This is a genomic window from Streptomyces sp. NPDC057445, from assembly GCF_042802855.1.
In the GTDB taxonomy this organism is placed as follows: Bacteria; Actinomycetota; Actinomycetes; order Streptomycetales; family Streptomycetaceae; genus Streptomyces.
The window spans coordinates 109,165-163,674 of the sequence record NZ_JBHVDH010000012.1 but is presented as its reverse complement, the minus strand read 5'-3'; the positions used below and the strand labels follow the sequence as shown (position 1 = coordinate 163,674).

53 protein-coding genes and 3 pseudogenes (2 of these 56 cut by a window edge) are annotated in these 54,510 nt (G+C 71.4%); 29 read left to right on the top strand and 27 right to left on the bottom strand.

The features are described from left to right. Positions 1 to 192 carry the 3' portion of an RraA family protein gene (locus ACFU5O_RS24450; RefSeq protein ID WP_384243871.1) on the top strand. 474 nt of this gene lie to the left of the window's left edge, so the window shows 192 of its 666 coding nt (coding positions 475–666); the start codon falls outside the window, past its left edge; its stop codon occupies positions 190 to 192. A 66-nt stretch (positions 193 to 258) separates the two neighbouring features. Here ACFU5O_RS24450 and ACFU5O_RS24445 read toward each other — a convergent pair whose 3' ends face one another. After that, on the bottom strand, positions 259 to 996 hold the full coding sequence (locus ACFU5O_RS24445) for a flavodoxin family protein (RefSeq protein WP_384243870.1): 738 nt from the start codon (positions 994 to 996) through the stop codon (positions 259 to 261). A 255-nt stretch (positions 997 to 1,251) separates the two neighbouring features. Here ACFU5O_RS24445 and ACFU5O_RS24440 point away from each other — a divergent pair. Next, positions 1,252 to 1,406: pseudogene (locus ACFU5O_RS24440) on the top strand (NADP-dependent oxidoreductase); the annotation flags it as partial. Positions 1,407 to 1,600: 194 nt separating this feature from the next. After that, a pseudogene (gene msrB / locus ACFU5O_RS24435) lies at positions 1,601 to 1,905 on the top strand (peptide-methionine (R)-S-oxide reductase MsrB); the annotation flags it as partial. Positions 1,906 to 1,978: 73 nt separating this feature from the next. Here the strand turns inward: msrB and ACFU5O_RS24430 are convergent. The 4 genes from ACFU5O_RS24430 to ACFU5O_RS24415 all read right to left on the bottom strand — a co-directional run bounded on the left by ACFU5O_RS24430 (position 1,979) and on the right by ACFU5O_RS24415 (position 5,027). After that, positions 1,979 to 2,275 (bottom strand): DUF6510 family protein, encoded by a 297-nt coding sequence (locus ACFU5O_RS24430; protein ID WP_384243869.1) that lies wholly within the window; start codon positions 2,273 to 2,275, stop codon positions 1,979 to 1,981. Positions 2,276 to 2,286: 11 nt separating this feature from the next. Next, entirely contained in the window at positions 2,287 to 3,030 is a 744-nt protein-coding gene (locus ACFU5O_RS24425) for a ferredoxin reductase (protein WP_384243868.1), read from the bottom strand. After that, positions 3,000 to 3,599 (bottom strand): molybdopterin-dependent oxidoreductase, encoded by a 600-nt coding sequence (locus ACFU5O_RS24420; RefSeq protein ID WP_384243866.1) that lies wholly within the window; start codon positions 3,597 to 3,599, stop codon positions 3,000 to 3,002. Before ACFU5O_RS24420 ends, ACFU5O_RS24425 begins: the two co-directional genes overlap by 31 nt. 240 nt (positions 3,600 to 3,839) lie before the next feature. Next, the gene (locus ACFU5O_RS24415; RefSeq protein WP_384243864.1) at positions 3,840 to 5,027 is read right to left on the bottom strand and encodes an epoxide hydrolase family protein; all 1,188 of its coding nucleotides are present in this window, start codon (positions 5,025 to 5,027) and stop codon (positions 3,840 to 3,842) included. Between the two features lie 645 nt (positions 5,028 to 5,672). On the opposite strand from ACFU5O_RS24415, the gene ACFU5O_RS24410 reads away from it, so the two are divergent. Beyond that, the gene (locus ACFU5O_RS24410; protein WP_384243863.1) at positions 5,673 to 5,972 is read left to right on the top strand and encodes a hypothetical protein; all 300 of its coding nucleotides are present in this window, start codon (positions 5,673 to 5,675) and stop codon (positions 5,970 to 5,972) included. 264 nt (positions 5,973 to 6,236) lie between these two features. On the opposite strand, the gene ACFU5O_RS24405 is transcribed toward ACFU5O_RS24410, so the two are convergent. Beyond that, on the bottom strand, positions 6,237 to 6,830 hold the full coding sequence (locus ACFU5O_RS24405; protein WP_384243862.1) for a TetR/AcrR family transcriptional regulator: 594 nt from the start codon (positions 6,828 to 6,830) through the stop codon (positions 6,237 to 6,239). A 76-nt stretch (positions 6,831 to 6,906) separates the two neighbouring features. Here ACFU5O_RS24405 and ACFU5O_RS24400 point away from each other — a divergent pair, with 76 nt between their 5' ends. Both ACFU5O_RS24400 and ACFU5O_RS24395 read left to right on the top strand, forming a co-directional pair. Beyond that, positions 6,907 to 8,124, top strand: coding sequence for an FAD-dependent monooxygenase (locus ACFU5O_RS24400; protein ID WP_384243861.1), 1,218 nt, complete (start codon positions 6,907 to 6,909; stop codon positions 8,122 to 8,124). A gap of 18 nt (positions 8,125 to 8,142) precedes the next feature. Then, on the top strand, positions 8,143 to 9,048 hold the full coding sequence (locus tag ACFU5O_RS24395; RefSeq protein ID WP_384243923.1) for a Gfo/Idh/MocA family protein: 906 nt from the start codon (positions 8,143 to 8,145) through the stop codon (positions 9,046 to 9,048). Here ACFU5O_RS24395 and lnt read toward each other — a convergent pair. The 5 genes from lnt to ACFU5O_RS24370 all read right to left on the bottom strand — a co-directional run bounded on the left by lnt (position 8,972) and on the right by ACFU5O_RS24370 (position 14,923). Further along, complete coding sequence (gene lnt, locus ACFU5O_RS24390; RefSeq protein WP_384243860.1) at positions 8,972 to 10,606, bottom strand: apolipoprotein N-acyltransferase; 1,635 nt, start codon at positions 10,604 to 10,606, stop codon at positions 8,972 to 8,974. The genes ACFU5O_RS24395 and lnt overlap by 77 nt on opposite strands. Before the next feature lie 75 nt (positions 10,607 to 10,681). Continuing rightward, on the bottom strand, positions 10,682 to 11,161 hold the full coding sequence (locus ACFU5O_RS24385; protein ID WP_384243859.1) for a nuclear transport factor 2 family protein: 480 nt from the start codon (positions 11,159 to 11,161) through the stop codon (positions 10,682 to 10,684). Between the two features lie 48 nt (positions 11,162 to 11,209). Beyond that, positions 11,210 to 13,222: an APC family permease gene (locus ACFU5O_RS24380; RefSeq protein WP_384243858.1), complete on the bottom strand. Its 2,013-nt coding sequence runs from the start codon at positions 13,220 to 13,222 to the stop codon at positions 11,210 to 11,212. An 84-nt stretch (positions 13,223 to 13,306) separates the two neighbouring features. Then, positions 13,307 to 14,182 (bottom strand): undecaprenyl-diphosphate phosphatase, encoded by an 876-nt coding sequence (locus ACFU5O_RS24375; protein ID WP_384243857.1) that lies wholly within the window; start codon positions 14,180 to 14,182, stop codon positions 13,307 to 13,309. 285 nt (positions 14,183 to 14,467) lie between these two features. After that, positions 14,468 to 14,923, bottom strand: coding sequence for a winged helix-turn-helix transcriptional regulator (locus ACFU5O_RS24370; protein ID WP_384243856.1), 456 nt, complete (start codon positions 14,921 to 14,923; stop codon positions 14,468 to 14,470). A 118-nt stretch (positions 14,924 to 15,041) separates the two neighbouring features. On the opposite strand from ACFU5O_RS24370, the gene ACFU5O_RS24365 reads away from it, so the two are divergent. Further along, entirely contained in the window at positions 15,042 to 16,211 is a 1,170-nt protein-coding gene (locus ACFU5O_RS24365) for a thiolase family protein (protein WP_384243855.1), read from the top strand. 46 nt (positions 16,212 to 16,257) lie between these two features. Here the strand turns inward: ACFU5O_RS24365 and ACFU5O_RS24360 are convergent, their stop codons facing one another. Beyond that, positions 16,258 to 17,043, bottom strand: a complete 786-nt coding sequence (locus ACFU5O_RS24360; RefSeq protein ID WP_384243854.1) for a TVP38/TMEM64 family protein — start codon at positions 17,041 to 17,043, stop codon at positions 16,258 to 16,260. A 49-nt stretch (positions 17,044 to 17,092) separates the two neighbouring features. On the opposite strand from ACFU5O_RS24360, the gene ACFU5O_RS24355 reads away from it, so the two are divergent. From ACFU5O_RS24355 to ACFU5O_RS24335, 5 genes are all read left to right on the top strand, one after another. Next, entirely contained in the window at positions 17,093 to 17,794 is a 702-nt protein-coding gene (locus ACFU5O_RS24355; RefSeq protein ID WP_384243852.1) for a DNA alkylation repair protein, read from the top strand. 139 nt (positions 17,795 to 17,933) lie between these two features. Continuing rightward, entirely contained in the window at positions 17,934 to 18,098 is a 165-nt protein-coding gene (locus ACFU5O_RS24350) for a hypothetical protein (RefSeq protein ID WP_384243850.1), read from the top strand. Between the two features lie 110 nt (positions 18,099 to 18,208). Next, positions 18,209 to 19,378: an elongation factor Tu gene (gene tuf, locus ACFU5O_RS24345; protein WP_384243848.1), complete on the top strand. Its 1,170-nt coding sequence runs from the start codon at positions 18,209 to 18,211 to the stop codon at positions 19,376 to 19,378. A gap of 81 nt (positions 19,379 to 19,459) precedes the next feature. Next, entirely contained in the window at positions 19,460 to 20,344 is an 885-nt protein-coding gene (locus tag ACFU5O_RS24340; RefSeq protein ID WP_384243846.1) for a patatin-like phospholipase family protein, read from the top strand. Between the two features lie 89 nt (positions 20,345 to 20,433). After that, on the top strand, positions 20,434 to 21,279 hold the full coding sequence (locus ACFU5O_RS24335) for a spermidine synthase (RefSeq protein WP_384243844.1): 846 nt from the start codon (positions 20,434 to 20,436) through the stop codon (positions 21,277 to 21,279). Here the strand turns inward: ACFU5O_RS24335 and ACFU5O_RS24330 are convergent. Together ACFU5O_RS24330 and ACFU5O_RS24325 are read right to left on the bottom strand one after the other, a co-directional pair. Next, entirely contained in the window at positions 21,241 to 22,539 is a 1,299-nt protein-coding gene (locus tag ACFU5O_RS24330) for an MFS transporter (RefSeq protein WP_384243921.1), read from the bottom strand. The two genes, ACFU5O_RS24335 and ACFU5O_RS24330, sit on opposite strands and share 39 nt — an antisense overlap. Before the next feature lie 162 nt (positions 22,540 to 22,701). Next, positions 22,702 to 23,778, bottom strand: a complete 1,077-nt coding sequence (locus tag ACFU5O_RS24325; protein ID WP_384243842.1) for a hypothetical protein — start codon at positions 23,776 to 23,778, stop codon at positions 22,702 to 22,704. 107 nt (positions 23,779 to 23,885) lie between these two features. On the opposite strand from ACFU5O_RS24325, the gene ACFU5O_RS24320 reads away from it, so the two are divergent. From ACFU5O_RS24320 to ACFU5O_RS24300, 5 genes are all read left to right on the top strand, one after another. Then, positions 23,886 to 24,323 carry a DUF4442 domain-containing protein gene (locus ACFU5O_RS24320; protein WP_384243920.1) on the top strand — a complete coding sequence of 146 codons (438 nt, stop codon included), beginning with the start codon at positions 23,886 to 23,888 and terminating at the stop codon, positions 24,321 to 24,323. Between the two features lie 225 nt (positions 24,324 to 24,548). Further along, the gene (locus ACFU5O_RS24315) at positions 24,549 to 25,244 is read left to right on the top strand and encodes a DedA family protein (protein ID WP_384243840.1); all 696 of its coding nucleotides are present in this window, start codon (positions 24,549 to 24,551) and stop codon (positions 25,242 to 25,244) included. A 10-nt stretch (positions 25,245 to 25,254) separates the two neighbouring features. Continuing rightward, positions 25,255 to 25,791 carry a gamma carbonic anhydrase family protein gene (locus ACFU5O_RS24310; RefSeq protein ID WP_384243838.1) on the top strand — a complete coding sequence of 179 codons (537 nt, stop codon included), beginning with the start codon at positions 25,255 to 25,257 and terminating at the stop codon, positions 25,789 to 25,791. A gap of 68 nt (positions 25,792 to 25,859) precedes the next feature. Continuing rightward, positions 25,860 to 26,015: a hypothetical protein gene (locus tag ACFU5O_RS24305; protein WP_384243837.1), complete on the top strand. Its 156-nt coding sequence runs from the start codon at positions 25,860 to 25,862 to the stop codon at positions 26,013 to 26,015. Between the two features lie 91 nt (positions 26,016 to 26,106). Next, positions 26,107 to 26,280: a CsbD family protein gene (locus tag ACFU5O_RS24300; RefSeq protein ID WP_384243836.1), complete on the top strand. Its 174-nt coding sequence runs from the start codon at positions 26,107 to 26,109 to the stop codon at positions 26,278 to 26,280. A gap of 228 nt (positions 26,281 to 26,508) precedes the next feature. Here ACFU5O_RS24300 and ACFU5O_RS24295 read toward each other — a convergent pair whose 3' ends face one another. Next, positions 26,509 to 27,738, bottom strand: coding sequence for an aromatic acid exporter family protein (locus tag ACFU5O_RS24295; protein WP_384243835.1), 1,230 nt, complete (start codon positions 27,736 to 27,738; stop codon positions 26,509 to 26,511). A gap of 217 nt (positions 27,739 to 27,955) precedes the next feature. On the opposite strand from ACFU5O_RS24295, the gene ACFU5O_RS24290 reads away from it, so the two are divergent. After that, positions 27,956 to 28,699, top strand: coding sequence for an acyltransferase (locus ACFU5O_RS24290; RefSeq protein WP_384243834.1), 744 nt, complete (start codon positions 27,956 to 27,958; stop codon positions 28,697 to 28,699). A gap of 50 nt (positions 28,700 to 28,749) precedes the next feature. Here ACFU5O_RS24290 and ACFU5O_RS24285 read toward each other — a convergent pair whose 3' ends face one another. After that, positions 28,750 to 29,616, bottom strand: a complete 867-nt coding sequence (locus tag ACFU5O_RS24285) for an EamA family transporter (RefSeq protein ID WP_384243833.1) — start codon at positions 29,614 to 29,616, stop codon at positions 28,750 to 28,752. 92 nt (positions 29,617 to 29,708) lie between these two features. Between ACFU5O_RS24285 and ACFU5O_RS24280 the strand changes: the two genes are divergently transcribed. Continuing rightward, the gene (locus ACFU5O_RS24280) at positions 29,709 to 30,281 is read left to right on the top strand and encodes a helix-turn-helix domain-containing protein (RefSeq protein WP_384243832.1); all 573 of its coding nucleotides are present in this window, start codon (positions 29,709 to 29,711) and stop codon (positions 30,279 to 30,281) included. 247 nt (positions 30,282 to 30,528) lie between these two features. Here the strand turns inward: ACFU5O_RS24280 and ACFU5O_RS24275 are convergent, their stop codons facing one another. Beyond that, positions 30,529 to 30,936: a CoA-binding protein gene (locus ACFU5O_RS24275; RefSeq protein ID WP_384243830.1), complete on the bottom strand. Its 408-nt coding sequence runs from the start codon at positions 30,934 to 30,936 to the stop codon at positions 30,529 to 30,531. Positions 30,937 to 30,995: 59 nt separating this feature from the next. Here ACFU5O_RS24275 and ACFU5O_RS24270 point away from each other — a divergent pair, with 59 nt between their 5' ends. The 3 genes from ACFU5O_RS24270 (at position 30,996) to ACFU5O_RS24260 (ending at position 36,058) form a co-directional block, all read left to right on the top strand. After that, on the top strand, positions 30,996 to 31,622 hold the full coding sequence (locus tag ACFU5O_RS24270; protein ID WP_384243829.1) for a YigZ family protein: 627 nt from the start codon (positions 30,996 to 30,998) through the stop codon (positions 31,620 to 31,622). 174 nt (positions 31,623 to 31,796) lie between these two features. Further along, entirely contained in the window at positions 31,797 to 32,963 is a 1,167-nt protein-coding gene (locus ACFU5O_RS24265; RefSeq protein ID WP_384243828.1) for an exonuclease SbcCD subunit D, read from the top strand. Next, on the top strand, positions 32,960 to 36,058 hold the full coding sequence (locus tag ACFU5O_RS24260) for an AAA family ATPase (protein ID WP_384243826.1): 3,099 nt from the start codon (positions 32,960 to 32,962) through the stop codon (positions 36,056 to 36,058). The genes ACFU5O_RS24265 and ACFU5O_RS24260 overlap by 4 nt, the downstream gene beginning before the upstream one ends. Here the strand turns inward: ACFU5O_RS24260 and ACFU5O_RS24255 are convergent. Then, positions 36,048 to 36,494 carry an Lrp/AsnC family transcriptional regulator gene (locus ACFU5O_RS24255; protein ID WP_384243825.1) on the bottom strand — a complete coding sequence of 149 codons (447 nt, stop codon included), beginning with the start codon at positions 36,492 to 36,494 and terminating at the stop codon, positions 36,048 to 36,050. The genes ACFU5O_RS24260 and ACFU5O_RS24255 overlap by 11 nt on opposite strands. 94 nt (positions 36,495 to 36,588) lie before the next feature. Between ACFU5O_RS24255 and ACFU5O_RS24250 the strand changes: the two genes are divergently transcribed. Beyond that, positions 36,589 to 37,071, top strand: coding sequence for a rhodanese-like domain-containing protein (locus ACFU5O_RS24250; RefSeq protein ID WP_384243823.1), 483 nt, complete (start codon positions 36,589 to 36,591; stop codon positions 37,069 to 37,071). Positions 37,072 to 37,194: 123 nt separating this feature from the next. Here the strand turns inward: ACFU5O_RS24250 and ACFU5O_RS24245 are convergent, their stop codons facing one another. Together ACFU5O_RS24245 and ACFU5O_RS24240 are read right to left on the bottom strand one after the other, a co-directional pair. After that, on the bottom strand, positions 37,195 to 38,904 hold the full coding sequence (locus tag ACFU5O_RS24245; protein WP_384243822.1) for a DUF885 domain-containing protein: 1,710 nt from the start codon (positions 38,902 to 38,904) through the stop codon (positions 37,195 to 37,197). Between the two features lie 48 nt (positions 38,905 to 38,952). Further along, positions 38,953 to 39,462 carry an Lrp/AsnC family transcriptional regulator gene (locus ACFU5O_RS24240; protein WP_384243821.1) on the bottom strand — a complete coding sequence of 170 codons (510 nt, stop codon included), beginning with the start codon at positions 39,460 to 39,462 and terminating at the stop codon, positions 38,953 to 38,955. A gap of 59 nt (positions 39,463 to 39,521) precedes the next feature. Between ACFU5O_RS24240 and ACFU5O_RS24235 the strand changes: the two genes are divergently transcribed. Beyond that, positions 39,522 to 40,778 carry a trans-sulfuration enzyme family protein gene (locus tag ACFU5O_RS24235; protein ID WP_384243819.1) on the top strand — a complete coding sequence of 419 codons (1,257 nt, stop codon included), beginning with the start codon at positions 39,522 to 39,524 and terminating at the stop codon, positions 40,776 to 40,778. Here the strand turns inward: ACFU5O_RS24235 and ACFU5O_RS24230 are convergent. The 4 genes from ACFU5O_RS24230 to ACFU5O_RS24215 all read right to left on the bottom strand — a co-directional run bounded on the left by ACFU5O_RS24230 (position 40,666) and on the right by ACFU5O_RS24215 (position 48,143). Further along, on the bottom strand, positions 40,666 to 42,135 hold the full coding sequence (locus tag ACFU5O_RS24230; RefSeq protein ID WP_384243818.1) for a GNAT family N-acetyltransferase: 1,470 nt from the start codon (positions 42,133 to 42,135) through the stop codon (positions 40,666 to 40,668). The genes ACFU5O_RS24235 and ACFU5O_RS24230 overlap by 113 nt on opposite strands. Positions 42,136 to 42,211: 76 nt before the next feature. Continuing rightward, complete coding sequence (locus ACFU5O_RS24225; RefSeq protein ID WP_384243817.1) at positions 42,212 to 44,950, bottom strand: DUF6493 family protein; 2,739 nt, start codon at positions 44,948 to 44,950, stop codon at positions 42,212 to 42,214. Next, positions 44,947 to 46,416 carry an SWIM zinc finger family protein gene (locus ACFU5O_RS24220; RefSeq protein ID WP_384243815.1) on the bottom strand — a complete coding sequence of 490 codons (1,470 nt, stop codon included), beginning with the start codon at positions 46,414 to 46,416 and terminating at the stop codon, positions 44,947 to 44,949. Before ACFU5O_RS24220 ends, ACFU5O_RS24225 begins: the two co-directional genes overlap by 4 nt. A gap of 176 nt (positions 46,417 to 46,592) precedes the next feature. Then, positions 46,593 to 48,143 (bottom strand): alkaline phosphatase D family protein, encoded by a 1,551-nt coding sequence (locus ACFU5O_RS24215; protein ID WP_384243814.1) that lies wholly within the window; start codon positions 48,141 to 48,143, stop codon positions 46,593 to 46,595. Positions 48,144 to 48,364: 221 nt separating this feature from the next. Between ACFU5O_RS24215 and ACFU5O_RS24210 the strand changes: the two genes are divergently transcribed. Further along, positions 48,365 to 48,793 carry a VOC family protein gene (locus tag ACFU5O_RS24210; RefSeq protein WP_384243813.1) on the top strand — a complete coding sequence of 143 codons (429 nt, stop codon included), beginning with the start codon at positions 48,365 to 48,367 and terminating at the stop codon, positions 48,791 to 48,793. Here ACFU5O_RS24210 and ACFU5O_RS24205 read toward each other — a convergent pair. After that, positions 48,742 to 50,244 (bottom strand): PLP-dependent aminotransferase family protein, encoded by a 1,503-nt coding sequence (locus ACFU5O_RS24205; protein ID WP_384243811.1) that lies wholly within the window; start codon positions 50,242 to 50,244, stop codon positions 48,742 to 48,744. The genes ACFU5O_RS24210 and ACFU5O_RS24205 overlap by 52 nt on opposite strands. Between ACFU5O_RS24205 and ACFU5O_RS24200 the strand changes: the two are divergent. Beyond that, positions 50,169 to 51,140: pseudogene (locus tag ACFU5O_RS24200) on the top strand (DMT family transporter); the annotation flags it as partial. The gene ACFU5O_RS24205 and the pseudogene ACFU5O_RS24200 sit on opposite strands and share 76 nt — an antisense overlap. A 78-nt stretch (positions 51,141 to 51,218) precedes the next feature. Here the strand turns inward: ACFU5O_RS24200 and ACFU5O_RS24195 are convergent. Then, positions 51,219 to 52,049 (bottom strand): alpha/beta fold hydrolase, encoded by an 831-nt coding sequence (locus tag ACFU5O_RS24195; protein ID WP_384243810.1) that lies wholly within the window; start codon positions 52,047 to 52,049, stop codon positions 51,219 to 51,221. Positions 52,050 to 52,183: 134 nt separating this feature from the next. Further along, on the bottom strand, positions 52,184 to 52,873 hold the full coding sequence (locus tag ACFU5O_RS24190; RefSeq protein WP_384243809.1) for an NADPH-dependent F420 reductase: 690 nt from the start codon (positions 52,871 to 52,873) through the stop codon (positions 52,184 to 52,186). Between ACFU5O_RS24190 and ACFU5O_RS24185 the strand changes: the two genes are divergently transcribed. From ACFU5O_RS24185 to ACFU5O_RS24175, 3 genes are all read left to right on the top strand, one after another. After that, the gene (locus ACFU5O_RS24185) at positions 52,802 to 52,996 is read left to right on the top strand and encodes a hypothetical protein (RefSeq protein ID WP_384243930.1); all 195 of its coding nucleotides are present in this window, start codon (positions 52,802 to 52,804) and stop codon (positions 52,994 to 52,996) included. The genes ACFU5O_RS24190 and ACFU5O_RS24185 overlap by 72 nt on opposite strands. Positions 52,997 to 53,010: 14 nt before the next feature. Further along, positions 53,011 to 53,892, top strand: a complete 882-nt coding sequence (locus ACFU5O_RS24180) for an RNA polymerase sigma-70 factor (protein WP_384243919.1) — start codon at positions 53,011 to 53,013, stop codon at positions 53,890 to 53,892. A 297-nt stretch (positions 53,893 to 54,189) separates the two neighbouring features. Then, positions 54,190 to 54,510, top strand: partial view of a GntR family transcriptional regulator gene (locus ACFU5O_RS24175; RefSeq protein ID WP_384243918.1) — the beginning only. The gene runs 444 nt beyond the window's last position; only the first 321 of its 765 coding nucleotides appear in the window; the start codon lies at positions 54,190 to 54,192; the stop codon falls past the right edge of the window.

The following is a 54,510-nucleotide window of genomic DNA, read 5'->3' as shown; positions in this document are numbered from 1 at the left end:
GTGGTGTCGGGTGTGGCGGTGCGTCCCGGTGACTACGTGTTCGCCGACGCCGCCGGGGCGGCGATCATCCCGGGGGCGGAGGTTCTGGCTGTCCTCGAGGAGGCCGTACGCGTGGTGAGCGACGAAGCACGCTACGTAGAAAAGAATCGCCGGGAGGGCGATCGTGGAGACGACGGTGCGCCGAAGGAGTAGCCGCCGGTAAACCCGCCCTGACGGGCAGCATCGGCATCCACGTCACACGGCCGCCCACCCGCCCGTTCATCGGTGTTCGGGATTCGGATAGTCGAAGCGGGCTCCCGCGTCCCACTCGGCGCGCTGGTTTCCGTGAGCGGGGATGCCGTCCGCCCGCTTGAGAATGGCGGCGAGATGCATCAAGTTCCAGGCCATAAAGGTGGTGTTGCGATTGGTGAAATCGTTCTGCGGCCCGCCCGATCCGGGGTCGAGATACGAGGGTCCGGGCCCTGCCTCACCGACCCAGCCCGCGTCCGCCTGCGGTGGAATGGTGTACCCGAGGTGCTGGAGGCTGTACAGGACGTTCATGGCGCAGTGCTTCACTCCGTCTTCGTTGCCCGTGATCAGGCAACCACCGACCCGCCCGTAGTACGCGTACTGGCCGCGGTCGTTGAGCAGTGCCGAGCACGCGTACAGCCGCTCGATGACCTGTTTCATGACGGAGCTGTTGTCACCCAGCCAGATCGGCCCCGCCAGCACGAGGATGTCGGACGCGATCACCCGCTCGTACAGGGTCGGCCACTCGTCGCTCTCCCACCCGTGCTCGGTCATGTCCGGCCATACGCCGGTCGCGATGTCGTGATCGACAGCTCGTACGACGTCGACCTGGACTCCCTGTGCTTCCATCACCGCCCGGCTCTTGTCGATGAGTCCTTGGGTGTTGCTCACCTCGGGCGATCGCTTGAGGGTGCAGTTGACGACGAGGGCGCGGAGGTCGTCGTAGCGGTCGAGCAGCGAATCGGCAGTCGGCGGCTGGGCGGTCACGGAGCGCTCCTGGATTCTGCCGCCGTGCCGTCACGGCGGTGCAACGCCGTCCATGGTGCTGGCCAAGTGCCTTCTGCGGCGGCTGCGGCACAGGGTGCGACCGACGACCACACCACCAGCCCAACGGCGCGGCAAGGCCGCCGGCTTTCCGCCTTAGGCGTCGGCGACCATAGGGAGGTCTGTGGGAGCTGGTCAAGTTGCCTGTGTCGCAGCGCAATGATTGTGTCTTTGTGGGGACATGCGCGTGGGGCGGCTGCCCCGCTGGTACGCGCTGGTGGCACGCTCGTCGCCGTCGCGATGCCACCCACGGTCCAGCCCAAGGACGGGTGGGCTGTCTTCTTCGTCGTCGAACCCGATCGCGCCCGGCTCATGGACCTCGCCCGGCGCTCCGAGACGGACGGCTCAAGCCGATCGCCGAAGGCTGAGCGGGAGAGCGTTTTCGACAACCTGGTGCGCCTGCCTGCCGTCACCGGCGACTTCCTGGATGCGGGGTACTCGCCGCCGGAAAAGCCCTTGGGGATCGGCGAGTGGGGCATCACGGCTCGAGAAGCGTCGTCGCACGAGGGCCTTGGCCATCGGCTGTCCGGGAAGACGCCGTCGACGAGTGTTCGCTTCGGTGGACAAGTACGACAGCAAACCGGGATGGCCCAGCTTCACCAAGGTGATCGACGCGGAGAACGTCGAGCGGCAGGACCCTTCCCACGGGATGACGCGCACCGAAGTCCGCTCGGCCCACGGGAAAGCCATCTCGGCCATCTGTTTCCCGACGGCCGCAGGTCTGCGGGCGGACTGCGCTATTGCATCAACTCCGCTTCCCTGCGCTTCATTCACCTCGACGACCTGGAGCGCGAGGCCTACGGGGCCTATGCCCGGCTGTTCGGGACACCGCGGAAGAACGCATCAACGTGACCCGGCCCCGGGGGACTTACCGTGACAGCGGCAGCGATCCTTTCCCGCCGCGGCGCACACTTTCCTCCCCTGCTCACTGGTCGTCCAGGGGAATGGCAAGCGCCGCGGTGCCGCTCATGTCGAGCCAGACCTCTCCATTGCCGCGGACCATGCGGATCATGACCTCCCCGCATCCCGGGCAGCGGGCGATGCGGCCCGGGGCGCGGTCGTACACATGTAGCCCGCCGAGGGGACCCGTGCGGCTACAGTGCGCACACCGGCTGGTCGCGGCGGTGACATCGACCGCGAAAATCTCGGAGAGAGGCCCTGCGAGCGCGTTGCCGTCCGTATAGGTGGGCTCGCTGAATGCGTAGCCGTCTGAAACCGTCATGTCACCCTCCGCTAGCCGAATCGTTCTGTACGGACGCGATCAGGGGAATGGCCGAGAAGTACCAGGTAGTCGGCGGCCTTCTCGACGAAACCGGTGGGGCCGCAGACGTAGCAGGCCGGCTCGAGCTCCGGGGGCCAGCCGTTTCTCGCCAGGTCCTCCGGTGCTAGTCGGCCCGCCGGCCGACGCCATCCGTCAGGTGTCACCCGGGTATAGATGTACGACGTGTCCAACCCGGGCGCCCCCTTACGCAGCTCGGCGGCGTAGAGAAGGTCCGCCGGATCCCTTAGGGAGTACAGCAGGCGGAACGGGACGCGGCTGCCGGTCGACTCCCTGGTGCGGACCATGGACATCAGCGGCACGATTCCGGAGCCGCCTGCCACCAGCAGAACCGGCTCCGGCTGCTCGGGCTGCCACACGAACCAGCCGCCAACGGGGCCGCGGATCTCTACGAGGCCCCCGACCAGGAGATTGTCCACCAGATAGGGCGAGACCTCCCCACCGGTCACGCACTGCACCGTGAGCTCCACATGCTCGCCGTTCGACACCGACGCGATCGAGTAGCTGCGCTGCGTGCTGTACCCGTCCTCCGCCGTCAGCCGGACATCGACGTGCTGGCCTGCCAGGTGGCCGGGCCAGTCCGGCACGCTCAGGACGAGCGTGGTGGCCGTTGCCGACTCCGTACGCCGGTCCGCCACCTGAGCGGTTCTCCAGCGAAGTCGTTCACCTAGTCGCCCCGGTATCGCTGCTCTTGCCATGGGTCTCCGTAGTTGTGATAGCCGGCGCTTTCCCAGAAACCTGGTTCGTCGTCCAGACGAAGCTCGATCGTGCGTACCCATTTCGCGGACTTCCACAGGTACAGATGGGGAACGAGAAGCCGGGCTGGGCCGCCATGCTCGGGCGCCAACTCCTGGCCGTCGTAGTCGTGCACGATCCATGCCTTGTGGTCGAGGAGGTCCTCCAGCGGGATGTTGGTGGTGTAGCCGCCGTAGGAGTGGACGAGGGCGAAGTCCGCCGCCGTCTCGACACCTTCGAGCAGGACGTCCAAGGACACGCCCCGCCATTCGGTGTCGTACTTCGACCACTTGGTCACGCAATGCAGGTCGACCGTGGGAGTCTCCGTCGGCAGCGCCTGCAGGGCCGCCCAGTCCCAGCTGTGGCGCCCCCCGTCCTCCGTGACGACCGCAAGCTCCCAGTCCTCCTGCGGCACATGGGGGGTCGGGCCGGCGGAAAGCACCGGAAAGTCGAACGTCTCGTACTGGCCGGGCGGAAGCTTCTTGCCGTCGGCGGGCCGCCGGCCGTGGAATCCCGGCGAAATGATGGGCATACGCGCATAACCTTCCTCAGCGCAACACTCTGAGGCCAAGGGGGCTCCCTCGTCCTGAAGACCCACATCCAGCATGCCCCTACGTACGACAATTGCTCCACTTGGGCACTGCCGCATCGAAGCGGGCAGGACCGGGAGCGGGCCGATCGTGCCGGGCCCAGCGTCCGATCCTTCGGGTCGGCACACCCGGCCCTTTGTACCGGCCGGGGTGCGGTGTCGTCTGGGCACGACTGGACGTCGTCAGCGCAGGGGCCTGAATGCGGCCCGCACCTCGGCGGAGAAGAGCTGCGGCTCCTCCCAGGCAGCAAAGTGGCCGCCGCTGCCGACCTCGTTGAAGTACGCGGGGCTCGGGTAGACACTCTCCACCCAGCTGCGCGGGGCGGCCCAGATCTCGCCGGGGAACGTCGTGAAGCCGACCGGAACCGACACCGGCGGAGGAGCCTGGCCGGACGCGATCTCGCGTCCGAACTCCCAGTACCACCGGGCCGCCGAGGCGCCGGTGCCCGTCAGCCAATACATCATGATGTTGTCGATGATGTTGTCCCGGGTCAGATTGCCCACGGGCTCGTGGTCGACGAACGCGCGGGAGATCTTGTAGTAGCTGTCCGTGTCGTGGTCCAGCATCCAGGCAGCCAGCCCGACGGGTGAATCCAGCAGGGAGTAGCCGATCGTCTGCGGCCGGGTGGTCTGCTCCAGGAAGTAGCCGAAGCCGTCCGTCATGAACACGTTCAGCGCGTCGAACGCCGCGCGTTCCTGCTCGGACTCCATCGGCAGTTGGTCCTTGATCGCGATCGCCCCGGCGAGCAGGTTCACGTGGATGCCGAGCAGCCCCGCGGGTGCCTGGCGGCCCATCGCGTCGGTGACGGCTGCGCCCACGTCGCCCCCCTGGGCGACGTAGCGCGGGTACTCCAGGCGGTTCATCAGCTCCGCCCACGCGCTCGCGATGCGCCCGTTCCCCCAGCCGAGCTCGGTCGGCTGGCCCGAGAAGCCGTAGCCGGGCAGGGACGGCAGCACCAGGTGGAATGCGTCCTCGGGGGTGCCGCCGTGAGCGGTCGGGTCGGTCAGCGGGCCGACGGTCCCCAGCAGCTCGACGACCGAGCCGGGCCAGCCGTGCGTCATGATCAGCGGCAACGCGTTCTCATGCGGCGACCTGACGTGGATGAAGTGGATCTCGACCCCGTCGATCTCAGTCATGAATTGCGGCAGTGCGTCCAGTCTCGCCTCGCACCTGCGCCAGTCGTACTCGAGCATCCAGTAGCGGGAGAGCGCCTGAAGCGTTGCCAGTTGCACTCCTTGGGAGCGGTCGGTGACAAGCTCCTTGGAAGGCCAGCGCGTCGCCTCGACCCGGCTGCGCAACTCGGTGAGCTGGTTCTCTGGAACCTCGATCCGGAACGGGCAGATGTCTGTTCCTTCGGCCGTGACGGGCATAACGCCGCTCCTCGGTTGCCGACGGGCGGAAAGCCTCGCGCTCTTGTCCGCGCGGCGCGCCCGTGAACACCTCTGGTCCGCTTTCCAGTCTGCGCTTGGTCAGGGACCCTCGCGACACTGCTCGGGCTGAAGTACCTCGCCGGTCTCGTGCAGACACCAGCGGCATCCAGGTCACGTGCACCCGCCAGTCGCCACGCCGCTGAGCACAGGGGTCTGTGGGGCGTCGAACTCAACGTCGGCGGGTTCGGGGATGTCGCGGCCGCCGAACTGCGTAGCCGCCCAAAGCATGACGCTGACCCGGTGCTTGCGGGGCTCACTATCGGGCTTCTCCCCTGGCTCGGTGCCATTCTGGGTAGGTTCTGCGGAGCGAGCCGCTAACGGGAGACGGTTATACCGACTTCTCGACGAACAGATCATCGACCCCGTTTGCCTACGCGCTCGCGGGTGCGATCGCGTACGGCTCAAGGCGGCGCCAGCGAACCTCACCTCTGCGGCCGGGTCTGCAACGCTCTTGAAAAAGGATCACCGAACATTCTGGTCACTCTGTCTCGCGGTTGCGCCGGGGTCAGCAGCGTGACCGGATTTGCGATGCTCTGCGAGCCTCGTACGTATGGTGAATTCCAAGACTGGGGGATATGCAGCGCCGTGCACGACGACGGTTTTCGCGGTTTCCTGTTCAGCGCATTCGACTTCACCACAGACGGTTTCCTGTTCCTCGTGGTCGCACTCGGCTTGACCGTTGGGGTCGCTGTCGCGCTCAACCGAACTGCCGTGGGCTTCTTTACACTCGTCCGCGTCTACGTGACGCTGCGCCAGCGACTGCCCTGGAGCCTGATGGCTTTCCTCGCGGACGCTCACAAGCGGCGGGGAGTGCTCCGTCAGGTAGGGGCGGTGTACCAGTTCCGCCACATCGATCTGCAAAACCGCCTCGCCGAACGTCCGTGAATCGCTCTGCGTTCACTGAGTTGAGCGGCAAGCCGTATGGCGCAACCGTCCGGGTGAAGGCCATGGAGTGCTTCCGCAGCCGGGTCCAAGACTCGGAACCGACCACAGTCACTACTCAGTGATCAACCCGCAGAGATATCTGCTCCGCCGACAGTCCGGGATTCTCGCGGCACCATCATGGGACCCTCACAGGCGACACCGCGCAAACGGGCAGGTCGGCGAATTTCGTCGGCAGCCCATACAGCACATGCGCCGCCAGGAGATTCATGAGCCGAGCATGCCGCGCAGCAGCTCGCCGAACCCCTTGCGGAGCTCGTCCGTCGTCGGGACGGAGGAGTGGTACGACCCCACCGCGCACGAGAACATCAGCCCCTCGCACCAGGCCGCCAGCGACAGTGCGTGCCGCTCGGGCTCGGCCGACCCGGCGCCGCGCATCAGGGTCACCAGGGACTCCCGGAAGGCCGCTCCCGCCCGGTCGTAGTAGGAGCGCAACTCGGGCCTGCGGGTGGCCTCCAGGGCCAGTTCGTAGCGGGCCACCAGCAGCGGGCGGTGGGCGGTGAGGCAGCGGTGCAGGGCGAGCGCCAGAGCGTCCGTCAGGGCCTCCGTCCCGCCCTGGGGGACCGGCATCTCCTCCGGAGCGAGCACCTGGGCCTCGCGCGCGGCCAGACGGCGTACGGCAGCCTCCAGCAGCGCCTGCCGGGTGCGGGCGTGATTGGACGTCGAGCCCTGGGGGAGGCCTGCGAGCTCGTCGACGGCCCGGTGGGTGAGTCCCCGCATCCCGCGCTCGGCGAGCAGGGTCAGGGCGGCGTCGGCGATCAGCTCCGGGCGCGCGGCGGAACCGGTGGTGCGTGCGGTCATGGGACCAACCTATCTCGGTCACTACATCTGTAGTACGGTACTGCTGTTACTACAGATGTAGTTGCGAGGAGGAGTCATGGACCGGCCCCGCGCATCCCGCGCCGTCGTCGTCGGAGGCGGCATCGGCGGGCTGACCGCCGCCATCGCCCTGCACCAGCAGGGCTGGGACGTCACCGTGCTGGAACGGGCCGCCGCCCTCACTCCTGCAGGCGCCGGAATCGGCCTCGCGCCCAACGCCCAGCGCGCTCTGGACGTCATCGGCCTCGGCGACCGGGTCAGATCCCTGTCCGCCTGGCAGGGCGACGGCGGTCTGCACACCCCCAGGGGAAGCCGGCTGTACCGCACCGACCTCTCCGCCGCCGCCGAGAGGTTCGGCGGCCCGCTCGTCATGGTGCACCGCGCGACCCTCGTGGACATCCTGCTCTCCGCCCTGCCGGACGGCGCGGTACGCCCCGGCTGCACCGCCACCCTCGCGGACGCCGGAGACGAGCGCCGCCCCGCCGTCGTCATCACCCAGGGCGGCGATCTCGAGGCCGACCTCGTCGTCGCCGCGGACGGCATCAACTCGGCCGTGCGCCGTGCGCTGTTCCCCGCCCACCCCGGACCCCGGTACTCCGGATACACCACCTGGCGCCTCGTCGTCCCCGCGCCGGACCGCCCCTTCGCGCCGCACGAGACCTGGGGCCGCGGCCACCTCTGGGGCACCCAGCCGCTGAAGGACGGACGCGTCTACGCCTACGCCGCGGCCGCCGTGCCCGCAGGCGGACACGCCATGGACGACGAGAAGGCCGAACTCCTGCGCCGCTTCGGCGCCTGGCACCAGCCCGTCCCCGACATCATCGCGGCAGCCGAGCCCGACGAGGTCCTGCGTCACGACGTGCACCACATGGCCGAGCCGCTGCCCGCCTACCACCAAGGCCGCGTGGCACTCCTCGGCGACGCGGCCCACGCCATGCAGCCCACCCTCGGCCAGGGCGGCAACCAGGCCATCGAGGACGCGATCGTGCTCGCCCACCACATGGACCGGGGCCCGGACACCGGCCCCGGTCTCGCCGCGTACACCCGTGAACGGCTGCCACGCACCATGGCGATCGTGCGCCAGGCCACACGCGTGGGGCGGACGGCCATGCTGAACAACGCCCCCGCCGTCGCTGTGCGTGACGTACTCGTCGCGGCCCTCTCCCGCCTGAGTCCCGGACTCGTCCTGCGCGGTTTCGACGGGACGGCGGACTGGAGCCCGCCCGGGCACACGTATGCTGCCGAAGCGGCGAAGACACACCCAAAGACGCGCTGACGCGAGGGGGAGGCCATGGTGAAGGTCGGCTGCATCGGGCTCGGAGACATCGCGCAGAAGGCATATCTGCCGGTGCTCACCACCCGGGCGGATGTCGAACTGCATCTGCACACCCGCACCCCGGCCACCCTCGACCGGATCGCAGCGGCCCACCACATCCCCGGATCGCACTGCCACACCTCCCTGGACTCCCTCCTCGCCCAGGGCCTCGACGCCGCCCTCGTCCACGCCCCGACGCCCGTCCACCCGGAGATCGTGACAAGGCTGCTGGAAGCCGGCGTACCGACGTACGTCGACAAGCCGCTCGCCTACGAACTCGCCGACTCGGCACGGCTCGTGGAACTGTCCGAGCGGACCGGTACCAGCCTCGCCGTCGGCTTCAACCGCCGCTTCGCCCCCGGCTACGCCCAGTGTCTGGACCACCCCCGCGACATCGTCCTGATGCGCAAGAACCGCGTCGGCCTCCCCGAGGACCCGCGCACCCTCGTCCTCGACGACTTCATCCACGTCGTCGACACCCTGCGCTTCCTGATCCCCGGCCCGGTGGAGCACACCGACGTGCGGGCCCGGGTCCGCGACGGTCTCATGCACCACGTCGTCCTGCAGCTCTCGGGCGACGGGTTCACCGCCATCGGCATGATGAACCGGCTGAACGGCTCCACCGAGGAGATCCTCGAAGTAGCCGGACAGGACACCAAGCGAGAGGTGCTCAACCTCGCCGACGTCATCGACCACAAGGGCCAGCCGACCGTGCGCAGACGCGGCGACTGGGTGCCGGTGGCGCGCCAGCGCGGCATCGAGCAGACGGTGTCCGCCTTCCTCGACGCCGTACGCGCGGGGAAGTTCCTCAGCGCCCAGGACGCACTGCTGACCCATGAGCTGTGCGAGAGGGTCGTGCGGGCGTCCCTGGAGCAGGCCTCCTGAGCGACCGCAGCCCCTCGGCCGCGCACAGTGCCGCCAGCACCGCCAGCGCGCCGTACACGGGCCAGTCGCCCAGCCGGACGTAGGGCGTCGTTCCGCCGGCGAGCGGGATCTCGTGGACGGCCGCGGCACTGGTGCCCGTGCCCAGCCGCTCTCCCAGGGGCTCACCCCGCGGCCCGTACACCGCGCTCTCACCCGTGAGCGTGGCATGCACCATCGGCCGCCCCGTCTCCGCCGCCCGCAGAGCCGCCAGCGAGGCGTGCTGCGCGGGGGCCCAGCTGTCCTGGAAGGTCGAGGTCGCGGACTGCGCGACCAGCAGTTCGGCGCCGCTCCTGACGAGCCGTCGGCTCATGTCAGGGAACGCCGACTCGAAGCAGACCAGCGGCCCCACGCGCAGCCCGGAGCCAGGCCGGTCGCCCGGGACCGCCATCACCACCTGACGGGTGCCCCGCATCCGGTCCTCGCCCGCCGCCTTGCCCACCGAAGTGGCCCATCCGAGGAGCGCACGCGCGGGAACGTACTCACCGAAGGGGACCAGGCGCATCTTGTCGTAACGGTCCCCGATCGGACCGTCCGGACCCACCAGCACACTGCTCTTGAAGATCCTCCCGCCCGTCCCGCCGGGGGAACTCCCGGGCCGGTCCGGCCGCCGCGCGTCCACATTGACCAGCACGCCGGCGCCCACCGCACGCGACAGCGCGGAGATCCGCGCCGTGAGATCGCGCCGGGCCGCGAGATCCATGCCGACGCTGCTCTCACCCCACACCACCAGATCCACGTCCTGGCCGGCCAGCTGCCGGGTCAGCTCCTCACTCCTGGCGAACCGCCGCTCGGCACCGCCGACCCCGTTGATGACCCCCGGCTGGACGACAGCGACCCGGACCACATCGCCGTGCCTCGCCGGGCGCGGCGCCCACACCCACACCGAGCCGGCCGCCACGGCGCACACGCACAGAGCCGCCACCGCGGGGACCCGCGCCGAGGGAACGGCAAGCAGCACGGTCACCGCGGTGTTCACCGCGGCCACCAGCAGGCTCACCAGCCACACCCCGCCCACCGAGGCGAGCCGCAGCGCGGGGGGCACCTCCCACTGACTCGCCCCCAGCAATCCCCACGGACCGCCCAACCCCTCCCAGGACCTCACCAGTTCCACCATCAGCCAGCCGGACGGCACGACGGCGACGGCCGCGGCGGCACGCGCCGGTGACGGCGTCCCGCCGAGCATCAGGCGCACCAGCCATCCCCAGGGCGCCCACAGGAGCCCGAGCAGCGCAGAGAGCAGCAGGATGAACACATGCAGGTTCGGCACCAGCCAGTGGTGCACGGCCAGAACGAGACCGAACCCGCCGAGCCAGCCGTCGAGGAGCGCGCGACGGCCCGTCGGAGCGGTGCGGATCAGCAGCAGCCACGGTACGAGCCCGATGTACGCCAGCCACCACAGCCCGGGGGCCGGGAAGGCGAGCGCGGGCAACGCGCCCGCCGCGAGCACGGCCGCGCCACGCCACCACGGCGACGACAACAGCCTCGTCGGCTGCTCCCGCCGGCCGACCGGAATCCGCATGCCGCGCCTCCCCGAGAGCAGTGTCCTACTGCCAGTGTGAGGGAGCGGCCCGGCCCCCGACAGACGGCGAAACGATCATTCGGCGGCCGGGCCGCCACCTGCGGTCCCCGCGAGGAGCGGCGCGTGCCGCCATTTCTCCTCCACGGTCACCGAACGAAGCCGCCACCCACCGTCCGTACGCGCCAGAGCGAACGTGTACCGCCCGCCGGAGACGAAGTCGCCGCCCGACTCCAGACGCATGGGATTCACGTAGTCGGCCCGTACATCGGCCCCGTCGCCCGGATAGCCGCCGAGATCCTGGAGGCGCACCCGCCGGTTGACGATCAGATGCTGCCGCACGGGAAACAGCCGCATCGTCTCGGCCAGCCACCCGGCGACCTCCGCCGCAGGACCCTCGATACCGCCCGCGCCGCGGTAGTCCGCGCGGCCGTCGGGGGTGAACAGGGCCCGGTAACCCGTCCAGTCGGCGTCGTCCACGGCCACCGCGTACCCGGTGACCACATCCTCGATGGCCAGCCGGTCCATCACCGTCGCGAGATCCACGCGCTGCGTCATCGGCCAAGTGTCGGTCAGCGGACGCCCCACGCCAAGTGCCACGCACCGTCAGCGTGTGCGGTGGCCGACCGGCTCGCCGCGGCGCACCGCTCCCGGCGCCCTGGCAGCGGGGTGGTCGGCACGGGCGGAGGAACTCAGCTGCCAGGGGACGCTGATCACCATGACCCCCGGTGTGAAGAGCAGCCTGCGCTTCAGCCACAACGCCGACTGGTTGTGCAGCAGGTTCTCCCACCAGTGCCCGACGACGTACTCCGGGATGAACACCGCGATCACATCCCGCGGACTCTCCCGCACGATGGAGCGCACATGGACGAGGACCGCGCCGGTGATCTCCCGGTACGGGGAGTCCAGGACCTTGAGCGGCACGTCGATGCCGAACTCCTCCCACTGCCGCTGCAACTGCGCGGCGGCGTCCCGGTCGACCGCGACCGTCAGGGCCTCCAGCCGGTCGGGGCGGAACGCACGGGCATAGGCCAGTGCCCGCAGGGTGGGCTTGTGCAGGGTCGAGACCAGAACGATCGACAGAACCCGTGAGGGCGGGGCGAGTTCACTGCGCGGATCGGTCACCGCCAGCTCGGCCGCCGTCGTGTCGTAGTGGCGGCGGATGCTTCTCATCGTCACCCACAGCACGATCGCGGCGAGCACCGCCAGCCAAGCGCCCTGCGTGAACTTGGTGAGCAGCACGATGACGAGGACCAGGAACGTGACGACCGCGCCGGTGGCGTTGATGATCCGGGATGCGTGGTGGCGCCGGCGCAGGACGGGGTCCCTCTCCGTGCGCAGCTCCCGGTTCCAGTGCCGGACCATGCCGGTCTGGGAGAGCGTGAACGAGGTGAACACGCCCAGGATGTAGAGGTGGATCAGGCTGGTGACATTCGCCCTGTACGCCCACAGCAGGAGCCCGGCCACCACCGCGAGCGCCAGAATGCCGTTGGAGAAGGCGAGCCGGTCACCGCGGTTGTGCAACTGGCGCGGCAGATAGCGGTGCTGGGCCAGGATCGAGGCGAGCAGCGGGAAGCCGTTGAAGGCCGTGTTCGCGGCGAGGATCAGTACGAGCGCGGTGGCGGCCTGGACGTAGTAGAAGCCGAAGCTGTTCTCCCCGCCGAAGACCGCTGCGGCCAGCTGTGCGACGACCGTGCGCTGCGTGTAGTTCTCGCAGTCGGCCAGCCCCGTCAGACTGCACGGGTCCTGGGCGATGTGCACCTTCGCGACGAGCGCGAGGGCCGTGACCCCGACGAACATCGTGACGGCGATGACACCCATCGCGGCCAGGGTGGCCGCCGCGTTCCGCGGCTTCGGCTTGCGGAAGGCCGGTACACCGTTGGAGATGGCCTCCACCCCCGTCAGTGCCGTGCAGCCGCTGGAGAACGCGCGCAGGACCAGCATGACCAGCGCCAGACCCATCAGGTGGGCGTCCGAGGGCTCCGGTTCGATGCCGTACCTGGCCGTCTCGGCGACCGGAGCGTCGCCGAGCAGGTAGCGGAGCAGCCCTGTGCCGCACATGATCAGCACGCCTGCGATGAACAGATAGGTGGGCGCGGCGAACGCCCGGCCCGACTCGCGCACTCCGCGGAGATTGATCGCGGTGAGGAGGGCGACGAAGACGAGTGCCATCGTCACCCGGTGCGCGGCCAGCTCCGGGATCGCCGAGATGATGTTGTCGACGCCGGAGGCGACCGATACGGCCACGGTCATCACGTAGTCGACCATCAGTGACGCGGCGACCACCAGACCGGCGGACGGCCCCAGATTGGTGGAGGCCACCTCGTACGAACCGCCGCCGCTCGGATAGGCGTGCACGACCTGCCGGTACGAGAGCACGACGATGGCCATGAGCGCCACGATCGCGCCCGCGATCCACGGGGTGAAGTGCAGATAGGCCAGCCCGCCGAGGGTGAGCACCAGCAGGATCTCCTGCGTGGCGTACGCGACCGACGAGAGCGGGTCCGAGGCGAAGATGGGGAGGGCCAGCCGCTTGGGCAGCAGCGTCCCGCCCAGCTCCTCACTGCGCAGCGCAGGCCCGATGACCAGCCGTTTCAGAAACGCCGTCAGGTTGAACACGGCGAGAGCGTATGCGGCACACCCCGCCCCGCCTCGGCCCGCCGCGCCGGGGGGCTACGTCGCCGCCGCGGCGGGCCGAGCGGGTCAGTCGCCCGACTCGCCCGCGTGCGGGCTCAGCGTGTCCGTGCCGACGAGGATGAAGAGCGCGATGCCGAGAAGGATCCGGTAGACGACGAACGGCATGAAGCTCTTGGTCGTGATGAACTTCATGAACCATGCGATGACGGCGTATCCGACACCGAACGCGATGATCGTCGCGAAGATCGTCGGCCCCCAGGACACATGCCCTCCGCTACCCGCGTCCTTCAGCTCGAAGAGGCCGGAGGCGAGCACGGCCGGGATGGCGAGCAGGAACGAGTAGCGGGCCGCCGCCTCGCGCGTGTACCCCATCAGCAGACCGCCGCTGATCGTCGCTCCCGACCGGGAGACGCCCGGGATCAGGGCCATCGCCTGACAGACGCCGTAGATCAGGCCGTCCCTGACGGAAAGCTCCTCCAGCGACTTCCGGTGCTTGACCGAGCGGTGCTTGCCGCCCGTCTCGTCGCGGGCGGCGAGCCGGTCGGCGACGCCGAGCACGATGCCCATCACGATCAGCGTGGTGGCGATCAGCCTCAGATCCCGGAAGGGGCCCTCGATCTGGTCCTTGAGGGTGACGCCGAGCACGCCGATCGGGATCGAGCCGATGATGACGAGCCAGCCCATCTGTGCGTCGTGGTCACGGCGCATCGCCTTGTTCGTGAGTGAGCGGAACCAGGCGGAGACGATCCGGGCGATGTCCTTGCGGAAGTAGATCAGGACGGCGGTCTCCGTGCCGATCTGGGTGATCGCGGTGAAGGCGGCGCCCGGGTCCTGCCAGCCGGCGAAGGCCGCCGTGAGGCGCAGATGTGCGCTGGAGGAGATGGGCAGGAACTCCGTCAGCCCCTGAACGAGCCCGAGGATGAATGATTCGAACCACGACATGAAAGCTAAGCCGTCCAAGTGCTGGTCAGGTCGGAACGTACGGGGTGGGGACCGCGATTGGGCGTGCCCGCGTGGCAGCGTAGCGGCAACGGATCTCCGGCCTGCGGGCGGGCTGCCGCGCAGCGACCCGGCAGCCGTTCGGGGCACGGCTCCGTACGGGCCGCCTGCCGCGGGGCGACGCCGACCGCGGCGCCGCGTTCGCGTTCGCGGTCACGTTCGCGGTCGCTTTCGCGAGGGCCGGCGGGCCTCCGCGGTCTCAGGCTGTGACCCCGGACCCGCGTGACCTCAGGCCTTCGCCGGGCCCGTCACCGTCCAGCCCGGCGCGTGGACGTGCGGAGTCAGGGTCTCGGGGGCCGCTTCCCCGCCGCAGGACGCACAGACGACGACCGGGGTGAGCTTCTCACCGCATGTGTGCTCGAGCACCGTGGGGGGCCGTTCCGAGAGGTGCCGGTCGCCCCAGGCCATCAGGGTCAGGAGCACGGGCTGCAGCTCGAGGCCCGCCTTCGTCGGAACGTACTCGAAACGCGGGGGCCGCTCGCTGTACGGGACCTTCTCCAGCACCCCGGCCTCGACGAGCCGTCGCAGGCGGGCGGTGAGGATGTCGCGGGGTGCGCCGGTGTTCCGGGCGATCTGGTCGAAGCGGCGGACGCCGAGAGTGACCTCGCGCAGGACGAGCAGCGAGTACTTCTCGCCGACGAGGGCCAGGGTGCCGGCGATCGAGCACGGGCGGGGGTCCTTCATGCGCTCAGCCTAGAGAAGGCAGGGTTGGAAAACCAAACCGAGTCGTCTACTGTCGGGTAGCAAGAGAGTCCAGTTTTCCAACTCATCCGCCTGTGTCATGAGCGAGGAGGCGCGCTCCATGCGTGACGCCGTCATCGTCGAAGCAGTCCGTACGCCGATCGGAAAGGGAAAGCCCAACGGCGCGCTCGCCCGGATCCACCCCGTCGAGCTTCTGTCCCACACCCTCCGCGCCCTCGTCGAGCGCAGCGGCATCGATCCTGTCCTGATCGACGACGTGGTCGGCGGCACCGTCGACCAGGTCGGCGAGCAGGCGATGAACACCACGCGGTACGCATGGCTCGGCGCCGGGTTCCCCGAGTCGGTACCGGCCACCACCGTCGACCGGCAGTGCGGCTCGTCCCAGCAGGCCGTGCACTTCGCCGCGCAGGGCGTGATGGCCGGGGCGTACGACGCCGTCATCGCCTGCGGCGTCGAGTCGATGAGCCGCGTACCGATGTGGTCCAACGTGCCGCCCGGAGCCGATCCCTTCGGGCCAGGGGTCGCCCAGCGCTACCCGGAAGGCCTGGTGCCGCAGGGCATCAGCGCCGAACTCATCGCCGCCAAGTGGTCCATCGGGCGGGACGCGATGGACGAGTTCGCGGTGACGTCGCATGAGCGGGCCGCCCGGACCTGGGACGACGGACTCTTCGACGCCGAGGTGGCGCCGATCGGGGGACTGACCCGGGACGAGAGCGTCAGGCCGGGGACGACGGCAGAGATCCTGGCCGGCCTGCGGCCCTCGTTCCAGGACCCGGTCTTCGCCGAGCGCTTCCCGCAGATCGAGTGGTCGGTCACCGCGGGCAACAGCAGCCCCGTCAACGACGGTGCCTCCGCCGTCCTCATCACCTCGGGCGAGACCGCCGAACGGCTCGGACTGCGCCCGCTCGCGCGGCTGCACAGCTTCGCCGTCACCGGATCCGACCCGCTGCTCATGCTGACCGGCGTGCTCCCGGCCACCGAGAAGGTCCTGAAGCGGGCCGGTCTCGGACTCGACGACATCGACCTCTTCGAGGTGAACGAGGCTTTCGCGAGCGTGGTCCTGGCCTGGCTCCAGGAGACCGGAGCCGACCCGGCGAAGGTCAACGTCCACGGCGGCGCGCTCGCCCTCGGCCACCCGCTCGGCGCGAGCGGCACCCGCCTGATGACCACCCTCGTCCACGCGATGCGCCGGCGCGGGGCACGCTACGCGCTGCAGACGATGTGCGAGGCGGGCGGGCTCGCGAACGCCACGATCCTGGAAGCGCTGTAGCCCCCGGGCCCGCGGCCCGGTCACGGGGACCGGGCCGCACCGCTCTTCAGACGCCGCGGCCCACGTCGGCGCGGTCGCGGCTCACGCCACCACGGTCAGGACTCACATCACCACGGTCGCCGGCCACGTCACCGCCGCCGAGACGGTGCCGTTTGCGCCAGGCCACGACCACCGCGGCCAGGGCCGACACCACGATGAAGCCCGTGGCGACGAGGAACGCCGGCGAGGTCGGAGAAGCCGCGCGGCTTCCCGCGACGACGTACGCCGCGGTGTTCGGCACCGAGCCCACGGCCGTGGCCACAAGGAAGGGGACATACCCCATACGGGAGACCGCGGCGCAGTAGTTGGCCGCGGCGAAGGGGACGCCGGGGAAGAGCCGGACGGCCAGCATCGAGCGGAAGCCATGGCGGCTGAGCTGGCCGTCGGCGGCCCTCAGCCAGCGCCCGCGCAGCAGCGGGCGCAGCGCGTCCTGGCCCAGCACCCGGCCGAGCGTGAACGAGATACCCGCACCGAGAACCGTCCCGGCGATCGCAGCCGCGAGGCCCACCTGGGAACCGAAGAGCGCCCCCGCCGCCAGATTCAGCAGCGGCCTCGGTACGAAAGCCGCCGTACAAAGGCCGTAGGCAGCGCCGAAGAGGACCACCGCCGTTCCGCCGCCCACCTCCGGCGGCCAGCCCGCAGCAAGCAGCCGCTGGGGCTCGTACATCACGACCGCGCACGCGGCGAACGCCAGCAGCAGCACGAGCAGCGCCAGCCGGGACCAGGGAGACACAAGGGCCCGGCCGCAGCGGAGAGCGAGGCCGTCGCGCGGCCCGGGGACGGGGTCGAGCATCAGGGGAGACTAACCGACGAATCCGTCCGATCGCCGTAATCTGTGCCGCATGACTCCCCTGGCCCCGCCCCGCAGCGACCTCGCCGACACCGTGCTGGAGCGCCTCACCGCCGGCTACGCCGCCGCGGCCGACCCGGTGCGGGCCGCAGAGGCTGCCGCGTACATGAAGAACATCGCGCCGTTCCTCGGCATACGCACACCCGACCGCCGCGCCCTGTCCCGCACGGTCCTCCAAGGCACCCCGAGGCCCGACGAGGCCGACTGCACGGCTGTCGCGCTGCGCTGCTGGGAACTGCCCGAGCGCGAGTACCACTACTTCGCCGCCGACTACCTGCGTCGCTACGCCGGACGCTGCTCCTCCGGATTCCTGCCCGTCGTACGGCACCTCCTCACCACGGTCTCCTGGTGGGACACCGTGGACACACTCGCCGCGCATGTCGTCGGGCCGCTCGTCGCCGCCGACCCGGAGCTGGTCCCCGTCATGGACGAGTGGATCGAGGACGACAACCTCTGGATCGCCCGTACCGCCCTGCTCCACCAACTCCGCTACAAGGACGCCACCGACACCGAGCGGCTCTTCCGCTTCTGCCTGCGCCAGTGCGGCCACACCGACTTCTTCATCCGCAAGGCCATCGGCTGGAGCCTGCGCGAGTACGCCAAGACCGACCCGGACGCGGTACGCGCCTTCGTCGACGGCGCGCGCGACCGGCTCGCCCCGCTCTCCGTGCGGGAAGCGCTCAAGAACCTGTAGGCCCGGAGCAACCTGCGGGCCCTGAACCACTCCGCGGGCACTGACCGATCCCCGGGCCTCCGACTCCCCGGCCCCGTACGGGACTCCGCACACGGAAAACCATTCGACGCGGCCCGCCCCCGGCAGCGATCATCGACGCATGTCCAGGTACGCCTTCCTCGCAGCGCCGTCCGCAGTCGCGGACGCGCCGAAGGCTGCCGAATTCCTCCCGGTCGCCGCGCTCGACGCGGCCGCTACCGCAGCCACCGTCGCGGCTGTCGCAGCGATCGCCGCCCCAGCGGCCTTCGACGGCGCCCGAAGCTGACCCTCCCCGGATCGTCCGGCGGACCCCGCAGGGGGAGGGTCGGTCCGGCCCAGGGGTCCCCCTCCACCAGGAGTTCACGCGTCAAGTTCCGGGAAGGAACTGGAACAGCCATGCCCAAGACGGCATACGTGCGCACCAAGCCGCACCTCAACATCGGCACCATGGGCCACGTCGACCATGGCAAGACCACCCTCACCGCCGCCATCACCAAGGTCCTGAGCGAGCGCGGCAGCGGCACTTTCGTACCGTTCGACCGGATCGACCGCGCGCCGGAGGAGGCCGCCCGCGGCATCACCATCAACATCGCGCACGTCGAGTACGAGACCGGCACCCGGCACTACGCCCACGTCGACATGCCGGGCCACGCCGACTACGTCAAGAACATGGTCACCGGCGCCGCGCAGCTCGACGGGGCGATCCTCGTCGTCTCCGCGCTCGACGGGATCATGCCGCAGACGGCCGAGCACGTCCTGCTGGCACGTCAGGTCGGTGTCGACCACATCGTCGTCGCCCTCAACAAGGCCGACGCGGGAGACCCCGAGCTGACCGACCTGGTCGAGCTCGAGGTCCGCGAACTGCTCACCGCGCACGGCTACGGCGGTGACTCGGTGCCCGTCGTCCGCGTCTCCGGGCTCAAGGCACTGGAGGGCGACCCGCGCTGGACGGCGGCCGTCGAGGCACTGCTCGACGCGGTCGACACCTATGTGCCGATGCCGGTCCGGTACACGGACGCGCCCTTCCTGCTTCCGGTGGAGAACGTGCTCACCATCACCGGACGCGGCACCGTCGTCACGGGCGCCGTCGAGCGCGGCACCGTGCGCGTCGGCGACCAGGTGGAGGTGCTCGGCGCGGACGTCACGACCGTCGTCACCGGCCTGGAGACCTTCGGCAAGCCGATGGAGTCCGCAGAGGCCGGCGACAACGTGGCGCTCCTGCTGCGCGGTGTGCCACGCGACGCCGTACGCCGCGGGCACGTCGTCGCGGCGCCAGGCAGCGTCACACCGAGGCGCCGCTTCACCGCGCAGGTGTACGTCCTGTCCGGACGTGAGGGCGGCCGTACCACCCCGATCGGCACCGGATACCGGCCCCAGTTCTACATCCGGACCGCTGACGTCGTCGGGGACGTCGACCTCGGCGGGACGGCGGTCGCACGCCCCGGCGACACCGTCACCATGACCGTGGAGCTCGGCCGGGACATGCCGCTCGAGCCAGGGCTCGGCTTCGCGATCCGCGAGGGCGGCCGCACGGTCGGCGCCGGCACGGTGACCGCACTGGTCTGACCGGCACCCACCGGGTGCCACGGGTCCGCCGCCCGCCTCGTGCGGGGGGCGGACCCGCCGAACAGGCGCCACACTGCTGCCATGGCGGACACGGACGACGCAGCCGGGAGAGCAGCCGACAAGGGCCGCACGGCCCTGGTACTGGGAGGAGGCGGACTCGCCGGCATCGGCTGGGAGATCGGCATCCTGCACGGCCTCGCACAGGCGGGCGCCGACCCGACCGGCGCCGATCTGATCGTCGGCACATCGGCCGGATCGGTCGTCGGCGCGCAACTCACCTCGGAGCTGCTCAACCTGCACGAACTGTACGAGCGTCAGCTCGCCGATCCCGACGGGGAGGTGCCCGCGGGAATGGGCGCGGCAGTGCTGGCCCGGTATCTGTGGGGCGTCCTGCGGTCCCGCGACCCCGAGGCCTACGGCGCACGCATGGGCAGACTGGCACTCGCCACCCGCACCGAGCCGGAAGAGGTGAGACGGGCCGTCTTCGCCGCGAGGCTGCTCACACACGACTGGCCCAGGGCACGGCGCCTCGTCGTCACGGCCGTCGACGCCCTGACGGGTGAGTTCCGGGCGTTCGACCGGGAGAGCGGGGTGGAGCTGATCGACGCGGTCGGCGCGAGCTGCGCCGTACCCGGCGTCTGGCCGCCCGTCACCATCGACGGGCGGCGTTTCATCGACGGGGGAGTGCGTTCCTCCACCAACGCCGACCTCGCCCTCGGCTACGGCACCGTCGTCATCGTCGCCCCCATCGCCGTCGGCGGCGGCCCGGTCCTCTCCGCCCGCACGCTGGCCCACCGGCTCTCCGCCTCCGGCGCCAAGGTCGTACTGATCACCCCGGACCGCGCCGCCCGCAGGGCGTTCGGTCGCAACGTCCTGGACCCCGCGCGCCGCGCACCCTCTGCGCGGGCGGGCCTGGCACAGGCGGCGGCGCATGCGGAGGCGGTCCACAGGATCTGGCCCGGCTGAGACGGCAGCGGAGCCCCGACGCAGGACGGTGCGGTCGATCAGGCGCGAGGCGGACGAACCCGCACGAGGGACAGGCGCACAATGGGCGGGTGAACGAGGCCATACCCGTCAGCCGGGCCGTCGACCACGGCACCGCCAAGCTCATGCCCGATGTCGACCGCGAGCGCGCCTGGCTGCTGACCGTGGACGGGGCACCGCAGTCGTACGTCGACCTGGACGACCCCACGCACCTCGAGTTCGAGTACGTGCGCCGCCTCGCCCACGTCATCGACTGCGCGGCGGACGCCGAAGACCCGCTGGACGTACTGCACCTGGGCGGCGGAGCACTCACCCTGCCCCGCTATGTGGCGGCCACCAGGCCCGGCTCACGGCAGGACGTCGTGGAGGCGGACCACGGGCTGCTCGCCCTGGTCGCCGAGCACCTCCCCGTCCCCGCGGACGCGGCGATCACGGTTCACCGCGCCGACGCCCGCCGATGGCTGGAACAGGCCCCGGAGCACTCCGTCGACGTCCTCGTCGCCGACGTCTTCGGGGGCTCGCGGGTGCCCGCACATCTCACGTCACAGGAGTACGCACAGGCCGCCGCGCGTGTCCTGCGCCCCGGCGGCCTCTACGCCGCCAACCTCGCCGACGGGGCTCCGTTCGACTTCCTCCGCTCCCAGCTCGCCACCTTCGCGGCCGAGTTCGAGGAACTGGCGCTCGTCGCCGAGCCCGCGGTGCTGCGCGGCCGCCGGTTCGGCAACGCCGTCCTGCTCGCCTCGCACACCCCGATCGACACCGCCGCGCTCGCCCGCCGCACCGCGTCCGACGCCTTCCCGGCGCGCGTCGAGCACGGCCGTACCCTGAGGAGGCTCACAGGCGACGCACAGGCGGTACGGGACGACAACGCCGTCGCCTCACCCGAGCCGCCCGACGGCGCTTTCAGCATCGGCTGAACCCACGGCCGGCACAGCGGCACCCTCCGCCACCCGTCTCGTACGCCTCGTCAGATTCCGTACGTCGGGCACCAGCAGCACCAGAGCCGTCACGAGCACGATCAGCGCCGCGCAGCCCCACAGCGCCTGCTCCCGCCCGAACAGGCCCTCTGCGGGCCCCGCCAGCGCGGTGGACAGCGGCAGCATCGCCGTCGAGCCGAACCAGTCGTACGCGGAGACCCGGGACAGCTTCTCCTCCGGGATCTCCTGATGCAGCGTGGTCATCCACGCCACGCCGAACACCTCGATCGCCACACCGCTGAGGAACATCACCACGGCCAGCGGCCCGATCGCCAGCGGCACGGCGAGTGCCGCAGAAGGCAACGCCAGCGGAAACACGCACAGCGTGCCCACGAGAAGCATCCGCCGCGGCTTCCACCGCATCATCAGCAGCGCCCCGCCGAGCGTGCCCGCCCCGAACGCCGCCAGTGCCAGGCCCCACGGCCGTGCACCGCCCAGCGACTCCTCCGCGACCAGCGGCCCGTACACCGAGTCGGCCGCGCCGACCACCGCGACCACCACGGAGAACTGGGCCACGATCGACCACAGCCAGGGCCGTCCGACGAACTCCTTCCAGCCGTCCCGCAGATCGGCGAGCAGCCCGCCGCCCGGTGCCCGGTCCGGAATGTGACTCACGTCCAGGAAGGCGCGCAGGGCGCCCGCCACCGCGAAGGCGACCGCGTCGATCGCGAGTACCCAGCCGGGCCCGACCGCTGCGATCAGCGCGCCGCCGAGCGCCGCGCCACCGATACCGGCGCCGTGCATCGCCATGCGGAAGAGCGCGAACGCCCGGCTCGCCTGCTCCCCGTCGACGCTGGACATCAGCATGCCCTCGGCGGCCGGGTTGAAGAACGCCTGCCCCGTGCCGCAGAGCGCGGTCAGCAGCATCATCTGCCACAACTGTGGATCCCCGGCCAGCACCAGGGCGGCGAAGGCGGCCTGTGAGACGCAGTTGAGCACGTTGGCGGCGACCATCACCCGGTGCCGCGGCAGCCGGTCCGCGATCGCCCCGCCGATCAGCAGGAAGAGCACGAGAGGCAGGGTCCGCGCCGCCGCCACGAGACCCACGTCGCCGCCGTCCCCGCCGGACTCCAGCACCGCGAACGCCGCGGCGATCAGCGCACCATGGGTACCCAGATTGGTGACGATCGCCGCGGCGGTCAGCAGCGAGTAGTTACGGCCCGCCCACTCGGGGCGGCGGGAACGGCGGGGACCGGACATGCGGTCGGGAGAAGCGGCGGGGGCACTGTTCACCTGGGGACTATCGCCCCCGTCGGCCGTCCCTGCCAAACCGAATTCCGGCCGGCCGGTCAGCCCTGCCCGAGAACCGGTCAGCCCCCTGCCCGATGCGGTCCGGCCGGCGCCGGCCGGACCGCATCGCGGTCAGGAGGCGGAATCGTCCGCGAGCCGAACGGTGCCGAGGATCTGCTTGATCGTCGCGTCCGGGATCTCCTCCTTGACGCCCTTGCTCGCGTACAGCACCCAGGTGGAGAAGTCACCCTGGCTGTTCTTGAAGGTGAACGCGATCGACTTTCCGTCGGTGTCGCACTTGGTCGGCTTCTTCACACCGACCGCCGTGGCCATCGCGACATGCCCGCTGAGCCCGGACTTCGTCGTGTACGGCACCGGCTTGGTGATCTTGACGATGCTCTTCGGCTCCCCCTGGGCGTAGGCGGCCCACACCCAGGTGCCCGCCTCGCTGCGGGCGGTGCTCGCCGTGTCGGTGGCTCCCTGGCCGCCCTTGGTGCCGGTTCCTCCGAGCCCCGAGTCCTCCAGGTCCCCGTCCTTGTCCGAGTCGACGGAGCACCACTTGGTCTTGTAGAACGCGGGAGCCGACATCATGACCACGGCCGACCCGTCGCCCTTCTCCCGGTCCTCGAAGCCGGAGCCGACGCCCGTGCCCGCCACTTCCCAGGCCGGGGGCACATCGAACAGCGTTCCGTACTTGGGGTTGCTGACGACCTTCCAGCCCGCGATGGTCGGCTTGGCGTTGCTCGAGCCGTCCCGCGGGTTGTCGGCGGGGGAGGGGGACTGCTCGGAAGGGCTCGAGGACGTGGCGGGCTTCTTGCCGTCCGCCTTGTCCTGTCCGTCCTTGTCCTTGCCGCTCAGTACCACGGCACCGGTGATGACGGCGGCGGCGACGACGGCCGTGGCCGCGACGATCGCCACGACCGCGGTCTTCTTCCTGTCCGAGGACGGGCCGGGCCCACCGGGCTGCGGCGGACCGGGGACCGAGTACTGCTGCCCGCTCGGCTGCTGATACGGATTCGGCTGCTGGTACCCCGGCTGCTGCGGGTATCCGGGCTGCTGCGCATAGCCCGGCTGCTGTTGGTGTCCCGGCTGCTGGTACCCCGGCTGTGCGTAGGGGTTCGGCTGCTGGTAACCCGGCTGCGCGTACGGATTCTGGTTCTGGTCCTGCGGGTTCTGCTCGCCCCCGGGCGGCTGCTGTCCTGGCCACATGGCCAGTAACCATAGAGGTGACAGGTGCACGCTGCCATGGCCGCCCCCGTGGGGATGGCCAAGTTCGGCTACTCGTGGGTAACATCCGACGCATGAGCGCAGACCAGATGTCCGTCGGCGAGATGCTCGCCGCCACGGTTCCCATGGCCAGGACCCTCAACCTGGAGTTCCTGGAGACCACCGCCGAGCGTGCCGTGGTCCGCATGCCGGACCAGCCCGACTACCACAACCACGTCGGCGGCCCCCACGCCGGAGCGATGTTCACACTCGCCGAATCCGCGAGCGGCGCGATCGTGCTCGCCGCGTTCGGTGACCAGCTCGGCCGCGCCGTGCCCCTCGCCGTCAAGGCCGAGATCGGCTACAAGAAGCTCGCGATGGGCGAAGTCACCGCCACCGCCACCCTCGGCCGCCCCGCCGCGGAGATCGTCGCGGAACTGGACGCGGGCGAACGGCCCGAGTTCCCCGTCGACATCGCCATCACCCGCGCCGACGGAGCGGTGACGGGCGAGATGACCGTCGTCTGGACCCTGCGCCCGAACTCCTGACACCCGCGGGCCCGAGGGGGCCTGCAGGAGCACGAGCCGCCCCGGCGTCCGGATCCGGACGCCGGGGCGGCACCTTTCGCGCCGCGTCGGGAGTGGACGGCGTCCGCAGATCCGACGGGAGCGGCTCCTTCGCACCGGCCGGAACGCCCGGGCAGCCAGGCCCGACGACACGGCCGCGCCCCACGACCATGGGCGAGGGCCGACGACCAACGGGAGGAACCGGCTTTGCACGTCCAGGAGTGGCTCGAGACCGTCCCCGCGGTCAGCATCTACATCCTGGTGGGGGTGGTCATCGGACTCGAAAGCCTCGGCATCCCGCTGCCCGGCGAGATCGTCCTCGTCAGTTCCGCGCTCCTCGCCTCCCAGCACGGGGACATCAACCCCTGGGTGCTCGGCAGCTGCGCCACCGCCGGCGCGATCATCGGAGACTCGATCGGCTACGCCATCGGGCGCAAGGGCGGCCGCCCGCTGCTCGCATGGTGCGGCGGGAAGTTCCCCAAACACTTCAGCGAGGCCAATATCGCGATGGCCGAGCGCTCCTTCGAGAAGTGGGGCATGTGGGCCGTCTTCTTCGGCCGCTTCGTCGCCCTGCTGAGGATCTTCGCCGGACCGCTCGCCGGTGTTCTGCGCATGCCGTACTGGAAGTTCCTCATCGCCAACGTCTTCGGCGGCATCCTCTGGGCGGGCGGCACGACCGCCGTCATCTACTCGGTCGGCGTCGTCGCCGAGGCCTGGCTCAAGCGCTTCTCCTGGCTGGGTCTCGTCCTCGCCGTGCTGATCGGCGTCACCTCCATGCTCGTCCTCAAGAACCGCGCCAAGAAGGCAGCCGCGCGGGCCGAGATCACGACCGCGGCCCCCGCCGCCACCGACGAGGACGCGTCGCCTACGGTGCACATGGGAGCGGCGTCGAAGCAGGGATGAGGAGAAGGTGATGGCAGAGCGCGAGCGGGCACTGATCTCAGGAGTGGGCGGGACAGCGCCCAAGATCGCCCCGGAGGCGTTCACCGCGCCCACCTCGGTCGTGATCGGCGACGTCACGATGGCGCCCGGAGCCAGCGTCTGGTACCACACCGTGCTCCGTGCCGACTGCGGCCCGATCGTGCTCGGCGCCGACAGCAACATCCAGGACAACTGCACCGTGCACGTCGACCCGGGCTTCCCGGTGACCGTCGGTGAGCGCGTCTCCGTCGGGCACAACGCCGTGCTGCACGGCTGCACCGTCGAGGACGACGTCCTCGTCGGCATGGGTGCGACCGTCCTGAACGGCGCGCACATCGGCGCCGGGTCCCTCATCGCCGCACAGGCGCTCGTCCCCCAGGGGATGCGGGTGCCGCCCGGCTCCCTCGTCGCCGGAGTTCCCGCCAAGGTCAAGCGCGAGCTGACCGACGAGGAGCGGGAGGGCATCAAGCTCAACGCCGTCATGTACCTGGAGCTGGTGAAGCAGCACCGGGCGGCGCTCGACAGCTGATTGACCGGAGGAGTTCGGGGTACCCAGAGCGCACGGGGGACGACGTACAGGCTTTGAAAGGTCCAGTAATGACCCACCCGACGCAGCCGCCTCCCGACGGGCCCGGCCCCGTGCCCAGCAGGCCCGACCCCGTACCGCACGACCCGGAATCCCCGGAGCCCGACCACGAGCCCCCTCCCGACCCTGAGCCCGGTACCCGCCCGCTGCCCGAGCCACCCGACTGACCATGCGCTTTGCGTCACCGATTGCGGACCCTGAGTGATCGGCGCAAGGTGGATACGCCAGTCCACCCCCCACAGTGAAGGGACAACCGTCATGGGTAAGGCGAAGGCGAAGACGAAGCAGGTCAAGGGCAAGGCCAAGGAGACCGCCGGCCGGGCCATGGGCGACCGGTCCATGCAGGCCGAAGGCCGTGGCGAGCAGATGATGGGTAAGGCTCAGGAGGCCACGCAGGACGCCGCCGAACGGATGAAGAAGTCCGGACGGTAATCTGCCGGGCCTGTCGGCTTGACCGAGGCGGCCGCATCCGTGACAGACGGGTGCGGCCGCCTCCGCGTCGGCGCCCTCCCTGCTTCGGAGTGCACGATGACAGTTGATGTCATTTGTCATCTGTCATCTGTCATCTGTCACTTGTCATCGGTCATCTGTCGTTTGTCGCGTGTCGTCCGTCGTCCGTTATGGGCCCGGCACCCGCGGCGGCGCCGCAGGCGCCGCCCGTCAGCCGCCCTCGCCCTCGCTCCCGCCGCGCCGCACACTGTGGCGCACCCGGCGCTTCGCGTCGTCCAGCCACTGCCGTCCCGCAGGCCGGGCGCGCGAGTGCCGGTCCAGCTCCTCGATCAGTCGCTCGCTGCGCTTCTCCACGTCCAGCTCGTCCAGGATCCGGTCCGCTTCCGCGAGCAGTGCCCCGTAGAGCTGCCAGTGCTCCGGTTCCTGGCGGACCATCTCCAGCAGGAGCCGGGCGACCCGGTTGCGGCACTCGCGGCTCGCGGCCAGTTCCGCGGAGAGGCGCTGCTCCGCGTGCTCCGCGTTCGCCTGGACCTGCGTGGTGATGAGCACGGCGAAGCTCCCGATCGCGACGGACAGATGCCCGAAGAGCTCCTGGAGGTTGGCTGTCAGGGTCGATGGGAAGAGCGCTCCCGAGGTCCGTGTCTTGGCGAGGTCGGTGAGCGTGCGGCAGATGACCCGCAGAATCACCGCGCAGATCTCGAGGGCGTCCAGGCCCGTGCGCAGGACCAGCCGGGAAAGCAGCGGTTCCTTGACCCGTGGATTGAGCCTCAGGCTGTCCTCCGCCTGCCGCAGGGCCGCGTCCACCTGCACGATGTCGTGGTCGAGGCGCCGTGCCTCGTGCAGCCGCGCCGCGGCCAGTTCCACCGACGGGTGCTCGGCCAGTTGCTCGGACATGTGTGCCAGCAGCTTCCGCATCCTGGCGGCGAGATCGTTGATCGCCGCGCTCGCGTCGCTCACCCACACGGGTGGCACGAACAGGATGTTGAAGAGCAGCCCCACGACCGCCCCGATCAGCGTCTCCAGGACCCGGTCCCACGCCGTCGCGGTCACCTGGGTCACGCCCAGCACGAGCATCGCGCTGATCGCCACCTCCGGCACGAACTCGCCGACCTTGACGAACCGGCCGATCACCAGCGATGCCAGGATCACCAGCCCGAGACTCCACCAGCTCAGTCCCACGAGCGCGCTGAAGCCGATGGCGATGAGCACACCGGCGACGACCGAGTTGACCCGCCGGATCCCGGTGGTGAGGGTCGAGTACAGGGTGACCTGTACGACGAGAAGGGCGGTCAGCGGTGCGGTGAGCGGCGCCGGCTCGCTGCTGAGCTGGAGGGCGACGACGTACGAGATGACAGCGGCGGCCGTGGAGCGCACCGTCTGGACGACGGCCGGTTCGCGGTGACGTCGTACAAGATCGCGGAGTTCGCTGGCTTCCGGCACCCTCTCCCTTTCCCGTGGGCGCGTACGCGCTGCCACTCCAGACTGCCGTCTGAGCCGCCGCCCGCAATTCCGCTCACCCGCGATCGCGCTGCTGACTCGTCATGAGCCCGCCGCGCTCGCGACGTTGGGCGGACGGTGTTTCCGTCCGCCCGTCGTGGGGCGAACATCACAGCTCACCGATCCGATCACCGGCGTGTCCGCCCACTAACGTGTCCGGGTGCCGAAGAACAGAAACACGTTCTCATCGCTGACCACCTGGCGGCGCCGTGTACTCGCGGGAGCCGTCCACCGTGGCCGGCGCTGGGTGCAGGAACTCGGAGCGGTCACCGCGGAGACACCGGGGCCGCTGCGCTTCCGTCGCATCGGCGCGGGCACCCGGCTGGCGTTTCCGCAGGGCACGGTTTTCGGTGAGGCGTGGATCGAGCTCGGTGACCACTGCATCATCGCTGAGCAGGTCACCCTGACGGCGGGCATGATGCCGGATCTCGACCTCGGGCCCGATCCCATCCTGACCCTGGGCAACGGGGTGGTTCTCGGGCGGGGCAGTCATGTCATCGCCGACACGACGGTGACCATCGGCTCGGACACGTACTGCGGTCCGTACGTCTACATCACCTCGACGAATCACAGCTACGACGACCCGCATCAGCCGGTCGGCAAGCAGTGGCCCCGGGCAGAACCGGTCCAGATCGGCCCCGGCTGCTGGCTGGGAACGGGTGCGGTGATCCTGCCCGGCGCCCGGCTGGGCCGCAACGTGGTGGTCGCGGCCGGCGCGGTCGTACGCGGCGAGGTGCCGGATCACGCCGTGGTCGCCGGGGCGCCGGCGAAGGTCGTACGCCGCTGGGACGCCGATTCCGGCTGGCAGCCGCCCCTGCGGACGCCCGCGCCGGTGCCGATTCCCGAGGGCGTCACTCCGGAAGTCCTCCGCGCCCTCGCCGAGCCGGCGACGGACGAAAGCTGATCAGCCGGACGATGGCCAAGGCTGCCCGGCCGGACGAAGGCGAAAGCTGATCAGCCGCTCGCCAGCAGCACGGTGCCGACCAGGGCGAGTCCTGCTCCGGCGGCCTGCACGGCCCGCAGCCGCTCCTTGAGGACGCCTCGCGCGGCCAGCGCCGTCACCACCGGGTAGAGCGAGGCGAGCACCGCGGCGACGGTCACCGGGCCGTTCTGGGCGGCGATCGAGTAGGTGCCGTTGGCCGCCACGTCCGCGAGGCCGACGAAGGCGAGCGCGGGCAGCGCGACCCCGACGGCCCGAAGGCCGCCCTGTTCCGGCAGCGCGCGCCCGCCCCGCCGCACGGACACGAACAGCGCCGCGCCGCCCACCGCCACATTGGTGACCCGCTGTACGAACAGCGCGAGGAACAGCCCGGTGAGGGTGGTCGACGCCTCGGCGATCAGCGCCATGACGGATCCGAAGCCGAAGGCCGCGAGCAGCGTCAGCAGGATCGCCTGCCGCTGCACGGGTGCGCCGCGCAGCTCGGGCCCGCCGGCGAGCAGGACTCCGGCGACGGCCACGCCGATGCCCGCGAACTGCAGCAGTCCCGGCCGGTCGCCCAGCAGCAGCCCCACGGAGACGGGGACGACCACGCCGAGGGAGCCGAGCGGCGACACGACTCCCATCGGGCCGAGGGCCAGCGCCTTGTAGAAGCTGAGCATCGCGACGGGGCCGACCACGCCGGCCGCCACCGCGTACCAGAGCCGGGGGCCGGTCTCGGAGAGGCCGCCGGTCGCCACCACGACGGCTCCCAGCACGACCACCGCGACCGACTGGGACGCCACGACCACCGTGAGTGCGGGGATGCGCCGGGTGAGCAGGCCGCCCCCGAAGTCGGCCAGACCCCACAGCAGGCTGGTGGCCAGGGCGAACAGCACGGTCATGGGGGCCTCGCAGTACAGTTTGATGAACGATGGGGTGCATCCCACCGTAGTTCAGTTCATTGAACTCTATCATTCAGAATATTGGACGGAACGTGTCGGACCTCGACCAGCTCACGCAGTCGCTCGCCCGTAACCTCAAGCGCTGGCGAGCCGAACGGGGATTCACGCTCGACGCGCTCGCGGCCCGCTCCGGCGTCAGCCGCGGCATGATCATCCAGATCGAGCAGGCCCGCACCAATCCGAGCGTCGGCACGACGGTGAAGCTCGCCGACGCCCTCGGTGTCAACATCACGACGCTCCTCGACTACGAGCAGGGCCCGCAGGTGCGCCTGGTCCCGCAGGAGCAGGCGGTCCGCATGTGGTCCACCCCCGCGGGCAGCTCCACCACCCTGCTGATCGGCGCCGATGCCCGTGGTCCACTCGAGATGTGGGGATGGACGCTCATGCCCGGCGACGAGAGCCCCTCGGACCCGCACCCCGAGGGCACGGTCGAGCTTCTCCATGTCACCAAGGGCGAGCTCACCCTCGTCGTCGACGGGAAGCCGCACGCCGTACCCGCCGGCACCTCGGCGACCTTCGAGGCGAACGTGCCGCACATCTACCGCAACGAGGGCGCAGGGACGGTGGAGATGACCATGGCCATCGCCGTGCCGCCCGCCCGCTGAGACACCCGGCCGGGGCCCGTCCGGCCGGGTGTCGGCGTGGCACGTACCCGCGCACCCTTCGACTGCTGCTCGTCGACTCCGCGTTGTCGACACGGAGTGGGTGCTGATCGGCGGCGGGCGCCGACGCGGCAAGCCGATCGTGCCGGGCGGAGTGTTCGCCGACTGCGGGAGCGCCGCTGCCGGCGGGCCTTGGGGTGGGACGGCCGCGGCACGGTCCCGCGGGCGGCCGTCCGCGTCCCGGCGTGTGTCAGCCGAGCTGCGGGATCTCGATCGCGGGACAGCGGTCCATCACCATGTCGAGCCCGGCGCCCCGGGTCCTGTCGTACGCGTCCTCGTCGATGACCCCGAGCTGGAACCAGACCGCCTTCGCGCCCTTGGCGACGGCCTCGTCCGCGACGGACCCGGCGAGCTCGCTGTTGACGAACACGTCCACGACGTCGACGGGAAACGGGATCTCACCGAGCGAGGCGTAGCCCTGCTCGCCGTGCACCGTCTCGGCCTTCGGATGTACGGGCACGATGCGCTTGCCGTACTTCTGGAGAACCCTGGCGACTCCATGGGCCGCGCGGGACTCGTTGTTCGACAGGCCGACCACGGCCCAGGTGTCACCGGTCTCCGTGAGGATCTTCCGGATCGTTTCTGCGTCTGCGTACATGCCCGGCTCAACGGACGGCCCGCGCGGACCATTCCCGTGCCGCCGCATAGGCTGGCCGGATGCAGGAGCAGTACAGGACGGTCGCCCGTGAGGGCGTGCACGAGACCGAGATCAACCGATCGCGCTTCATCTGCGCGCTCGCGCCCGCCGCGACCGAGCAGGAGGCGCAGGACTTCGTCGCACGCGTCCGCAAGGAGCACCCGACCGCGACCCACAACTGCTTCGCGTACGTCATCGGCGCCGACGCGTCGGTCCAGAAGGCGAGCGACGACGGCGAACCGGGCGGCACGGCGGGAGTGCCGATGCTGCAGATGCTGATGCGTCGTGAGGTCCGCTACGTCGTCGCTGTCGTCACCCGCTACTACGGCGGCGTCAAGCTCGGCGCGGGCGGGCTGATCCGCGCGTACGGAGGCGCGGTCGGCGAGGCCCTGGACGCACTCGGCACCCTCACCCGGCAGCGCTTTCGGCTCGCCACGGTCACCGTCGACCATCAGCGGGCGGGCAAGCTGGAGAACGATCTGCGCTCGACCGGACGTGCGGTGCGGGACGTGCGGTACGGCGAGGCCGTGGCGATCGAGGTCGGGCTGCCGGACGCCGATGTCGAGGCCTTCCGGGCATGGCTCGCGGACACGACCGCCGGAACGGCCGGACTCGAGCTCGGCGCGGAGGCGTACGGGGACGTCTGACGCTCGCCGATGGCCTGGCGTCGCCGGGCCCGGATGCACGGGGGAACCACGAGGTTCCTGAGGGATCAGATGCCGACCGGCGCTAGCGTGGTCGGTGCCGATGGTGGGGTCCCGCGCCGGCCTGGTGCCGGATCTGGGGCGGAGAAGGGGAAACATGCAGGTCGGAGCAGGCTCTTGAGGATTCTGCACACGTCGGACTGGCATCTGGGGAGGTCGTTCCACCGGGTGAGCCTGCTCGACGCCCAGGCCGCGTTTCTCGACCACCTGGTGGCCACGGCTGTCGATCGCGAGGTGGACGCCGTACTCGTCGCAGGGGATGTGTACGACCGGGCGGTGCCGCCCCTGGCCGCCGTGGAGCTGTTCGACCGGGTGCTGCACCGGCTCGCGGATGCCGGGGTGCCGACGGTCATGATCTCCGGGAACCACGACTCGGCCCGCCGCCTCGGCGTGGGCGCCGGCCTGATCGACCGCGCCGGAATCCATCTGCGTACCGACCCGGCGGGCTGCGGATCCCCCGTCGTCCTCACCGACGCCCACGGGGACGTCGCCTTCTACGGACTGCCCTATCTGGAACCGGCCCTGGTGCGGGACGAGTTGCGGGCCTCTGCGGCCGGGCACGAGGCCGTGCTGGGCGCCGCGATGGAACGTGTCAGGGCCGACATGTCGGAGCGGGACCCCGGCACCCGGTCCGTCGTCCTCGCGCACGCCTTCGTGGTCGGCGGCCTGCCCAGCGACAGCGAGCGGGACATCACCGTCGGCGGGGTCGCCGCCGTCCCCGCCGGGATCTTCGACGGTGTCGACTACGCCGCGCTGGGGCATCTGCACGGCTGCCAGACCGTCAGCGACCGTGTGCGGTACTCGGGTTCACCCCTCGCGTACTCCTTCTCGGAGACCGACCACCGCAAGAGCATGTGGCTCGTCGACATCGGGCCTGCCGGGGAGATCGAGGCGGAACGGCTGGACTGCCCGGTGCCCCGGCCCCTCGCCCGCATCCACGGGCGGATCGAAGAACTGCTGGAGGACCCCGAACTGGAGCGCCACGAGGAGTCCTGGGTCGAGGCGACCCTCACCGATCCCGTGCGCCCCTCCGACCCCATGGCCCGGCTCAGCGAGCGCTTCCCGCACACGCTCACCCTGGTCTTCGCCCCGGACCGGGCCGAGGAGGACCCTGAGGCCTCGTACGCGGAGCGGCTGCGTGACCGCGACGACCACCAGATCGCGGAGGACTTCGTGGCGCATGTGCGGGCCGGGGCCGGCCCCGACGAGCTTGAACGGGCGGTGCTGCGCGGCGCCTTCGACGCCGTGCGGGTGGACGCGGCCGTGCGTGAGGTGGCCGGATGAGGCTGCACCGACTGGGCATGACGGGCTTCGGGCCCTTCGGAGACCGGCAGGACGTCGACTTCGACGCGCTGTGCGCCGCCGGGCTGTTCCTGCTGCACGGCCCGACCGGCGCGGGCAAGACCTCGGTCCTCGACGCCGTCTGCTACGCGCTGTACGGGGCGGTCCCCGGCGCCCGGCAGAGCCCCGGCGCGTCGCTGCGCAGTGACCACGCGGCGCCCGCGACGTACACCGAGGTGATCCTCGAACTCACCGTCGCCGGACGGCGGCTGGAGATCACCCGGCGTCCCGCGCAACCGCGCCCCAAGAAGAAGGGCAGCGGATTCACCACGGAGAAGGCGACGAGCCTGCTGCGTGAGTTCGATCCCGGGCGCGGCGAGTGGAAGGCTCTCAGCCGTTCCCACCAGGAGATCGGCGAGGAGATCACCCAACTCGTCGGGATGAGCCGAGAACAGTTCTGCCAGGTCGTGCTGCTGCCGCAGGGAGACTTCGCACGGTTCCTGCGGGCCGACGCGGAGGCACGGGGCAAGCTGCTCGGCCGGCTCTTCGACACACGGCGGTTCGCGGCGGTCGAGGAGCGGCTCGCGGAACTCCGGCGCGGCGCGGAGCAGCAGGTGCGCGAGGGCGACGAGAAGCTGCTCGCCGTCGTCCACCGGATGCTGCAGGCGGCGGGCAGTGCGGTGCGGGACCGGACCGTCCCCGGTGGCCGCCCCGGGGACCCGGGGCTCGCGGGCGCCGTCCTCGAATGGGCCGCCGTGGCCCGCGCGGGCGCGCGGGAATCCCGCGACATCCGCGAATACGCGCTGCTCGCGGCGGAGAGCCGGCAGGCGGCGGCCCGGCGCGCGCTCGACGAGGAACGGGAGCTGGCGGGACTCCAGCAGCGCCACGGGGAGGCGCTGCGGCGCTCCGACGAGCTCGAGGCCGGCCGTTCCGGGCGCGACCGCGTCCAGGCGCGCCTGGAGCAGGCACGCAAGGCCGAACTCGTCGGCCCGGCACTGCGGTTGCGCGACGAGGCCGAGCGGGACCACCGGACGGCGGACGCGGCGTGGGCGCGGGCCAGGGCCTCTCTGCCGTCGTCGCTCATGGACGTGAGCGGGGAGCAGCTCTCCGCGCGGGAGCGTGAACTCCGGCAGGAGCTCGGCGGTCTGGGCGCGGCGCGACGGGCGGAACAGCGCAGCTCCGAACTCGCCCGCGAGCGCGCGGACCTGGACCGCCAGGCCCGCGCGGACGAGGAGCTCCTCCACGACGCGTACTCCTGGCTGGCGGGCTGGGACAGCGCACGCCGCGGGCTCCAGGACCGTATCGAGGCCGCCAGGGACGCGGCGACCCGCGCCGAACATCTGGCGGGACGCCTCGAAGCGGCCCGGCGCCGCGTGGCCGCGGCCCGGCGGCGCGACGAACTCGCCGGGCGCGCCGCGGAGATCGAGGACGCGCTCCGGGCCGCCCGCGACCATGCGAACGCCGCCCGCGAATCCTGGCTCGACCTCAAGGAGCGTCGCCTCCGGGGCATCGCCGCCGAACTGGCCTCCACCCTGACCCCGGGCGAGCCCTGCACAGTCTGCGGATCCCCCGACCACCCCGCCCCCGCCGGCGTCGGCCAGGACCACGTCGACCGCACCCGCGAGGACGCGGCCTACGACGCCTACAGCCGGGCGGACACGGCCCGGGCCGACGCCGAGCGCGAACTCGCGGTCGTCACCGAGTCGTTCACCCAGGCGAGGAAGCAGGCTCGCGAGCTGCCGCCCGACGGTCCCGGCTCCCCGGCCGGTACGACCGCCGCTCTCGCCGGTGCCGGCGATCCCGGCGCGCGGCACGAAGAAGCCGGCCCCGGCGTACGGGAACTGTCCGACGTCGTCGACCGGCTCGAGCGCGAGCACGGTGAGTCGCATGCGCTCGCGGCCGGCATGCACGCCGCACGAGAGGCGCTGGACCGGGCAGAGCGGGAGTACGAGGAGAGGCTCGCCGCACGGCAGGACGCGGAGCGGCGCGCTGCCGCACGGACGTCCCGCCGGGAGATGCTCGACCGGGAACAGGCCGCGCTCGACGCCGAGGTGCGACGCGCGACCGGCTCGGTGGGCAGCGTCGCGGAGCGGGCCGCGCTGCTGGAGCGACGGGTCGGGCTGCTCGCCGCCGCCGCAGAAGCGGTACGGGCGGCCGACGACACGGCTCAGCGGCTGAAGGCGGCAGACGACCGGCTTGCCGACGCCGCGTTCCGGGCCGGGTACGGCACACCCGCCGAAGCCGCCGCCGCGCTGCTGGGCGACGCCGAGCAGCGGGACCTTCAGCACCGGCTCGACGCCTGGCAGCGCGAGGCCGCCGCCGTCGCCGACCGGCTCGCAGAGCCGGAGGCCCTGGCCGCGGCCGGGCGCGCTCCCGCGGATCCCTACGCGGCGCAGCAGCGGCACGACGCTGCCGAGCGTGCGCTGCGCGACGCCGCATCCGCGTTCGCCGCCGCCCGCGACCGCTGCGCCGAGCTCGACCGGCTCTCCCGCGAGGCGGTCGCCGAGGTACGCCGCCTCGGACCGCTCCGGGAGGAGTACGACCGGGTGGCCCGGCTCGCCGGTCTCACCGCGGGCACCTCCGCCGACAACGGACGCAGGATGCGTCTGGAGTCGTACGTACTGGCGGCCCGTCTGGAGCAGGTCGCGGCCGCCGCCACCGTCCGTCTGCACCGCATGTCCGGGGGCCGCTACACCCTCGTCCACTCGGACGCGCGCGCCGGCGGCAGGCGTGCCGGACTCGGCCTGCACGTGGTCGACGCCTGGACCGGCCGGGAGCGCGACACCGCGACGCTTTCCGGGGGAGAGACGTTCTTCGCCTCGCTCGCCCTCGCGCTCGGCCTCGCCGACATCGTGACCGACGAGGCCGGTGGCATCCGTCTGGACACCCTCTTCATCGACGAGGGCTTCGGCAGTCTCGACGACCAGACCCTCGACGAGGTGCTGGACGTCCTGGACTCGCTGCGTGAGCGCGATCGCAGCGTGGGCATCGTCAGCCATGTCGCGGATCTGCGCCGCCGGATCCCGGCGCAGCTGGAGGTGGTCAAGGAGCGGCACGGCTCGGCGGTGCTGCTGCGTGCCGCTCCGCTCAGCGGCTGATGGCCCGCCGCGGCAGGGGCGACGAGTACACGACGCTCGTCGTCACCGACCCGAGCGCGCCGATCCGCCCGGAGACCTCTTCCAGATGGGTCATGGACCGCGCGGCGACCTTCAGCACGAAGCAGTCGTCGCCCGTGACATGGTGCGCCTCCAGGACTTCGGGAGTCGTCGCCAGCAGATCGTGGAACGGCTTGTAGTTGCCGTTGGGATAGCGCAGGCGCACGAACGCGAGGACGGGCAGCCCGATGCGCTCATGGTCCACCACCGCGGTGTAACCGGAGATCACTCCCGCCTCCTCCAGTCTGCGGACGCGCTCGGTCACCGCACTCGGCGACATCGAGACCGTCCTGGCCAGATCGGCGAAGCTGGCCCGGCCATGGCTCTGGAGTGCGTCGAGGATGCGCCAGTCCGTGGCGTCCGGTGAATATCCCGTCATGACCGACAGACAACAGGGGATTCCACGCCCGATCAAGACGTCTGCCGGGGAATCGCACTTCAGGGGAACGATCAACGACCGTAGATTCCTGGGCATGACAACGACCCGAACCGCCGCGAACCCCGTCCTGCGCGTCGCCCCGGCCTCCCCGGCCGCTGCCGCCGCCTACTTCTCCGCCTCCCTGGCCTTCCACACCGATGTGTCCGATGTGGCCGCCGCCCTCGCCGCCGACGGCGATCCCGGAATCGTGGTCCTCGACTCCCGCTCCACCGAGTCCTGGGACCAGGGCCACATCCCCGGCGCGGTCCATCTGCCCACCGCGCTCGTACCGGAGCAGGCGGAGCGGCTGCTCGACAGGTCCGTGCCCGTCGTCACCTACTGCTGGGGCCCCGGCTGCAACGGCGCCGCCCGTGCGGCCCGCGCTCTCGCCGAACTCGGCTACCAGGTCAAGGAGATGCTCGGCGGGTTCGAGTACTGGGTGCGGGAGGGCTTCGCGTACGAGACATGGCAGGGCGAGGAGCGCCGTACCGCCGACCCGCTGACCGCGCCGACGGGGACAGACGACTGCGGCTGCTGAGGCCTGCCCGGGCAGACCCGGCCCGGTCTCCGGCCGTGCGCTCCGTGGCAGCCGGCGCACGGGGCGCCGCCCGGCCGGCGTGAATCCCGCGCGGCCGGGTCCCAGGACGCCCTCGGCCAGGCGTCAGAGCTTCGAGATCTCCTCGACCAGGTCGTCGAGCCCCAGCGGTCCCTGGGAGAGAGCCGCCATGTGCCAGGCCTTGGCGTCGAAGGCATCGCCGTGTGCCGCGCGGGCGCTCGCCCGGCCCCGCAGCCATGCGCGCTCGCCGAGCTTGTACCCGATCGCCTGGGCAGGCATGGACAGGTAGCGGGTCAGCTCGCTCTCGACGAACTCCGCGGGCCGGCCGCTGTGGCGGCCGAAGAACTCCTGCGCCAGCTCCGGCGTCCACCGCTCACCCGGGTGGAAGGGGGAGTCGGCCGGGATCTCCAGCTCGAGGTGCATGCCGATGTCGACGATGACCCGGCAGGCCCGCATCATCTGCGCGTCGAGATAGCCGAGCCGGCGCTCCGCGTCGGGCAGGAAACCGAGTTCGTCCATGAGGCGCTCCGCGTACAGTGCCCAGCCCTCGGCGTTCGCGCTGACGCCGCCGACGGTCGCCTGGTACCGGGAGAGCTGGTCGGCGACGTGCGCCCACTGCGCGATCTGCAGATGGTGGCCGGGCACGCCCTCGTGGTACCAGGTGGAGACCAGGTCGTAGACCGGGAAGCGCGTCTCGCCCATGGTCGGCAGCCAGGTCTGGCCGGGCCGTGAGAAGTCCTCGGACGGACCCGTGTAGTACGGCGCGGCGGCGCTGCCCGCCGGGGCGATACGGGAATCCACCTTCCGTACCCGCTCGGCGAGTTCGAAGTGGGTGCCGTCGAGGGCCGCGATCGCCTCGTCCATGAGGTTCTGCAGCCAGACACGGACCTCTTCGACGCCCTCGATATGGGTGCCGTGCTCATCGAGGTGGGCGAGCGCCTCCCAGGGGTCCGAGCCGGGGAGGATCTTGTCGGCCTCGGCCTTCATCTCGCCCAGCAGCCGGTGGTACTCGGCCCAGCCGTAGGCGTACGCCTCCTCCGGGTCGAGGTCGGTGCCGAGGAAGAAACGGGCCCAGCGGGCATATCGTTCGCGGCCCACCGTGTCGGGAGCGGACTCCACCGCGGGGGCGTAGACGTCGCGCATCCAGTCGCGCAGGGCGGTGACCGCCGCGGTGGCCGCGCGTGCGGCGCTGTCCAGCTCGGGGCGCAGCTCGTCCGGGCCGGGCGCGACGAACTGCTCGAACCAGCTGCGTCCGTCCGTGTCCGCACCGTCCGCCGCGGCCGGCCCCGACCACTCGTCCAGCTGGCCGATGAAGGCCGCCGTGGCCCGCGGACCCGCCGGCAGCTTGCGCTCGAGACCGAGGGCCAGGGAGGACCTGTAGCCCTCCAGCGCGTCGGGCACGGCCCGCAGACGTTCGGCGATCGCGGCCCAGTCCGCCTTCGAGCCGGTCGGCATCACCGTGAACGCATTGCGCACCGAGTGCGCGGGGGAGCGCAGGTTGCTGACCGTGCGCAGCCCCTCATCGGCCTCGTGCACGGCCAGTTCGGCCAGGAGCCGCTCGCGCAGCAGACGCCCGCAGCGCCGCTCGGCGTCGGTGTCGGCACCGGGCACGCGCTCCGCCTTGTCGAGCCGGGCGAGCGTCGCGCGGGCAAGTGCGGCCACGGCCTCCTGGCCGGCCGGGGAGAAGTCGGGGAGGCGGCCCGCGCTCTCCGGGACTCCCAGGTAGGTACCGGTGATCGGATCGAGGTCGATGAGTGCGTCGACGTATGAGTCGGCGACCTGGCGTGGCAGCGCGCTGCTCGGTGTCTCTGGCATGTGCTCATCCTGGTACGAGCGAGGGACGTCCGTCACCATCATTCGATCTCAGTCGGCTGACAAGCGTGCCTGCCCGGAGGTCTCCGGAACCGCCGGAAGCAGCGGCCCGCAGTCCCATTGCTGAAAGATCAACCGGGTCTCCACGCGGGCGACTTCGGGCCGCGATGTGAATTCGTCGAGCACCAGCCGCTGGAGATCCGCCGTGTCAGCCACGGCCACATGCACCAGGTAGTCGTCGGGCCCCGTGAGATGGAAGAGCGCACGTGACTCCGGCAGCGCCCGGATCCGCTCGACGAAGGGGCCGATCAGATCGCGCCGGTGGGGGCGCACCTGAACGGAGAGGAGAGCTTCAAGCCCTCTGCCGAGTTTGGCCGGATCGATTCGGAGCTGATGGCCGAGGATCACGCCGCTGCGTCGCAATCGGGCCACCCGGTCCAGACAGGTCGATGGCGCGACACCGACCTCGGCGGCCACCTCACGGTAGGTGGTCCGGGCGTCGTTCTGCAGAACGCGCAGTATGTGCAGATCGACCGGGTCCAGCACGACGGATTCAGCCATGGCCCGAACGTAACACGGAGCTATCGCGCTACTCCCGGGTAACTGTTCACAGTGCGGCCATGGACTACGCCGCCTCGACCGCCCCCACCCCCACCAGGGCGCTCGCCACCGAAGCCGTGCACGCCGGACGCGAAGATCTCGTGTCGCTCGGTCTGCACGCCGCACCGATCGACCTGTCCACCACCTATCCCTCGCACGACGTGGCAGCCGAGGCGGCGCGGATCGACGCGTTCGCGCAGACGGGTGGCCGACTGGACGGCCCGCCGGTGTACGCCCGGCTGGACAACCCCACCACGGCCCGGTTCGAGACCGCACTGGCCCGGCTCGAAGGGGCGGCCGACGCGGTGGCCTTCGCCAGCGGAATGGCGGCCCTGACCGCGGTCCTGCTGGTCAGGGCCGCCATGGGGCTGCGTCACGTGGTCGCCGTCCGGCCGCTGTACGGATGCAGTGACCATCTGCTCGACGGCGGACTGCTCGGCACCGAGGTGACCTGGACCGACCCGGCGGGCGTCGCGGCCGCGATCCGCCCGGACACCGGACTGGTGATGGTCGAGACGCCCGCCAACCCGACGCTCGCCGAGACCGACATCAAGGCGCTCGCCCACTCCTGCGGCTCGGTTCCGCTGCTGGTGGACAACACCTTCGCCACCCCCGTCCTGCAGCGGCCCGTCGAGCACGGTGCCCGGATCGTGCTGCACAGCGCGACCAAGTACCTGGGCGGCCACGGCGATGTGATGGGCGGGGTCGTCGCCTGCGACGAGGAGTTCGCCGCCGCCCTGCGGCAGGTGCGGTTCGCCACCGGCGGGGTGCTCCATCCGATGGCCGGATACCTGCTGCTGCGGGGGCTGTCCACGCTTCCCGTGCGGATACGGGCGGCCTCGGTGACCGCCGCCGATCTGGCCAGGCGGCTCGCCGCCGACCCGCGGGTGGCCCGGGTCCACTACCCGGAGGTGGGCGGCGCGATGGTCTCCTTCGAGGTGTACGGCGAGCCGCGTGACGTGATCGCCGGCGTCCGGCTGATCACGCCCGCGGTGAGCCTCGGCAGCGTCGACTCGCTGATCCAGCACCCGGCCTCCATCAGCCACCGCATCGTGGCCGAAGGAGACCGGCGTGCCGCAGGCGTCAGCGACCGGCTGCTGCGTATGTCGGTCGGTCTCGAGGACGTCGAGGATCTGTGGGCGGATCTGTGCGAGGCCCTGAGCGCTACCCCAGCTCTGCCCGCCCGTGCGGGAGCCGAGGCAGCTCACGCGGGAGGACTTCCGGCACCTCGTGCGGAAGCCGGGACGGTACGGGAGCCGCGCCCAGCCGCGCGGTGATCACCAGCGTGCCCTCCTCGATCTGGTAGTCGAGCGGGAGACCGAGTCCGCGCATGGCCGCGACCATGCCGGTGTTGGATGACTGCGTCACGGCGTACACGCTCTCGCATCCGGCCTCGACGGCCATCGCGACGAGCCGGCCCAGCAGTTCGGAGCCGATGCCGCGGCGCTGCCAGTCGTCCTCCACGAGGAGGGCGACCTCGGTCTCGTCGCCGTCCCAGAGCAGATGGCCGAGGGCGGCGAGCCGGCCGGAGGCCGTTTCGACCGCCAGGGTGCGGCCGAAGCGGGGGCTGAGCAGATGGTTCAGATAGCGGTCCGCGTCGCCGACCGGCCCGTGGTAGCGCAGGCCCAGGGTGCGTGCGGAGCATCGGTCGTGCATCGCACGTGCGGCCGGAACGTCGCTCCGGTCGGCGCGGCGGACGGTGATCTCGTTGCCCTCGGGGAGGGTCAGCACGTCCTGGCTGCGCGGAATGCGCGGGCCGAGCCGGGCGTCGAGCTCGACGAGGGCGCGAGCACGGGCGAACTCGGTGGGTGTGAACGGCAGATACGGCCGCTCGATCGTGATCGTGCCGCCGTTCGGATCGCGCAGCCGGATCACGGTCTCGTCGAGCACGCCTTCGACGGGCACGGGATCACCGGCGGGCCGGCCTCCGAGGGTGAGCGCAGGCAGCGAGTGGATGGTGCAGCGGCCGAGCAACTGTCGCAGTGCGAGGGGAAGTTCGGCCGCGTCCAGCGCGGTGCGGGTGGCGAGGCCGAGCAGCCGTGTCGGGGTGTCGACCAGATCGTGGGCGTCGGCACGCTCGATCCAGGTGCTGCTGCCGCCCGCGGCGGCGACCACCCTGGTGATCTGCTGTGCCTGGAGTGCGGCGGGTGCGCGGAGCAGGAACTCGTCGACCGTTCCCTGCGCCAGCGGATGGGTCTGGAGCGTGAGGATGTCCACGTGGTCGTGGGCGAGTGCGGTGCACAGGGCGGCGAGGCTGCCGGGCTCGTCGCGTACGGTCGTGCGCATCCGCCACAGGGCCGTTTCGCGCAGCGGCCCGGACTCGTCGGTGCCGCGCGGAGCATCGCTCGTACCGGTCACGCGGGCGGTCCCGGAACCCGAGGCTCCGGGACCGCCGGTATCGGCGGTCGGTGGTGCATGGCCGTGGTGGCGTGCCCACCATGTGTGGAACGCGGCCGTGGCGATGAGCGCGACGGCGGAGGCAACGAGCAGATAGGGGCCGTCGGGGCCGTGGGCGATCATGTTCGCCACCGCGTCGGCGACGGCGACGGCGGTGAACAGGGCGGCCAGCTCGACGAGGTCCCGCCGCCAGTGGTGCTGACGGCGGGCGCGCTTCGCAGAAGTCACTTCAGTCATGCCAACACTGTGACGGAGTGGTGTTGCGTGATCACGAACGCTTTGTGACTGACTGGTTAAGCATGATTCTGGCGGGTTATCGACTGTTTTCGTCAATTTGCGTCCTGTGCTGATCACGGCTCTGGCGTGGGGCGTTCAGCAGCCGCTGCGCCTGGGTGACCAGCTGGGACGACCCGCCTCGTGCGGCGAGTTCCGCAAGGCCGGGGAGCTCCGGAGAACCGTCCGGCTCCGTCGCCGGCGGCACGCTCTCCCCGCACCGCTCCAGGCAGTCGGCGCCCACCGACAGTATCTCGCCCGTACCGCGCGGCGGGCCACCGGCGTCCAGCAGACCCGGCAGCGCCGCCCTGAGCACCGACCAGGTCGTGGCGTACGCACCGGTCGCGGCTGCCGTACGGACCGCGTCCGCGATCCGGTTGGGTTTGACGGTGCCGAGGCGGACCAGTTCGGCGACATCGTGCCCCAGCCGTCCGCCGTCCAGCTCCCCGCGGGCGGCGAGGACGAGCAGCGCGTCCACCGCCGAGAGCCGGTCCTCCGCGTGACGAGCCGCGAGTCCGTACGCCAGCGCGAGATGCATGGCCTCACCCACGGGGCCGCCCGACTCGGCGAGCCGGGGCAACAGCGCCGCGTTTCCCCGCTCTTCGGCCGTCGCACAGGCTGCCACCTCGGGAAGCAGCCAGACGGCCAGGGTTTCCCGGTCCTCGGGGAGGACCGCCGGCCAGTGCGTGTCCGTCGAGGTCCAGTGGTAACAGCGCGAGCGCCCGAGTGGGCGGCTGAGGCGATGGAACTCGTGGGGGAAGTCGCGCCGGATGACGGGCCGTTCCCCGCTCTCCAGCACGATGCGCCGCACGGCCGCCCGGTCCCGCTCCCACCAGTGGAGCCGCGACACGTCCTCGGGCGGGTCCTCCACGCGGCGCAGTGGGCGTGTCGCCGCATCGCCGTCGGAGGTGAGCCACGCGGCGAGCCGGTCGCCCTCCCGGGTACCGAGGGCTGCGGCCGCCGCCGCGGCGGCCGTGTCACGGCGTACCCGCAGCAACGCCTGTGCGAAGTCGGCAGGTGCGGGATCGGCGCACTGACGTTGATACCCGCGCAGCCCTTCGATCAGCGCGTCCGCCTCCAGTGTGCCGCTCTCCCAGGAAGGGGTGGCAAGGAGGAACGGCAGGGGCCGGGTCCGGATGTGGTACGCCGCTTCGCGCAGCCGGGCGTCCAGAACACCGTCCAGCGCCTCGTGGGCGCAGTGCACGTGAGCGCCCGCGCGTGAGCGACTGCCGGGCACCCCCGCCGCCCCGACCCGGTCCAGCACGGCGGCCGCGACGATCTCCATGCCATGGAGATCGCCGGCGTCCGCTCGGCCGGATCCGGGCGCGAGCCACCAGCGGTCGGCGAGCGCGGGGCGCAGCGCCCCGGCCAGCGCCGCCCGGTCCCGATGGGCATGCCGCACCAGAGCGTCCAGGGCCCGCTCGAACTCGGGCACCGTCGAGGAGCGCGACCCGATCAGCGCCGCCACCAGTTCGGCGGTCTCGGCGACCGTGTCCGGCGCGGGTGCCGCCGGAACGGGGAGCGGCACCGGCGGGAGGGTCTCCTCGTACGGCACGGACACGTCCGTCGCCGTCGCCACCCGGTCCTCGCCGAACACCTCGGCCGCGCGGTCCCGGTGCATCGGGCTCAACAAGCCGGCGGAGCCGGCCAGTTCTGAGCGAAGGGCTTCGTGGCCGCCCCGGCTGTCCCCTCCGGCACCGATGTGCCGGGCCACCAGGCTCAGCGCCCGCTTCTGGACGTCGGTGTCCTCGTGGCCGAACACCTCCGCCACCACCGGCAGAAGCTCCTTCGCAGCTGCCGGGTCGCGCCGCAGCACCTTGCCGATCAGCACCAGCTGCGCCTTGACGAGCTTCTTCTCGGGACGGAAAAGCACCGCACCGGACATCTCCGCCAGCTGTGCTGCCGGCAGCTCACCGGCCGTGGCCATCCGCGCGAGGACGCTCTGGGCGTGACCGGCGAGGGGCGAGGGCCCGTCGGCCGCCATCGCGGTCCAGTCCGCCGTCCGCCTCCGCTCCTCGGCCGGCGTCAGCGCGAGCCGGTTGAGCAGAACCAGGAAGAACCGCAGCTGTCCCGTCCGTCCCCCTCGCAGGAGCCGGGCCACGCAGCCGTCGACGAGCACCGAACGGTCCAGCACTCCGTCCTCCGCCAGACCCGCCAGGGCCGAAGGCCAGTGGGTCGGGGCCTGAGGGTCGGCGTACCAGGAGAGCGCGGGGGCCGGCTCCACCGTCTCGAACAGTCGCGGTACCAGCTCACGTACATGCGGGTCGTTGCGGAGCGCGAGGGGGAGTGTGGCGCGGGAGGCGTGCGAAGGCCGGGCCGAGATCAGGGACTGCGCCCAGCCGTGGACGAAGGCGTCGGTCGTCGGAACGGGGCACTGCGCGATACGCACCAGCTCCGCGACGAAGGCGTAGTCCTCCGCCGCCGTGGCGGCTCGGCCCGCGAGCCGGTGCGCGAGATCGCCCAGCCACGCCGGATCCCGGTCGGCGAGCAGGTCGAGCAGGACCGTGCCGGGCAGGGGGCTCCAGTCGCGGAGCTCCCGGGCCCCGATCCAGGCCGCGGCACCGGCCGCGCCCGTATGGCAACCGGCTCCGGCGACGAGCAGCGCGCGCCGGACGGCGCGCTGCTCGTGCCAGCGGTCCCCGCCCCAGCCGCGCACCTCCCGGCGCAGCTCCTTCAACTCGGCCGCCGCCGCCCGGCGTTCGGTCGATGACATCGGCTTCACCAGGCCCGCTACTGCGTCCTCCCGGCCCGCCCGTACCGCGTCGAGGAGCTCCTTCATCGCGCACCTCCCCGGGCGGACGCGCCACGCGTCCCACCGCTCTCCGTCGGGCCGCTCTCCATCGCAACGCTCTCCGTCGCGGCTCTCCCTGCCTCGCCGTGCCCGGTCATGCCGCGTTTCGTCATCAGGACGGCAAGCGCGTGCTTGCACGGTCCCCGGCTTCCCCGGTAGTCGGCCCACCACTGGCAGGTGCAGCTCAGCGCCCCGCGCGTGTCCCGTACCCGGTAGTGCCGCTCGCCCGATGCGACGGTCGCCGTCGCGCCGTCCCCCTCGACCCGCACCGCTCCGTGCGCGACCAGGGCCCGGGCGGCGACCAGGCGCGGGTTGTGCCGCTCCGCGCGGTCCGCGTCGTACGGAAGTTCCCGGTGGAAGTACGCCGCGTCCGCGATGTCGTACCCCACGCGGCCCGCGGTGCCGAGCCGCGTGAGCGCGGCACGGACCCGCGCCACCGTGAGCCCCGACTGCCCGGCGAGGTCGGCCGGATCGATCGTGGGCTCCCACGCCAGCAGCACCGAGATCAGCTCCGCGTCCTCCGCCGCCTCGTCCGTGGCCAGTGCCTCCAGCACCCCGCCCTCGCCCGAGAACCCGCGGGCCGCCTCGGGCGACAGCGTGAGCGTCAGCCGCATGCCCGGCAGCGTCACCTCCCAGGCGCTCGCCGTGGCGGCGCCGCCCGTCGCCGGGGGACCGTACACCCGAAGTCCCGTTGCCTGACGCAGCACCCGCTGGAGCGCGGCCAGCCGCTCGGGCCCCGGAAGACATATGGCGCCGGGAACCGGACGGGTCGTCGGCCGGAGGGTCCTGCCCGCGGGCACGACCCACATCGCACCCCGTGACGCGCTCCCGGACGAGCGCGGCAGCGCACGCAGGAACCGCACGGCCTCGGCGGCCGTCAGCTCGGCCCGCAGATCGAATCCGGCGCAGACCACCTGCGCCTCCGCGAACCCGCGCAGCCAGCGGTCCGGGAGCGGCACCTTCTTCTCCACGACGGGCCCGTCCAGCGTGGTCACGGCGAGCTCGTCAGGGCCGACCCGCAGATGCAGCGGATCGTCCCCGGCGAGCCTCGAAAGTGCCTCCCGCAGTGGGTTGTTGACGTCGACATTCGTGGTTCCGTGGCCGGTCGCGGCGCCGTCGAGCCCCTCCTTGAGCACATCGAGACGTGCGTACACCCCGCAGCATCCGGAGAACGCCTCGAAGCGCAAACGGTCGCCGTTGCCCGTCACCACGGGGTCGAGCGAGGCGCGCAGCTCGCGCTGGTGGTAGCGCGCGGCTGCCACGTCGGCGACGGCGAGCAGCCCCCGGGCCGCGGTCAGCGGCGAGGTCAGAAAACCGGAGAAGAACCGGGGATGGGCCTCGGCGCCGGCCGGTGTCAGCCCACCGGCGGTCTCCAGGCCGAGCAGCCGGCCGCCCCCTGCGGACTCGAGGGCGGACGGCCGGGAATAGGCGAATGCCTGTACGGATCGCGTCATGTGAAGGACCGTAGGACCCACCACTGACAACGCCGTTCGCCGATCCACGTCCGGACCGGCCGACGACCCGGAGACCGCGCGTGTCCCCCCGCGATCGCCCAGGGCGTCGAGACGGCGCCGGTGGACCGCGCGTCCCCGGGCGGCCGGCACCAGCCAGGTGCGGGTGGGCCGGCGCGTTACTGACCGAGCCGCCCCGGCTGAAGCACCTTGCTGAACAGCACCGTCCCGCCTTCGGCGCGCAGTCGCACCGTCAACTCGCCGCTCCCGCCGTCGATGTCGACCTCACCGAAGTACTGCGGCGACTCCATGGGGGACACATTGGGGCGCTCCGGGGCCCGTACGAAGACCCGCTCGGGCCCGAACGTCCCGTCCAGCGCGTTCGCCGGAAAGCCGCCGGCCGCCAGCGGCCCCGACACGAACTCCCAGAAGGGGGCGAAGTCCTTGAACGCCGCCCGCTCCGGCGCATAGTGCTGCGCCGATGTGTAGTGGACGTCCGCCGTCAGCCACAGCGTGCCCGTGATCCGCCGGTGCTTGATGAACCGCAGCAGCTCCGCGATCTGCAGCTCGCGTCCGAGCGGAGCTCCCGGATCGCCCTGGGCGACCGCCTCGAAGTTCGTGGCGCCGTCCGCGACGACGAGCCCGAGCGGCATGTCGGAGGCGATCACCTTCCACACCGCACGCGACCGCGACAGCTCCCGCTTCAGCCAGGCCAGCTGCTCCGCGCCCAGGATGCCGGTCGTGTCATCGGCCTGCCGGCCGGGGGAGTTGGCATTGCGGTACGAGCGCATGTCGAGCACGAACACGTCCAGGAGCGGCCCGCGGCGCACCACCCGGTGCATCCTGCCCTCGCGGCGGCCCACCGGCAGCGTCGGCACGGGGAAGTACTCGCTGAACGCGCGCAGCGCCCGTCCGGCCAGTACGTCCACGTCCTTCTCGGTGTAGCGCGCGTCGTCGAGGATCTGCCCCGGATACCAGTTGTTGCGCACCTCGTGGTCGTCCCACTGCACGACGGCCGGCACCTGCGCGTTGAATCTGCGGACGTTCGCGTCCAGCAGGTTGTAGCGGAAGTTCCCGCGGTACTCGGCGAGAGTCTCCGCGACCTTCGACTTCTCCTCGGTGGTGATGTTGCGCCACACCCGCCCGTCGGGCAGCGTCACACTCGGGGCGATCGGCCCGTCCGCGTACACCGTGTCCCCGCTGCACAGGAAGAAGTCCGGGTCGAGCCGCCGCATCTCCTCGTACGCCCGGAAGCCGCCGATGTCAGGGTTGATGCCCCAGCCCTGCCCCGCGATGTCGCCCGACCACAGAAAGCGCACCCCCCGCCCGCGGCCCGCCGACGCGGTACGGAACGTCCCGTACACCGGCTCGCCGGTACGGCGCGGGTCGTCGGGATCGGCGAGCGTCACCCGGTAGTGGATCTGCTCGCCCGCGGGAAGCCCGCGCAGCGGGGTCGTCCCGGTGAAGTCCGTACCCGGGCCGAGCAGCGGACCGTGCCATCTGTGGGCACGGCGGAACGACTCCGTCGCGGAGGTCTCCACGATCATCCGGGCCGGCCGGTCGGACCGTACCCACACCAGCCCGGACGACGAGGTGACATCGCCCGTCTGAACGCCCCAGGCGGCGCCCGGCCTGCCGCGCAGGGCCTGGGCGGGGGCGGCGGCCCCGAGCGTGAGCGCCGCGGACGCGGCGAGCGAACCGCGCAGCACGGCACGGCGGTTGTACGACATCGGAAGACCTCCGGGGAAGGGACGGGGAGGGTTGCCGTGCCCATGCCTAGTGCCCCACGACGGCGGGCACACGAACCGCACATGAACAACCGGGCGCACGCCTTCCGGGACCGAGGCCCGAGGACCGAAGGCCGAAGACCGAGGACAGGGGACCTACGGCCGATCGACGCCGTGATCTTGACGCGCATAAGGTCGAGGGGACGACGAAAGGGAAACCCCACATGCAGCTCAGCGCCCGCGCCCACATCCGTGTCGCCCGGCCCTCCCGCGACCTCCGGGCCGCCGAGCGTTTCTGGCGGAACGGTCTCGGGCTGAGTGTCGTCTGGCGGCATGACGCCACCGACGAGGCGGGCGAGCCCGGGGAGCACGCACTGCTGATGGTCGGCCTGCCCGACGCCGACTGGCACCTCGAACTGGTCCACGACGCCGCGGCACCCGTCGAGCCCCGCCCGACGGAGGAGGACCTGCTCGTGATCTATCTGGACGGACAGGTTCCGGAGGAGCTGGTGGCACGGCTGGAGGAGCACGGCGGGAAGCGCGTCCCGTCCCCCAACCCCTACTGGAACGAATGGGGCGTCACCGTCGAGGATCCCGACGGCTATCGACTGGTCCTGTGCGTACGGGGCTGGTCCAACTCCCCGGAGTCCTGAACGGCCCCGGCAAGGAGCCGCACCCCGCCCTCGATCCGCGCCGGGGACAGATGCGCGTAACCGAGAACCAGCCGCACGCCGTCGTCCTCCACGCGTGCCGTGCCGTAGTCCGCCAGCGGACGCAGCACCACCCCGGCACGCGCCGCCCGTTCCAGGAAGCGCGGCTCGGGTCCGTAGCGGCCCGGCAGCCGCGCGATGACGTGCAGTCCGGCGGCGATTCCGCTGATCCCGGTGCCCGGGAAGTGCGCCTTCAGCGCCGCGACGAGCACGTCACGGCGCTCGCGGTAGGCGCGCAGGCACTTGCGAAGCTGACGGTCGTAGGCGCCGCTCTTCACGAAGTCGGCCAGCAGAGCCTGGTCGAGCACCGGGTTGCCGAGGTCCATCGTCCGTTTGCGGGCCACGATCTCCTCGGTCAGCGCCTCGGGTGCGACCAGCCAGCCGAGGCGCAGGCCAGGGGCCAGCGACTTGCTCACCGAGCCCGTGTAGACGACACGCTCCGGATCGAGACCCTGGAGCGCGCCGACCGGGGCGCGGTCGTAGCGGAAGTCACCGTCGTAGTCGTCCTCCACCAGGTAACCGTCCACCGTCCGCGCCCAGTCGAGCAGCTGCGAACGACGGGCCGGCCCACAGGCGATGCCGGACGGGAACTGATGCGCCGGTGTCGTGACCGCGAGCCGTACTCCCGATGCCTCCAGGGGCCCCGTCGCCATCCCTTCACCGTCCAGCGGCAGGGGCACCGTCGTGAGCCCCGCCGCGGCGAACAGCGCCTCGTGCTCAGGGCTGCCGGGATCCTCCACACCGACCCTCAGCCGCCCGCGATCACGCAGGACGTACGCGATCAGTGTCAGGGCCTGCGCCACCCCCGAGCACACCACCAGCCGCTCGGGGTCGGCGACCACGCCCCGCCGCCGCGTGAGCAGCCCCGCCAGGGCGGTGCGGAGCTCCGGGAGCCCGCGCGGGTCGGGATAGCCGAGCGCCTGGTGCGGCATCCTGCCGAGTACGGACCGATGGGCGGCGGCCCACGCGGCGCGCGGGAACAGCGCGAGGTCCGGGGTGCCCGCGCGGAAGTCGACCGTGGCCCCCGGCGCGCCTGGAGCGAGGTCATGCGCCTTCTGCGCGGCGGCTGCCCTCACCGCATGGCTCACCCAGGTCCCCGCTCCCCGGCCGCTGCGCAGATATCCCTCCGCGGCCAGCTGTTCGTACGCCTCTGTCACCAGTCCGCGTGAGACACCCAGGTCGGCGGCCAGCTCGCGGCTCGAGGGCAGCCGTGTCCCGGCCGTGAGGCGTCCGGAACGGACGGCGTCGCGCAGCGCGGACTGCAGGGCGCGCCCACGCCTGCGCGCGGGGGCCGCGGCGGCGGGGAGCAGCAGCTCCCATGCGGCGGTCCACGCACCCTTGCCGTCGTTGCCGGAACCGGTGCCCGGATCCGGATTGGTCCCCGATGCCGTCATGGAAGTGGACCTTAATCCGGACCGGGGTGCTCCCTAGCGTCGGGATCATGAACGCGACCCCTGTACGGCCCTCCGCGGGCGGGCCGCTGCTCGCGGCCCTCGCCTGTGTGCTCGTCGGTGCCTCCTTCACCGCCAACAGCGTCCTCGGTCACTACCCGTACGCAGGTGGCCAGGCCATCCGCTACGGACTCGCCTGTCTGCTCCTCCTGCCGTTGCTCGGCCGGGGCGGCATGCGGCCGCTGCGGAGCCTGACCTGCCGCCAGTGGGTACGGCTCGCCCTGCTCGCGGCCGTCGGGATGGTCGGCTTCAACCTTGCGGTCCTGGCGGCCGAGCGTTCGTCAGAACCGGCCGTGCCCGGCGTGTTCGTCGGCTGTGCACCCGTGGTCGTCGCGGTGGTCGTCCCGCTGCTCGACGGTCGGCGGCCCGTCCGGCCCGTGCTGTTCGGCGCCCTGCTCGTGGCGGCCGGTGCCCTCACGGTCCAGGGATGGGGCAGGACCGACCCGGCGGGGATCGCCTGGTCCGCCGGTGCCCTGGTCGGCGAGGTCGGCTTCGCCGTCCTGGCCGTACCCGTGCTGAAGCCGCTCGGCCCCGGGCTGCTCTCCACCGCCGTCTGCGGGATCGCCGCGTTGGAATCGGCCGCGATCGGGGCGGTGTTCGACGGCGGCGCGGCGGTACGGATGCCGTCGGTCGCGGAGGCGCTGGCTCTGGGGTGGCAGGCGGCCGCCGTCACCGTGATCGGGTTCGTCTGCTGGTACATGGGCATGCAGCGGATCGGCGCAGAGCGGGCCACCCTCTTCTCCGGCTTGATCCCGGTCTCCGCCGCCCTCACCGCCCCGCTCGTCGGTACCGGTGCGTACGGTCCGGCGCAGGCGGTGGGCAGTGTTCTCGTCGGCGCCGGAGTGGCGTTCGGCTCCGGGGCGACGGTCCGGCGCCGGGCGACCGCCGGTGAGCAGGCAGCGCCCGGCGCCCCGGATTCAGCTGCTGCAGTCGAGGATGACCCGGGCGACGAGCGCGGGATCGTCGTTCATCGGCACATGCCCGCAGCCGGGCAGTCGCACCAGCCGGGCCCCCGGGATCGACTTCTTCGCGCGGACTCCCTGACGCGGCAGCAGCAGCCGGTCCCGGGTACCCCAGGCCACGGTGACCGGCATGCCGGGCACATCGTCGGTGAAGAGGACCCGGCGGCCCGCGCCGAGCGTCCCGTGGAAGCCCCCTGCGTCCCGGAGCGCGAGCGTCTCCGCGACGACGGCCTCGGGTGAACGGCGCCCCGGGCGGGCGTAGATGGTGCTGGTCAGCGCCGCTCGCCCGGCCGCCGAACGGGACAGCCCGTCGATCAGTTTCAGGGGGAGCATCCGGGAACCCCGTCGCATGGCGAGCAGTGTTCCGAACGCGTACCTGCGCTCGCCCTGCGTCCAGAACCCGGCGGGGGAGAGAGCCGTCACCGACCGTACGAGCTTCTCCCTGCCCAGCTCCAGGGCGATCAGCCCGCCGAGGGAGTTGCCCGCGACATGGGGGCGGTCGATCCCGAGTGCCTCGCACATCGCGCCGAGGGCCGGTACGACCGTCGAGAGGTCGTACGACATACCGTCGGGCAGCGACGGGGAGGTGCCGAAGCCGGGAAGGTCGATGGCGATCACATCGCGCTCCGGGGCGAGGAGCGGCAGGACCGGTTCCCAGGCCTGCCAGTGATGGCCGATGCCGTGGAGCAGCAGCAGTGGCTCACCGCTGCCCCGGCGTTCGTACGCCACGGAGAGTGTGTGGCTTCCGCCAGGGGAATCGAACGTGAACGAGACCTTCGAGGCCATATCGCTGCTCCCTGCGCTCCGTGACCATGCTCGGTGGCTGTGCCCGGCAACTGTGACCCTGACCCTGCACCGACGGGCGTCCCGCCGAGTGTAGACGCCCTGTCAGCAACAATTACCGCTCAGTAGCCCCCAGTTCAAGGGGTTCTGTCAACCTGTCCGCCGCTCGCCGGCCGGTGCGCCTTGCGTACTTCGAAGTTGAATTCCGGGTGGCCGAACTTCTGGAAGAGCGTGAACCACAGGGGCAGCATCATCTCCACCGCGCGCGCCGTCTCGATACCGCCCAGGTCGATCACCCGGTCGGCCGGCCATCCGAACTCGCCCAGGAGCCGCCTGGTCCGCTCCTTGGCGCGCTCGTCGTCGCCGGAGACGAAGACCTGATGCCCGCCCGGCACCTTCGCGGGACTCACCATCACCGTGCAGTTGACGGTGTTGAGCGATTTCACGACCTGTGTGCGCGGGAACGCACGCTGGATCTGCTCGCCCACACTGTCCGACTCGACGGGTGACAGCCGCAGCCGGCCGTCCTCGAACGCGATCGGATTCGAGACGTCGATCAGCAGCTTGCCGGCGAGCGGCTCCTCGCCCACGGACCGCAGCGCCGCGAGGGCCACCTGGCCGCCCACCGCCGAGATGACCGCCTCGCCGAACTCCGCGGCATCGGCGAAAGTGCCGTGGCTCGCCACCGGGCCCGCTGCCTCCGCCCACTCGCCGGCCGCCGGACTGTCCGGGTCCCGCGACCCCATCCGTACCTCATGACCAAGTTTCACCAGCTCGTCCGCGAGCGTCCGCCCGACCACACCCGTACCCAGCACTGCGTACCGCACAGTTACCTCCAGGTCCTGGCCGTCGGCCCGGCGGCGGCCACCACCCGCACATTCTGTGCGCAGACGGCACGCGGAGGTGCCCAGCGACGCACACCGATCGCCTGGACATCGGTGGACGCGTGAGCTGGGATGGAGGTGTGGCCGCCGACACCGTGACCGAGGTCTTCGAAGCTCACCGCTCCGTGCTCACGGGGGTGGCGTACCGGATGCTCGGCCGGTTCGCCGATGCCGAGGACGTGGTCCAGGACGCCTGGCTGCGCTGGTCCGCGCAGGAGCGTGCGGAGGTCCTGGAACCCCGCGGCTATCTCGTACGGATCACCACACGGCTCGCCGTCGACCGGCTGAGGCAGGCGCGGTCACGCCACGAGGCGTACGTCGGGCCCTGGCTGCCCGAACCCATCGAGACCGAGTTCGGCACCACCGCGCCCGACACCGCCGAGCGTGCCGTGCTCAGGGAGTCCGTGTCGCTGGCCGTCATGGTCGTCATGGAGTCGCTCTCGCCGCTGGAACGGGCGGTGTTCGTTCTGCGGGAGGCCTTCGGGTTCCCGTACGCGGACATCGCGGCCACCCTCGAGCGCAGCGAGGCGGCCGTGCGGCAGCTCGCCGGACGGGCACGTCGCCATGTCGAGGAGCGCAAGTCCCGGTACGACGTGGACCCGGCCGAACGCCGTGATCTGACCGAGCGGTTCCTCGCCGCGGCGTCCGGAGGTGACCTCGACTCGCTCCTCGCCCTGCTCGCCCCCGATGTCCGGCTGGTCAGCGACAGCGGAGGCAAGTCGAAGGCCCCCCGGCGGGTCGTCGAGACCGCGGACAAGGTGGGGCGCTTCCTGTTCGCCGTCGCCAAGGAACCCCTGACGAACGCGGAGTTCCGGTTCACGGAGCTCAACGGCGCGCCGGGGCTGCTGGTTCTCTCCGGCGGCAGGCCGGACACGGTCGTCCAGGTCGAGGTCAGGCACGGCAGGATCCAGTGCGTCTACCTCATCCGCAATCCGGACAAACTCACGGCCTTCGAGGCGTAGGGCCCGCCCTACCGGATGCTGCGCGGCTCTTCGGGCCCTGGCGGCAGGGCCTTCCGCCGGCGCCCGCACACCATGGCTCCGCGCCAGGTCCGGGTCCCCCGGGAAGGCCGCTGTTTTGCGCCACCGCACGAACCTTCTGTGAACGCTCTGTGGCAGACGGTGATTTCATGGCGCAGCCCAGGAGGATTGGTCTTGACCAACTCTGGGGGCGGTCCTATGGTCGCAGAGTTAGTGCAGGAACCTTTAATAAACAAGGGCACGGAAAGCCGCCGGGACACGGCGATTGCGGAGGACAGGGTGGGGACCACGCAGTTGGAAACGGTGCCGGAGCCGAAGTACTGGCACCTCAAGACCGTGATCGGCGAGGCGCTCGACTCCGACTTCTCGGTCGGTGAGATCCTGCCCAACGAGCGCGAGCTGGCGGCACGCTTCGGCGTCGCCCGCGCCACCCTCCGCCAGGCCCTCGAACAGCTGGAGCTGGAAGGCCGGTTGCAGCGCCGGCGGGGCGTCGGCACCACCGTCGCACCGCCCCGTATGGGCGTCGACGTCTCCACCTCCCCGCAGGACTGGCCCGGCGCCCCCACCGACGCCTGGCAGCCCCTGGACTGGGCGCTCGCA

Excerpts from the sequence above, each read along its gene's own strand:
- ACFU5O_RS24430 (WP_384243869.1), bottom strand. The coding sequence starts at position 2,275 with ATGACGGTTTCAGACGGCTACGCATTCAGCGAGCCCACCTATACGGAC.
- ACFU5O_RS24425 (WP_384243868.1), bottom strand. The coding sequence starts at position 3,030 with ATGGCAAGAGCAGCGATACCGGGGCGACTAGGTGAACGACTTCGCTGG.
- ACFU5O_RS24420 (WP_384243866.1), bottom strand. The coding sequence starts at position 3,599 with ATGCCCATCATTTCGCCGGGATTCCACGGCCGGCGGCCCGCCGACGGC.
- ACFU5O_RS24415 (WP_384243864.1), bottom strand. The coding sequence starts at position 5,027 with ATGCCCGTCACGGCCGAAGGAACAGACATCTGCCCGTTCCGGATCGAG.
- ACFU5O_RS24405 (WP_384243862.1), bottom strand. The coding sequence starts at position 6,830 with ATGACCGCACGCACCACCGGTTCCGCCGCGCGCCCGGAGCTGATCGCC.
- ACFU5O_RS24400 (WP_384243861.1), top strand. The coding sequence starts at position 6,907 with ATGGACCGGCCCCGCGCATCCCGCGCCGTCGTCGTCGGAGGCGGCATC.
- lnt (WP_384243860.1), bottom strand. The coding sequence starts at position 10,606 with ATGCGGATTCCGGTCGGCCGGCGGGAGCAGCCGACGAGGCTGTTGTCG.
- ACFU5O_RS24385 (WP_384243859.1), bottom strand. The coding sequence starts at position 11,161 with ATGACGCAGCGCGTGGATCTCGCGACGGTGATGGACCGGCTGGCCATC.
- ACFU5O_RS24375 (WP_384243857.1), bottom strand. The coding sequence starts at position 14,182 with ATGTCGTGGTTCGAATCATTCATCCTCGGGCTCGTTCAGGGGCTGACG.
- ACFU5O_RS24370 (WP_384243856.1), bottom strand. The coding sequence starts at position 14,923 with ATGAAGGACCCCCGCCCGTGCTCGATCGCCGGCACCCTGGCCCTCGTC.
- ACFU5O_RS24365 (WP_384243855.1), top strand. The coding sequence starts at position 15,042 with ATGCGTGACGCCGTCATCGTCGAAGCAGTCCGTACGCCGATCGGAAAG.
- ACFU5O_RS24360 (WP_384243854.1), bottom strand. The coding sequence starts at position 17,043 with ATGCTCGACCCCGTCCCCGGGCCGCGCGACGGCCTCGCTCTCCGCTGC.
- ACFU5O_RS24355 (WP_384243852.1), top strand. The coding sequence starts at position 17,093 with ATGACTCCCCTGGCCCCGCCCCGCAGCGACCTCGCCGACACCGTGCTG.
- ACFU5O_RS24350 (WP_384243850.1), top strand. The coding sequence starts at position 17,934 with ATGTCCAGGTACGCCTTCCTCGCAGCGCCGTCCGCAGTCGCGGACGCG.
- tuf (WP_384243848.1), top strand. The coding sequence starts at position 18,209 with ATGCCCAAGACGGCATACGTGCGCACCAAGCCGCACCTCAACATCGGC.
- ACFU5O_RS24340 (WP_384243846.1), top strand. The coding sequence starts at position 19,460 with ATGGCGGACACGGACGACGCAGCCGGGAGAGCAGCCGACAAGGGCCGC.
- ACFU5O_RS24330 (WP_384243921.1), bottom strand. The coding sequence starts at position 22,539 with ATGTCCGGTCCCCGCCGTTCCCGCCGCCCCGAGTGGGCGGGCCGTAAC.
- ACFU5O_RS24325 (WP_384243842.1), bottom strand. The coding sequence starts at position 23,778 with ATGTGGCCAGGACAGCAGCCGCCCGGGGGCGAGCAGAACCCGCAGGAC.
- ACFU5O_RS24320 (WP_384243920.1), top strand. The coding sequence starts at position 23,886 with ATGTCCGTCGGCGAGATGCTCGCCGCCACGGTTCCCATGGCCAGGACC.
- ACFU5O_RS24310 (WP_384243838.1), top strand. The coding sequence starts at position 25,255 with ATGGCAGAGCGCGAGCGGGCACTGATCTCAGGAGTGGGCGGGACAGCG.
- ACFU5O_RS24305 (WP_384243837.1), top strand. The coding sequence starts at position 25,860 with ATGACCCACCCGACGCAGCCGCCTCCCGACGGGCCCGGCCCCGTGCCC.
- ACFU5O_RS24300 (WP_384243836.1), top strand. The coding sequence starts at position 26,107 with ATGGGTAAGGCGAAGGCGAAGACGAAGCAGGTCAAGGGCAAGGCCAAG.
- ACFU5O_RS24285 (WP_384243833.1), bottom strand. The coding sequence starts at position 29,616 with ATGACCGTGCTGTTCGCCCTGGCCACCAGCCTGCTGTGGGGTCTGGCC.
- ACFU5O_RS24275 (WP_384243830.1), bottom strand. The coding sequence starts at position 30,936 with ATGTACGCAGACGCAGAAACGATCCGGAAGATCCTCACGGAGACCGGT.
- ACFU5O_RS24270 (WP_384243829.1), top strand. The coding sequence starts at position 30,996 with ATGCAGGAGCAGTACAGGACGGTCGCCCGTGAGGGCGTGCACGAGACC.
- ACFU5O_RS24260 (WP_384243826.1), top strand. The coding sequence starts at position 32,960 with ATGAGGCTGCACCGACTGGGCATGACGGGCTTCGGGCCCTTCGGAGAC.
- ACFU5O_RS24255 (WP_384243825.1), bottom strand. The coding sequence starts at position 36,494 with ATGACGGGATATTCACCGGACGCCACGGACTGGCGCATCCTCGACGCA.
- ACFU5O_RS24250 (WP_384243823.1), top strand. The coding sequence starts at position 36,589 with ATGACAACGACCCGAACCGCCGCGAACCCCGTCCTGCGCGTCGCCCCG.
- ACFU5O_RS24245 (WP_384243822.1), bottom strand. The coding sequence starts at position 38,904 with ATGCCAGAGACACCGAGCAGCGCGCTGCCACGCCAGGTCGCCGACTCA.
- ACFU5O_RS24240 (WP_384243821.1), bottom strand. The coding sequence starts at position 39,462 with ATGGCTGAATCCGTCGTGCTGGACCCGGTCGATCTGCACATACTGCGC.
- ACFU5O_RS24235 (WP_384243819.1), top strand. The coding sequence starts at position 39,522 with ATGGACTACGCCGCCTCGACCGCCCCCACCCCCACCAGGGCGCTCGCC.
- ACFU5O_RS24230 (WP_384243818.1), bottom strand. The coding sequence starts at position 42,135 with ATGACTGAAGTGACTTCTGCGAAGCGCGCCCGCCGTCAGCACCACTGG.
- ACFU5O_RS24225 (WP_384243817.1), bottom strand. The coding sequence starts at position 44,950 with ATGAAGGAGCTCCTCGACGCGGTACGGGCGGGCCGGGAGGACGCAGTA.
- ACFU5O_RS24220 (WP_384243815.1), bottom strand. The coding sequence starts at position 46,416 with ATGACGCGATCCGTACAGGCATTCGCCTATTCCCGGCCGTCCGCCCTC.
- ACFU5O_RS24215 (WP_384243814.1), bottom strand. The coding sequence starts at position 48,143 with ATGTCGTACAACCGCCGTGCCGTGCTGCGCGGTTCGCTCGCCGCGTCC.
- ACFU5O_RS24210 (WP_384243813.1), top strand. The coding sequence starts at position 48,365 with ATGCAGCTCAGCGCCCGCGCCCACATCCGTGTCGCCCGGCCCTCCCGC.
- ACFU5O_RS24205 (WP_384243811.1), bottom strand. The coding sequence starts at position 50,244 with ATGACGGCATCGGGGACCAATCCGGATCCGGGCACCGGTTCCGGCAAC.
- ACFU5O_RS24195 (WP_384243810.1), bottom strand. The coding sequence starts at position 52,049 with ATGGCCTCGAAGGTCTCGTTCACGTTCGATTCCCCTGGCGGAAGCCAC.
- ACFU5O_RS24185 (WP_384243930.1), top strand. The coding sequence starts at position 52,802 with ATGACCAAGTTTCACCAGCTCGTCCGCGAGCGTCCGCCCGACCACACC.